52 protein-coding genes (1 of these 52 only partly in view) are annotated in these 57,671 nt (G+C 49.0%); 43 read left to right on the top strand and 9 right to left on the bottom strand.

Translation table 11 applies throughout. The annotated features are described in order from the left end of the window. From modB to IEW26_RS18350, 17 genes are all read left to right on the top strand, one after another. On the top strand, positions 1-553 hold the 3' portion of the coding sequence (gene modB, locus IEW26_RS18430) for a molybdate ABC transporter permease subunit (RefSeq protein ID WP_188593412.1). 137 nt of this gene lie to the left of the window's left edge; the window shows 553 of its 690 coding nt (coding positions 138-690); the start codon falls outside the window, past its left edge; the stop codon is at positions 551-553. A 241-nt stretch (positions 554-794) separates the two neighbouring features. Beyond that, the gene (locus tag IEW26_RS18425) at positions 795-1,127 is read left to right on the top strand and encodes a hypothetical protein (protein WP_145405333.1); all 333 of its coding nucleotides are present in this window, start codon (positions 795-797) and stop codon (positions 1,125-1,127) included. A 413-nt stretch (positions 1,128-1,540) separates the two neighbouring features. After that, complete coding sequence (locus tag IEW26_RS18420; protein WP_110897441.1) at positions 1,541-1,828, top strand: nucleoside-diphosphate sugar epimerase; 288 nt, start codon at positions 1,541-1,543, stop codon at positions 1,826-1,828. A gap of 23 nt (positions 1,829-1,851) precedes the next feature. Beyond that, positions 1,852-2,190, top strand: coding sequence for an alpha-helical endospore appendage domain-containing protein (locus IEW26_RS18415; protein WP_188593411.1), 339 nt, complete (start codon positions 1,852-1,854; stop codon positions 2,188-2,190). Further along, positions 2,187-2,486 (top strand): hypothetical protein, encoded by a 300-nt coding sequence (locus IEW26_RS18410; protein ID WP_111269426.1) that lies wholly within the window; start codon positions 2,187-2,189, stop codon positions 2,484-2,486. The genes IEW26_RS18415 and IEW26_RS18410 overlap by 4 nt, the downstream gene beginning before the upstream one ends. A gap of 1 nt (position 2,487) precedes the next feature. After that, positions 2,488-2,826, top strand: coding sequence for a hypothetical protein (locus IEW26_RS18405; protein ID WP_188593521.1), 339 nt, complete (start codon positions 2,488-2,490; stop codon positions 2,824-2,826). Positions 2,827-2,855: 29 nt separating this feature from the next. Beyond that, positions 2,856-3,008 carry a hypothetical protein gene (locus IEW26_RS18400; protein WP_188593410.1) on the top strand — a complete coding sequence of 51 codons (153 nt, stop codon included), beginning with the start codon at positions 2,856-2,858 and terminating at the stop codon, positions 3,006-3,008. 56 nt (positions 3,009-3,064) lie between these two features. Beyond that, the gene (locus IEW26_RS18395; RefSeq protein ID WP_188593409.1) at positions 3,065-4,159 is read left to right on the top strand and encodes a CgeB family protein; all 1,095 of its coding nucleotides are present in this window, start codon (positions 3,065-3,067) and stop codon (positions 4,157-4,159) included. A 63-nt stretch (positions 4,160-4,222) separates the two neighbouring features. After that, a complete protein-coding gene (locus IEW26_RS18390) occupies positions 4,223-5,362 on the top strand; it encodes a CgeB family protein (RefSeq protein ID WP_229729923.1) in 1,140 nt (379 codons plus the stop codon). A gap of 69 nt (positions 5,363-5,431) precedes the next feature. Beyond that, a complete protein-coding gene (locus tag IEW26_RS18385) occupies positions 5,432-7,057 on the top strand; it encodes a glycosyltransferase (RefSeq protein ID WP_188593408.1) in 1,626 nt (541 codons plus the stop codon). An 88-nt stretch (positions 7,058-7,145) separates the two neighbouring features. Next, positions 7,146-8,237, top strand: coding sequence for a non-hydrolyzing UDP-N-acetylglucosamine 2-epimerase (gene wecB, locus IEW26_RS18380; RefSeq protein WP_145405427.1), 1,092 nt, complete (start codon positions 7,146-7,148; stop codon positions 8,235-8,237). Then, positions 8,230-9,216 carry a polysaccharide biosynthesis protein gene (locus IEW26_RS18375; protein ID WP_145405328.1) on the top strand — a complete coding sequence of 329 codons (987 nt, stop codon included), beginning with the start codon at positions 8,230-8,232 and terminating at the stop codon, positions 9,214-9,216. Before wecB ends, IEW26_RS18375 begins: the two co-directional genes overlap by 8 nt. Further along, on the top strand, positions 9,213-10,040 hold the full coding sequence (locus IEW26_RS18370) for a dTDP-4-dehydrorhamnose reductase family protein (RefSeq protein WP_188593407.1): 828 nt from the start codon (positions 9,213-9,215) through the stop codon (positions 10,038-10,040). Before IEW26_RS18375 ends, IEW26_RS18370 begins: the two co-directional genes overlap by 4 nt. Beyond that, on the top strand, positions 10,022-10,963 hold the full coding sequence (locus tag IEW26_RS18365) for an NAD-dependent epimerase/dehydratase family protein (RefSeq protein ID WP_188593406.1): 942 nt from the start codon (positions 10,022-10,024) through the stop codon (positions 10,961-10,963). The genes IEW26_RS18370 and IEW26_RS18365 overlap by 19 nt, the downstream gene beginning before the upstream one ends. Continuing rightward, positions 10,960-11,676 (top strand): glycosyltransferase, encoded by a 717-nt coding sequence (locus tag IEW26_RS18360; protein ID WP_188593405.1) that lies wholly within the window; start codon positions 10,960-10,962, stop codon positions 11,674-11,676. The genes IEW26_RS18365 and IEW26_RS18360 overlap by 4 nt, the downstream gene beginning before the upstream one ends. Positions 11,677-11,878: 202 nt before the next feature. Beyond that, a complete protein-coding gene (locus IEW26_RS18355; protein WP_111269547.1) occupies positions 11,879-12,595 on the top strand; it encodes a glycosyltransferase in 717 nt (238 codons plus the stop codon). A gap of 230 nt (positions 12,596-12,825) precedes the next feature. Continuing rightward, positions 12,826-13,392: a GNAT family N-acetyltransferase gene (locus tag IEW26_RS18350; RefSeq protein ID WP_188593404.1), complete on the top strand. Its 567-nt coding sequence runs from the start codon at positions 12,826-12,828 to the stop codon at positions 13,390-13,392. 117 nt (positions 13,393-13,509) lie between these two features. On the opposite strand, the gene IEW26_RS18345 is transcribed toward IEW26_RS18350, so the two are convergent. The 3 genes from IEW26_RS18345 to IEW26_RS18335 all read right to left on the bottom strand — a co-directional run bounded on the left by IEW26_RS18345 (position 13,510) and on the right by IEW26_RS18335 (position 15,396). Next, a complete protein-coding gene (locus IEW26_RS18345) occupies positions 13,510-13,902 on the bottom strand; it encodes a hypothetical protein (protein WP_188593403.1) in 393 nt (130 codons plus the stop codon). A gap of 88 nt (positions 13,903-13,990) precedes the next feature. Beyond that, complete coding sequence (locus IEW26_RS18340; RefSeq protein ID WP_188593402.1) at positions 13,991-14,161, bottom strand: hypothetical protein; 171 nt, start codon at positions 14,159-14,161, stop codon at positions 13,991-13,993. Beyond that, positions 14,158-15,396, bottom strand: coding sequence for a glycosyltransferase family 4 protein (locus IEW26_RS18335; protein ID WP_188593401.1), 1,239 nt, complete (start codon positions 15,394-15,396; stop codon positions 14,158-14,160). The genes IEW26_RS18340 and IEW26_RS18335 overlap by 4 nt, the downstream gene beginning before the upstream one ends. 81 nt (positions 15,397-15,477) lie before the next feature. On the opposite strand from IEW26_RS18335, the gene IEW26_RS18330 reads away from it, so the two are divergent. The 3 genes from IEW26_RS18330 to IEW26_RS18320 all read left to right on the top strand — a co-directional run bounded on the left by IEW26_RS18330 (position 15,478) and on the right by IEW26_RS18320 (position 17,671). Beyond that, positions 15,478-15,618, top strand: a complete 141-nt coding sequence (locus IEW26_RS18330) for a hypothetical protein (RefSeq protein WP_188593400.1) — start codon at positions 15,478-15,480, stop codon at positions 15,616-15,618. Next, positions 15,590-15,949, top strand: coding sequence for a hypothetical protein (locus tag IEW26_RS18325; RefSeq protein WP_188593399.1), 360 nt, complete (start codon positions 15,590-15,592; stop codon positions 15,947-15,949). The genes IEW26_RS18330 and IEW26_RS18325 overlap by 29 nt, the downstream gene beginning before the upstream one ends. A 237-nt stretch (positions 15,950-16,186) precedes the next feature. Next, a complete protein-coding gene (locus IEW26_RS18320; RefSeq protein ID WP_188593398.1) occupies positions 16,187-17,671 on the top strand; it encodes a DHA2 family efflux MFS transporter permease subunit in 1,485 nt (494 codons plus the stop codon). A 569-nt stretch (positions 17,672-18,240) separates the two neighbouring features. On the opposite strand, the gene IEW26_RS18315 is transcribed toward IEW26_RS18320, so the two are convergent. Then, positions 18,241-19,314 carry a glycosyltransferase family 4 protein gene (locus IEW26_RS18315; protein WP_229729922.1) on the bottom strand — a complete coding sequence of 358 codons (1,074 nt, stop codon included), beginning with the start codon at positions 19,312-19,314 and terminating at the stop codon, positions 18,241-18,243. A gap of 230 nt (positions 19,315-19,544) precedes the next feature. Here IEW26_RS18315 and IEW26_RS18310 point away from each other — a divergent pair, with 230 nt between their 5' ends. From IEW26_RS18310 to IEW26_RS18290, 5 genes are all read left to right on the top strand, one after another. Then, positions 19,545-20,723: an ABC transporter ATP-binding protein gene (locus tag IEW26_RS18310; RefSeq protein WP_188593397.1), complete on the top strand. Its 1,179-nt coding sequence runs from the start codon at positions 19,545-19,547 to the stop codon at positions 20,721-20,723. Next, positions 20,720-21,436 carry an ABC transporter permease subunit gene (locus tag IEW26_RS18305; RefSeq protein ID WP_111268896.1) on the top strand — a complete coding sequence of 239 codons (717 nt, stop codon included), beginning with the start codon at positions 20,720-20,722 and terminating at the stop codon, positions 21,434-21,436. Before IEW26_RS18310 ends, IEW26_RS18305 begins: the two co-directional genes overlap by 4 nt. Before the next feature lie 4 nt (positions 21,437-21,440). After that, the gene (locus IEW26_RS18300; RefSeq protein WP_188593396.1) at positions 21,441-22,835 is read left to right on the top strand and encodes a GldG family protein; all 1,395 of its coding nucleotides are present in this window, start codon (positions 21,441-21,443) and stop codon (positions 22,833-22,835) included. Further along, positions 22,832-23,887 carry a DUF4340 domain-containing protein gene (locus tag IEW26_RS18295; protein ID WP_188593395.1) on the top strand — a complete coding sequence of 352 codons (1,056 nt, stop codon included), beginning with the start codon at positions 22,832-22,834 and terminating at the stop codon, positions 23,885-23,887. Before IEW26_RS18300 ends, IEW26_RS18295 begins: the two co-directional genes overlap by 4 nt. A gap of 209 nt (positions 23,888-24,096) precedes the next feature. Beyond that, entirely contained in the window at positions 24,097-25,086 is a 990-nt protein-coding gene (locus tag IEW26_RS18290; protein ID WP_188593394.1) for a YhcN/YlaJ family sporulation lipoprotein, read from the top strand. A gap of 105 nt (positions 25,087-25,191) precedes the next feature. Here the strand turns inward: IEW26_RS18290 and IEW26_RS18285 are convergent, their stop codons facing one another. Then, positions 25,192-25,878 (bottom strand): methyl-accepting chemotaxis protein, encoded by a 687-nt coding sequence (locus tag IEW26_RS18285; protein WP_229729920.1) that lies wholly within the window; start codon positions 25,876-25,878, stop codon positions 25,192-25,194. Between the two features lie 426 nt (positions 25,879-26,304). Here IEW26_RS18285 and IEW26_RS18280 point away from each other — a divergent pair, with 426 nt between their 5' ends. The 3 genes from IEW26_RS18280 to IEW26_RS18270 all read left to right on the top strand — a co-directional run bounded on the left by IEW26_RS18280 (position 26,305) and on the right by IEW26_RS18270 (position 28,309). Next, the gene (locus tag IEW26_RS18280) at positions 26,305-26,532 is read left to right on the top strand and encodes a helix-turn-helix domain-containing protein (protein WP_090919235.1); all 228 of its coding nucleotides are present in this window, start codon (positions 26,305-26,307) and stop codon (positions 26,530-26,532) included. A 251-nt stretch (positions 26,533-26,783) separates the two neighbouring features. After that, a complete protein-coding gene (locus IEW26_RS18275) occupies positions 26,784-27,392 on the top strand; it encodes a type IV toxin-antitoxin system AbiEi family antitoxin domain-containing protein (protein WP_188593393.1) in 609 nt (202 codons plus the stop codon). Beyond that, the gene (locus tag IEW26_RS18270) at positions 27,392-28,309 is read left to right on the top strand and encodes a nucleotidyl transferase AbiEii/AbiGii toxin family protein (protein ID WP_188593392.1); all 918 of its coding nucleotides are present in this window, start codon (positions 27,392-27,394) and stop codon (positions 28,307-28,309) included. The genes IEW26_RS18275 and IEW26_RS18270 overlap by 1 nt, the downstream gene beginning before the upstream one ends. 52 nt (positions 28,310-28,361) lie before the next feature. On the opposite strand, the gene IEW26_RS18265 is transcribed toward IEW26_RS18270, so the two are convergent. Then, on the bottom strand, positions 28,362-28,718 hold the full coding sequence (locus IEW26_RS18265) for a hypothetical protein (RefSeq protein ID WP_188593391.1): 357 nt from the start codon (positions 28,716-28,718) through the stop codon (positions 28,362-28,364). Positions 28,719-29,007: 289 nt separating this feature from the next. Here IEW26_RS18265 and IEW26_RS18260 point away from each other — a divergent pair, with 289 nt between their 5' ends. The 5 genes from IEW26_RS18260 to IEW26_RS18240 all read left to right on the top strand — a co-directional run bounded on the left by IEW26_RS18260 (position 29,008) and on the right by IEW26_RS18240 (position 32,813). Then, positions 29,008-29,871, top strand: coding sequence for a MurR/RpiR family transcriptional regulator (locus IEW26_RS18260; protein ID WP_188593390.1), 864 nt, complete (start codon positions 29,008-29,010; stop codon positions 29,869-29,871). A 3-nt stretch (positions 29,872-29,874) separates the two neighbouring features. Further along, the gene (gene nagB / locus IEW26_RS18255) at positions 29,875-30,603 is read left to right on the top strand and encodes a glucosamine-6-phosphate deaminase (RefSeq protein WP_188593389.1); all 729 of its coding nucleotides are present in this window, start codon (positions 29,875-29,877) and stop codon (positions 30,601-30,603) included. Continuing rightward, positions 30,600-31,814, top strand: coding sequence for an N-acetylglucosamine-6-phosphate deacetylase (gene nagA, locus IEW26_RS18250; protein WP_188593388.1), 1,215 nt, complete (start codon positions 30,600-30,602; stop codon positions 31,812-31,814). Before nagB ends, nagA begins: the two co-directional genes overlap by 4 nt. Positions 31,815-32,045: 231 nt before the next feature. Then, the gene (locus IEW26_RS18245; protein WP_145405308.1) at positions 32,046-32,417 is read left to right on the top strand and encodes a hypothetical protein; all 372 of its coding nucleotides are present in this window, start codon (positions 32,046-32,048) and stop codon (positions 32,415-32,417) included. A gap of 12 nt (positions 32,418-32,429) precedes the next feature. Continuing rightward, positions 32,430-32,813, top strand: coding sequence for a hypothetical protein (locus tag IEW26_RS18240; protein WP_188593387.1), 384 nt, complete (start codon positions 32,430-32,432; stop codon positions 32,811-32,813). 889 nt (positions 32,814-33,702) lie between these two features. Here IEW26_RS18240 and IEW26_RS18235 read toward each other — a convergent pair. The 3 genes from IEW26_RS18235 to IEW26_RS18225 all read right to left on the bottom strand — a co-directional run bounded on the left by IEW26_RS18235 (position 33,703) and on the right by IEW26_RS18225 (position 38,144). After that, the gene (locus IEW26_RS18235) at positions 33,703-35,283 is read right to left on the bottom strand and encodes an oleate hydratase (protein ID WP_188593386.1); all 1,581 of its coding nucleotides are present in this window, start codon (positions 35,281-35,283) and stop codon (positions 33,703-33,705) included. Positions 35,284-35,616: 333 nt separating this feature from the next. Further along, a complete protein-coding gene (locus tag IEW26_RS18230) occupies positions 35,617-36,195 on the bottom strand; it encodes a TetR-like C-terminal domain-containing protein (protein WP_188593385.1) in 579 nt (192 codons plus the stop codon). Between the two features lie 590 nt (positions 36,196-36,785). Beyond that, complete coding sequence (locus IEW26_RS18225; RefSeq protein WP_188593384.1) at positions 36,786-38,144, bottom strand: dipeptidase; 1,359 nt, start codon at positions 38,142-38,144, stop codon at positions 36,786-36,788. A 204-nt stretch (positions 38,145-38,348) separates the two neighbouring features. Between IEW26_RS18225 and IEW26_RS18220 the strand changes: the two genes are divergently transcribed. The 10 genes from IEW26_RS18220 (at position 38,349) to IEW26_RS18175 (ending at position 57,226) form a co-directional block, all read left to right on the top strand. Then, on the top strand, positions 38,349-40,802 hold the full coding sequence (locus IEW26_RS18220; RefSeq protein ID WP_188593383.1) for an AraC family transcriptional regulator: 2,454 nt from the start codon (positions 38,349-38,351) through the stop codon (positions 40,800-40,802). Between the two features lie 382 nt (positions 40,803-41,184). Continuing rightward, positions 41,185-42,132 carry an ABC transporter permease gene (locus tag IEW26_RS18215; RefSeq protein WP_188593506.1) on the top strand — a complete coding sequence of 316 codons (948 nt, stop codon included), beginning with the start codon at positions 41,185-41,187 and terminating at the stop codon, positions 42,130-42,132. Between the two features lie 92 nt (positions 42,133-42,224). Beyond that, entirely contained in the window at positions 42,225-43,052 is an 828-nt protein-coding gene (locus IEW26_RS18210; protein ID WP_184183124.1) for a carbohydrate ABC transporter permease, read from the top strand. Between the two features lie 27 nt (positions 43,053-43,079). Further along, a complete protein-coding gene (locus IEW26_RS18205) occupies positions 43,080-44,579 on the top strand; it encodes an extracellular solute-binding protein (protein WP_188593505.1) in 1,500 nt (499 codons plus the stop codon). Positions 44,580-44,642: 63 nt separating this feature from the next. Further along, on the top strand, positions 44,643-47,921 hold the full coding sequence (locus IEW26_RS18200; RefSeq protein WP_188593382.1) for a glycosyl hydrolase: 3,279 nt from the start codon (positions 44,643-44,645) through the stop codon (positions 47,919-47,921). A 104-nt stretch (positions 47,922-48,025) separates the two neighbouring features. Continuing rightward, complete coding sequence (locus IEW26_RS18195; RefSeq protein WP_308423497.1) at positions 48,026-48,844, top strand: polysaccharide deacetylase family protein; 819 nt, start codon at positions 48,026-48,028, stop codon at positions 48,842-48,844. After that, positions 48,822-51,119, top strand: coding sequence for a glycoside hydrolase family 88/105 protein (locus tag IEW26_RS18190; protein ID WP_229729919.1), 2,298 nt, complete (start codon positions 48,822-48,824; stop codon positions 51,117-51,119). Before IEW26_RS18195 ends, IEW26_RS18190 begins: the two co-directional genes overlap by 23 nt. A gap of 185 nt (positions 51,120-51,304) precedes the next feature. Beyond that, positions 51,305-51,538, top strand: a complete 234-nt coding sequence (locus IEW26_RS18185) for an RHS repeat domain-containing protein (RefSeq protein WP_188593381.1) — start codon at positions 51,305-51,307, stop codon at positions 51,536-51,538. Positions 51,539-51,644: 106 nt separating this feature from the next. Further along, positions 51,645-56,567, top strand: a complete 4,923-nt coding sequence (locus tag IEW26_RS18180) for an RHS repeat-associated core domain-containing protein (RefSeq protein ID WP_188593380.1) — start codon at positions 51,645-51,647, stop codon at positions 56,565-56,567. Positions 56,568-56,599: 32 nt separating this feature from the next. After that, positions 56,600-57,226 (top strand): copper transporter family protein, encoded by a 627-nt coding sequence (locus IEW26_RS18175; protein WP_188593379.1) that lies wholly within the window; start codon positions 56,600-56,602, stop codon positions 57,224-57,226. Positions 57,227-57,671: the final 445 nt, after the last annotated feature.

The raw sequence follows: 57,671 nt of genomic DNA, 5'->3' as shown, positions 1-57,671 counted from the left end.
AGGCAGAGTGTTTCTGGAGACCCTGCTTATGCTTCCACTTGTTCTGCCACCAACAGTCGTTGGCTTCCTGCTGTTGGTGCTGCTGGGCCGTAGAAGTTTGCTCGGTCGCTGGATCGAAGCGATCTTCTCGGCTCCAGTCATTTTCTCGTGGTGGGCAGCTGTAATTGCTTCGATAGTGGTGGCCTTTCCTCTGGTGTACCAGACGATGAAATCCGGCTTTAACGGGGTCGATCGGGACCTGGAAGATGCAGGACGCTCTATCGGAGCGAATGAGTGGCAGGTATTCCGATACATTACGCTGCCGCTTGCAGGCAGAGCACTGATGACCGCATTTATTCTGGGCTTTGCTCGCGCTCTGGGTGAATTCGGTGCAACCTTGATGATTGCGGGCAACATTCCTGGCAAAACACAGACCGTACCCACGGCTATATATGTAGCTGTCGATTCAGGAAATCAGACCATGGCCTGGGCCTGGACCATTTCCATTATTATCATTTCATTTCTGATGTTACTGATGACGAGACAGCAGCGTGATTACCAAAAATCATCATAGATTTGCCTGTAACCCGCTTGGAGAACTGTTCTCCAATGGCGGGTTTTTCTTATGAATTACAAGACATATGTCCTCAGGTGCAATGAAATTGATCATATTGGAAAAGTAAAGCCCTTTTCGCGGAAAAAAAACAAATTTTTTTCCAAATTTCTGCTGTTCAGTACTCGCTTTCAGGGGGCTTGTTCCTGTAAAATAGGAGGTAACTGATTCCAGCCAAGCATTGAAATAAGGAGAGACGACGATGAACACTAAACCTGATTGCGACATATCGTTGCAAATCGATGATTATCTGGATCTTTTGCATTTTGCCATCCAAATTCAAGATCAGGAATGGCGCCAGTCCCTTATCCAGCAGCTCAAAATATTTCAAATTGCACCGGAGCAGCAGCATACGCCCGAAGAAGAATTGTGGATGAGATTCGATTACATCAATAGCAAATTGACAGGTCTATGTCATCAGATTCATGCCGCGCATTCGGTGGATGAACGCAAAAAGTTTGAAGAGCGAATCGGCGTGTTACAACTGCAGCGGGTGGAAGTGGCACGTAAAATCAAATGGGCCAGCCGAAGATAGACACTGCTCCTATGATTCACGAATAGATGACAAACGACAGAAACTGGATAATACACGAAACAGAGCCATGCTCCTCATATTGAGGGGATGGCTTTTTTGCTTGCAGAATACCTCTAGCCTAGCTCATCCTACTCGATGAACCGACATCGGCTCATCATCCAGAGCTTGTTGGTGAGGCGCAGACAGTATTGTGGAGGAAGGGGCGACGGAGGATGTATTCAGCAGACCGCAGCAGGAACGCGCCCGGCAATTTCTCAGTCGGTACGCTGCGGAATGGTGTTATTTCATTTCACGATATAGGCGCAAGCTGTAGTAACTGACGATCCCGGCCCGGCATATGTTGTAACAGGCAAATGCTGATAGGCCGGTTTTTTCTGTGGGGAAGCAGGCCTTGACCCGAAAGGAGGAGCACCATGCAGAGCAAAATTGATGAAATTATTACACATATCGCCCATTCCCATCAGCAGATCGCAAGGGTATTGGATGCCAAACGTCAGGTTGCTGTACGCATGTCGGAAATTATCCATCATTTGCCCGATATCGAGCCGGAGCTGGACGGGGTTGAGGGGCTGCTGGACAGCTCGGGACAGATAAACAAAAGCATCATCTCCTACCTGGGGGGGCTGGCTGACCTGGAAGAAGCTGTGGCCGAGACGCTGACCCAGGTCATGCGGGAGATTGCAGTGCAGGAGGAAGAATAAGCCCGGAAGGCGGGTGATGAAACATGAGCAGAGAACAAAGCCTTATTCTGATGCTGGATGCAGCAGCCAAAATGCAGTGGAACATTGCGCTGATTCTGGAGGCGAAGGCGATTGAGGCGGAGAAGGTGCGAAACTGGACGCTGAATCATCTGAACGGGGACAGCTTTTTGACCCATAGCGATCAGGTTGGCGAACCGCTGAAAATGCATGAGCAGCTGGTGGAGCTGCTGGAAGGCTTAACCCGCATGGAAACGGGGTTATGCAACAATCTTAAAGCGGTTATGGTTCAGAATGACAGCGAAGATAGCGGCATGGACGGGGGCATGTTTGGCGGCATGGATCTCGGGGATATGGGAAAATGAGTCTCTTGCAGCGTGAGCAGGAGGTCAAACTGGCGCTCATTGAATCCATTGCCCACAGTCAGCAGGCCCTGGCCCGTATTCTGGACAGTGTAGCCAGTGTATCGTCTCATTCGGAGGTATCTGCTCGCAGTCTTGCCGAGAATATACGTCTGCTTAGTCGCTATCAGGAAGAGATGTCTCGTATGGTCACAGGCGTCAGGCTCTCCCGAATTCGTTATGGTGAGCCGGGTCTGCCTTGGCTCAAAGACCCCGCGTGTGTCATCCGTGCCGCCGGGGACCTACAGGAGGAATGCTGATATGTTAAAGAAGAAGTCCAGGCTGAAAACAAAACGTGCTTTGGTCGCTCGTGGCGCCCGGCTGCGCAAAATCCGCAAGCTGCGCGCGCTGAAATCAAAACGTGTCGTTCATAAACGTACAGGCAAAGGACGCAGTGCGTGGCTGAAAAAAAAGAAACGCACGGTGCGGCGGCATCGCAATGTGAAGGCCGTTCAACCTGTCGTCCCGACCACCCCTACCGATCCAAACCCCGACAACGCATACAGTCAAGGATACAACGAAGCATACAACGAAGGCTTCAATGCGGGTTTCGCCAAGGGTTTCGAGGACGGACACCAATTGGCTTACAAGGCACAGTAATGCAGGCATTGAAGGACTAACTTACAGGTATGGCAACAACCCGGGGGACAATTCCTCCGGGTTATTTACATAACCGCTGCAGCGGACATGCCCGTGCAGGCGGACATGGAGGGCAGACGCCAATTTTGCGCCTTGCAGGACACCCGTCCATGATGCATCTGACCCCGGGGCATATCCTTTAGAGGGAAGACCAATCTCGTGGAGAGTCCGAAAAGGGATCTCCTTGAAGGAAGACAGGGTGAAGAATGTGGCAAAACGAAGACACCGCCCGCTGACGGAAGCGGAGGCGGCCTACCGCGGCGGATATGCAGAAGGCCGCAGGTTTGGCGGCTGTCAGGCCATCATGGAGCGGGTACAGCCATATGTGCCAGCCCCGCGGGACATGAAGGTGCTGTATATCCCACAGGGTTTCGATGCTATTGATGAGGGTGTCATCTCGGCACTGCAGCAGTCCGTTCGGGAATGCGTTGTTGGATCGCCAGCAGCGATGCTGCAGGAAGCCGGTCAGCATCGGCCGGATGTTGTTCTGGTGATGAACGGTCTGCATGTGTTTCCCGAGAATCACCTGGAACAGGTAAGAGGAATCCGTGAGCTGGGGATACGGACAGCGATATGGTTTGTCGATGACCCTTACTTTACAGAGGACACCGCATCCATCTGTCAGCATTATGACATTGTATTTACACATGAGGAGGCAGCCGTTTCTTTCTACAGAGACAAAGGAGCACAATGTGTCATTTATATGCCGCTGGCTGTAAATCCGGGCATGTTTCATCCGCGTCGTACAGAGCCGCAGCATCAGTACGATATCTGTTTTATCGGCACTGGTTTCTGGAACCGGATTGACCTTTTCAATCAGCTCGCTCCTTATCTGGCAGATAAAAAAGTGTTTATTGCCGGAAGTCAGTGGAGCCGGCTGGCCCGGCTGGATGTGCTGGGGCAGTTCATCCACGAAGGATGGATTGATCCGGCGGCAACGGTGGATTATTACAACGGAGCGAAGATTGTCATTAATGTACACAGAACCTGTGAGAACGGGGAGGACAATCGTAACACGCACCAGCTGGAGGGGAACTCGATCAATCCACGCACTTATGAGATCAGCGCGTGCGGCACGATGCAGATTACGGATACTCGCGGAGATCTGCCCCGCTATTACCGTCCCGGGTATGACATTGAAACCTTCACGACAGCGGCAGAGCTGCAGCGCAAAATCCAGCATTATCTGCATCATGAGGAGGAACGACAGGCTATGGCTTGGCGTGGCTTGCTCACAACGCTCAATCGTCATACGTTTAACCGCCGAATGGCCGAGTTGTTAGGACATTTGTAGCTTTCCTTCTGCTTGAAGGAGGAAACCGGAAACACTTTATCCCAAATAAAAAGGAGTGGCAGTATGTCTCTCAAACACCGTAAAACGAGAAAGCTTCATGCACCTGTACTCAGCCTGGCCGATCAGGCACGCAAAAACGGGCAGCGGGCCGGATTTGATGCAGGTAAGGAAGAAGGATACCTGCGCGGCCGTGCCAACTATATTGTGAATTGTGCACAAGAGCCGCTGCCCTTCCGGCAGCTTCACGTGCTGTACGTTTCTTCGGGGAAAGGCTTCCCATACTCCCCCATTGATGAAGCGATCATGACTACACTGCAGGGCATGGTGGCCCAGGTGACATTATCTGATCCACGTCAGCCGGTATCTCAGGTTGCGCTGGAAACACGTCCTGATCTGGTGCTTGTGCTGGATGGCATGGATATCCCGATCGAGCATATTGATGCGATACGTCAAGCCGGAATTCAGACGGCAATCTGGCTGACGGATGACCCGTATTATACCGATATGACGCTGGAGATGGTGAAGCATTTCGACCATGTGTTCACACTGGAACTGAACTGTGTGGAATTATACCGCCAGCATGGCTGTGCGTCCGTGCATTATATGCCTTTTGCAGCCTTTACCAACCATTACTTCCCGATTACTACCCCTTCCCCGCTGAAACGGGATGTCAGCTTTATCGGCTCTGCCTACTGGAACCGCGTGTATTTCTTCAACCCGATCATGCCGCAGCTGATGTCACACAACACGGTATTTAACGGCATCTGGTGGGACCGTCTGCCAGACTATACAGCCTATGGAGAGAAGATTGAGCTGGGCCGCTGGATGAGTCCACAAGAAACGAATGATGTTTACAATGGCACCAAAATTGTGATTAACCTGCACCGTTCCCATGAGGATGATTCAGTCAACAACAACCAGGTCAAAATTCCACCGGCTTCGCCGAACCCGAGAACATTTGAAATTGCTGCGAGCACGACATTGCAGCTGACCGATGCACGGGATGATCTGGCTCGTTTCTACAAACCGGGCGTGGAGATCGAGACGTATTCTTCACCACAGGAGATGATGGAGAAGGTGGAGTATTACCTTGCACATGAGAAGGAGCGGCGCGAAATTGCTCTGCGGGGACTGGAGCGGACGCTGAAGGATCACACGTATGGCAGACGTATAAACGAAATGTTGAGCATTATATTCCCTTAATCTCGGCCAGGAGGAGGTGTGCACAGTGCCCTGTATCGGCTTGTCTGTATACAGGGTCCGTGTGCGGCCATGGCAATGAAACCAAAGCTGTTGTTGTTTTCACATGTATGCAACACTCGCAGTATTACCGGGGCGGAGAAGCTGCTGCTTCATTTTATGAAAGAGATTGATTCGATCTTTGAATGTGTGCTCGTTGCACCGCAGGAAGGGAAGCTTACCGGGTTTGCACGAAGGTACGGTGTACATGTTCATATATGTAATCTGCCGATGCTTCACGGTGTGTACACTCCTTATCAGGGCATTGCGCAGGATGCGGAAAATTTGCGGCATACGCCAGCATTTCAAGATGCAATTTCACTGTTTAAGCGCTACGAGCCGGATATTATTTTGACGAATACCTGCGTGAATGTGATGCCTGCCGTGGCGGCAAAATCGTTAGGCATCCCCGTTATCTGGAAAATTACCGAGATTATTCAGACGACTGAGCATACAGCCGAGGCGATTCAGATGATCGGCCGTTACGCAGACTGGATTGTTGGCATTTCAGAGACGGCAGCGGCGCCCTTCAAACAGGCGGGGATGAGTGACAGGGTTACGGTTATTTCTCCGACATGGGAACCGTCTCTGCCTGCCCCGGACCGCTGGCTGCATCTGCGTGAGCGCAAACGCAAGCAGCTTGGCCTTAAAGACACGCATACCTGCATCGGTTATATTTCTTCCTTTATATATGATGCCAAGGGTTTGAAGCCCTTTGTAGATATGGCACTGCGATTGTGTGAGACACAGCCTCGTTGTCGCTTCTGGGTGATCGGCGCACCTTCGGACAAAAAGTATTATGACGAGTGTGCGTCCAGAGTAAAACGTTCCGGGTATGCAAAACGCTTTATTTTCACCACATTTGAGGAAAATGTGTCTCTGGCCTACACCGCGATGGATATCGTGGTTATCCCGAGCATGGTGAAGGAAGGCTTTGGCATGACAGCACTGGAGGGGCTTTATTTTGCCAAACCCGTCATTGCTTTCGCCCAAGGTGGTCTCAAGGAATTGATGGAATCCGTGGGCAGCAGTGCGTTTTTGGCCCCGCCGGGGGATAGTGAAGCGCTCGTCACGCTCGCAATGACGCTGTTGAATGATTCGGAGCTGGCTTCGGATACCGGATGGCGCAACCGGACAGAAGCGGAAAAGCTGTACGGTATTGAAACCTACCGAGTGAAGCTGCATACGATGGTCACACAGTGGTTATTGCGTTTTCCCGGATGGTTCAAATATATCCAGCCGCCGAACGGCCCTGTCTTGACATGGGGAGAGGGCGGTTTGCGCACGGTGCTGTCACCCGACCCGTCGCTTGTCAAGGCGCGGTTGTTTCCGGAGAGCATTGTGCAGCTTCTTCCTCGTTCCTCGCTGCCTCCAGTAGCGGTAGCGCTTCATGATGGTGGAGGCATACAGCCTCACAAGGCAGAGGAGCGGATCCAGCTCGAAGGCCAAGCGAGAAAGCGCCGTCGCAAGAAAGGCATTTTAGCCGTCCGGCGCGGGCTTAAAAAGCTGAAGCGGAGTGTTCGAGCCCGGAAGAAAAGTGTCAGGGCCCGTAAAACGGCAGGGCGAAGTATCGATGCTCCGAAGAGGTCCGCACGCAGACGTTCCCCCGGGAGAAAGACACGCAGCCGCAGAATACGCAAAGGCTCCAGTGCCAGATAAAGGCCGGGGTTTCCAATACACGTTAGAAAAAAACAAAAAGACGATAGGAAAAGGGGTTCCCAAAACACGATAGAAGGCAGGGATGACGATGAAGATCATGACCGTGTTGGGTACGAGACCTGAAATTATTCGGCTCAGCCTGATCATCTCCAAGCTGGACCAGTACGCGTCCAAACATATTCTGGTCCACACGGGACAGAACTTCACTGAAAGTCTCAGCGGTCTTTTTTTCAAAGAAATGGGTCTGCGCGCCCCGGATTACGTGCTGCAGGATGAGGCCGCCTCATTGGGGCGGCAGCTGTCCTCCATGTTTACGCAGATGGAGGACCTGATCCAGCAGGAGCAGCCCGACAAGCTGCTCCTGCTCGGAGACACGAACAGTGCTCTCTGTGCTGTACTCGCTGAGCGAATGGGGATTCCTGTTATTCATATGGAGGCAGGCAATCGCTGCTTCGATCTGGATGTGCCGGAGGAGAAAAATCGCCGCGTTATTGATGCGATCTCGACTATAAATATGCCGTACACCGAGCAGAGCAAGAAACATCTCGTCAGCGAGGGTGTGCCCAGCCGCCGGATTGTGCTGACGGGCAATCCAATCTATGAGGTGATGCAGCACTACAGCGATCAGGTCAATGCCAGCAAAATTTTGAAAAAGCTCAAGCTGAAGTCTGGTCAATATTTTCTGGTTACGGCCCATCGCGCTGAAAATGTGGATCACCCCCCTCATCTGCTGGAGATTATGAAAGGGCTCAATCAGGTGGCGGAGGAGCATGGACTGCGTGTTATTTGCAGCATTCATCCACGGACGGCAATTCGAATCTCGGAGCATCTGCAGCTGGAGATGCATCCGCTCGTGGAATTCCACGAGCCGTTTGGATTTTTCGATTTTGTGATGCTTGAACGCCATGCGTGCTGTGCACTTACCGACAGCGGAACGGTGCAGGAGGAATGCTGCATCATGGGTGTGCCTACGGTGACGATGCGCCGAACGACCGAGCGTCCCGAAACGGTGGACTGCGGCAGCAACGTGGTGTCTGGTCTGGATGCGGCACGAATTGCGGACTGTGTAAACGTGATGATCAAGCTGCCGAATGACTGGGATTGTCCGCAGGGTTACAAGGCAACAGATGTATCCAGTAAAGTGGTTAAATTTCTGCTTGGAGGGAAAATGCATGTTTGAAAATAAGCGTATACTCGTGACTGGCGGTACGGGATCATGGGGGTATGAGCTTGTCGCTCAACTGCTGCCCCAGCAGCCCAAGGAAATCATCGTTTACTCCCGCAACGAGTCCAGCCAGGTAGCCATGAGCCGTGAGTTCGAGGACCCTCGCCTGCTGTTCCGCATTGGAGATATCCGTGACAAGGATGCTTTGACTGCGGCTTGCCAGCATGTGGACTATGTGTTTCATCTGGCTGCACTCAAGCATGTGCCGGTATGTGAAGATCAGCCCTATGAGGCTCTCAAAACAAACGTGATCGGCACACAGAATGTCATAGAAGCAGCGATCGAGAACAAGGTCAAAAAAGTAATCTACATTTCAACCGACAAAGCGGCGAATCCTTCGAATTTCTATGGCATGACCAAGGCGATCGGTGAGAAATTAATCGTGTATGCCAATCTGCTGCACAGTGAAACCAAGTTTGTTACGGTGCGTGGCGGCAATGTGCTTGGCACAAACGGCAGTGTAGTGCATCTGTTCAAAAACCAGATTCGCCAAAAAGGCCAGGTATCCATTACGGATATGGGCATGACTCGCTTTTTCCTTACGCTCAAGGATGCCATTACTCTGTTGTTCAAGGCTTCGGTGGAAAGCGTTGGCGGAGAAATCTTTGTCATGACGATGCCAACCTGCAAAATCGTTGACCTGGCCGAAGTGCTGATTGAGGACTCCGGGGTGGAGAACGTAGCCATTGTGGAGCGCGGGATTCGTCCGGGCGAGAAAATTCACGAAATTCTGATGAGCGAATTCGAAAGCTTGACCACCGTTGTCTATGACGAGCAGTATCTGGTGATCCTGCCTACACTCGGGATTCCGGGATTGCGTGAGCACTATACACACTGTCCGCCTGTGCCATACAGCAGCTTTAGCTCGGAGCATCAGCTCATGACCAAAGACGAAATTCGAGAAATTTTGAGACGCGGAGGGTTTCTGTCATGAAGCTGCTGATTCTTGGGGGAAACGGAATGGCCGGCCATATTCTGGTCGACTATTTCCGCCGTCAAGGTGTGCACAGTGTCTTCTACACCACCCGGGACGTGACAGACCCTAAGGGCTTGATCCTGGATGTGAACGACAGCTTCATGGTCGACAGGCTTGTAGAAGCGGTGCACCCGGACGTAATCATTAACGCGGTTGGTGTGCTCAACAGCTTCGCTGATAAGGATAAAATTGCAGCTTATCATATCAACGGTTTTCTGCCGCATCGTCTACGGCGCATAGCGGATTCCCTCGGCGCACGTCTGATTCATATCAGTACAGACTGTGTGTTTAGCGGAGATCGCGGTGCATATCGGGAGCATGACGTAACTGATGGAACGTCCTCCTACGCTATCACCAAAGCGTTGGGTGAGGTGGTGGATGAAGGACATTTAACGATCCGAACGTCCATTATTGGACCTGAAATCCGGCAGGGCGGCATTGGTCTGATGCAGTGGTTCATGTCCAGCAAAGGCCAGGTCGGGGGGTACACTCGTGTATTCTGGAATGGTGTCACAACACTTGAGTTAGCCAAATGGGTAGATCATTATCTGGACTCTCCTGTCAGCGGCCTGATTCATCTTGCTCATCCTGTGCCAGTCAGCAAGCATGATCTGCTTGTCCTGTTCCAGCAGGTCTGGAATAAACAGGATGTGACAATTGTGCCGGACGACAGTGTAGTACAGGATCGCACACTGGTATCTACCCGTGAGGATGTGAAGACAGACCTGCCGGATTATTCAACAATGCTGAAGGAGCTGGCATTATGGATGGAGCAGAGCTGACGGGTAAAAAGGTGCTGATTACGGGTGCCTCCGGTTTCACGGGGCGGCATGCGGTACATTATTTTCAAGGTGCCGGTGCTGACGTTGCAGCTGTTGTGCGCAGGCCGGATGTATATGCCTTTGATAAAAAGGTAGGTATACACGTCTGTGATCTGAATGATAAAAATCAGGTGAGAGAGCTGATCAAGCATGTTCAGCCGGACTATGTGCTGCATCTTGCGGGCAAAAACTCGGTACCGGATTCCTGGGCCGATCCGCTATTAGTGCTTGAAACCAACGTGATGGCAGTGTTATATCTGCTGGACGCACTCCGCAGCTGTCCTGATGCCCGCACGGTCATTGTTGGCTCAAGGCTCAAGTATACACCGGAGCCGGGACGTGTGCCGGCTCCGCCGCATCCATACAGCCTGAGCAAAGCGCTGGAGGAGATGGTATCCCTCTCCTGGATGTCCCTGTTCGGTCAGCAGATTATGCTGGCTGAGCCGGGCAATCTGATCGGTGCGGGCCCGTCCACAGGCATCTGTTCTCTGCTTGCCCGGCATGTCGTTGCCTGTGAGCAGACAGGCAAAACGGAAGCCTTTCGTCTATCCGGGCGGCAGAATACCCGTGATTTTCTGGATGTGCGGGATGCCGTTCGGGCGTATGCCGTTTTACTTCTGCATGGCACGAGCGGGAGGGTATATCCGGTAGTGTCCGGGGTAGAGCGGAGTCTTGGCGAGATTGCGGAGCTGCTGTTGTCTATGACCGATGCAGAGGTGCCGATGCGCTGGGATGGTGCGTCCTCCGGTCCGGACGGCGCGGGCAAGCAGGAGGAATTATCGGAGCTGCGCAGGCTGGGCTGGCAGCCGCAAATTGCATTTGAGGATTCGCTTCGGGACATTCTGAGCGATGTGCGTGCCCGCCAAGGGAGGATAATCGAATGAATCCACGTGTGTCCATTGTCATTCCGTTCTACAATTGTCCGTATGTGCCACAAGCTATTCAAAGTGCATTGAATCAGACGTATGCCGAGGTGGAGATTATTGTTGTTAACGATGGCTCCACAAGGCATGAGGAGCTGCTTCAGCCTTATTTGCCGCACATCAACGTGCTTGGCAAAAGCAACGGAGGCACGGCTTCAGCGCTGAATCACGGTATTCGCCATGCCTCGGGTGATTATGTGGCCTGGCTGAGCTCGGATGACTTCTTCTACCCTGACAAAATCCGTTACCAGCTTGAATTCATGCAGCGTGAAAATGTGCTGGTATCCCATACGAATTTTCACTATATCAATGAGCATTCGGACGTTACCAAAATGCATGGCGGTCCTGAGCCGATGTCCGAACTGGATTGTTTGCGCCGGTTCAATGGCGGTAATCCGGTCAACGGATGCACGGTCATGATTCGTAAGGATCTGTTTAGCGGCGTGGGACTGTTTAATGAGCTGCTGCCTTATACACATGATCTGGATCTCTGGCTGCGCATGCTGCTTAACGGTCATCGCTTCCCGTATCTAAATGAGCCGCTCACGGCGTATCGCTGGCATGGAGGGATGGGGTCGGTCCGTCATGCGGACGCGATCGGCAGAGAAGCGTCCATGGTCTGGTCCAGATATCGCGAACCCCTGCTGCAGCGCATCGCTGCGCTTGGCGGGTAGCGAGGGAGGCCGTTATGAAGGCGCGCAGCGTGCTGATTAACGGCCTGTTTGGCGCAGCCTTTTTGCGAGAAGCAGGAGGTTAAAATGTACGTTCACCTTACCGCAGTTGCCCGCTACTGTTGATCTGAACCTTCATATACTGGAGGAGATGCATCAGTTTCAGTTTGCGCAGCAGAGATATGTGCAGGAAGGGGAGGCTCGGATGGAACCGAAGGTATCAATTGTGATTCCTTTTTATAATTGCCCATATATCGAGCAGGCCGTTCATAGTGCTCTTCACCAGACGTATCCCCATATTGAGGTGATCGTGGTGGATGATGGTTCCACCAAGCATGTAGAGCGGCTGCAGCCATTTATGGATCAGATTCATTACATTCGCAAAGAGAACGGGGGCACAGCTACAGCACTCAACGAAGGTATTAAACAGGCGACAGGGGACTATTTTGTCTGGCTGAGCTCGGATGATGTCATGCTGCTGAATCGTGTGGAAAAGCAGCTGCAGTTCATGCTGGAAGTCCAGGCTTCGTTCTGTCATGGTGCGTACCATTATGTGAATGAACACGGTGAATGGCTCGATACGGTACAGCCAGAGGTGGGCAGTCGTCTGGAGATGTTACAGGTGCTGATGGAAGGTTGTCCGATCAATGGATGCACTGTGATGGTCAAGATGGAGGCATTTGAGCGCTTCGGAATGTTCGACACCGATTTTCGATACACGCATGACTATGAGATGTGGCTGAGGCTGTTTCCGCTGTATGAGCTGTTTTATTTTAATGAGCCACTCATGTGTTATCGGCTGCACGAGTCGATGGGAACGAAACGTCATTTCAAGGAACTGGTTGCGGAGATGGAGCGTGTTCAGGAGAAGCACCGCCCGATCCTGCTCAATCTTCGGCAAGTCGGTGGTTACTGGAAGTGATAAATAATCGTCGTTCTTAGAAAGGAACCGGATGTGGATGTATAGGGGAGCGAACATCAGTGAAGCTTGGTTGACAAGCTGAAGGGTGGACGCTCATTTTTTTATAGCATGAAAGGATCAACAAATTCCATTATACTAAGCGGTGACTTGTACATAGAAGGGACTGAACTATGCGCAGATATCAATATGGAGTGACCCGACGATAATATGAACTATTGGAGGTTAACGTATTGATTACTGAATTACACACGAACCGGATAGATCTACGTCAAATGAAGGAATCCGACGCTGCTGACCTGCTCCAAGTATGGTCTGATCCAGAGGTTGCCAGGTTTATGAACATTTCTCCTTTTAAAGCTGAACAACAAGCGGTAAAGATGATACGGATGCTCGCTGATCTTGCACAGGAGAGGCAGGCTATACGCTTCTCCATCATGGAGAAGGAGTCAGGTGCAATTATGGGCTCCTGCGGTTACAATTATCTTGATTTTGAACAGGCCAGAGCGGAGATTGGATACGATCTTGCCAGAGCTTATTGGGGTAAGGGATACGCGGCAGAGGCGGTTTCTGCCCTGTTAGATCATGGTTTTACTTCGCTCGCGCTGAACCGGATTGAAGCTAAAGTTGACCCTCGCAACGTGAATTCGATCAGGCTGCTGGAGAAGCTTGGATTCACGAGGGAAGGATTGCTGAGAGCTTATGAGAGGGAAGGAACTGGCGCAGAAGCAGGATCAGGAACAGGATCAGGAGACACCTTTAATGATCTGTATATGTATTCGAGGTTGGTCTCGGATTGAGGAACAGCTATAACATTAGAGTATAAGACATAAATTAAACATGACAAAAGAAGCTGCAGATTCAATCTGTGGCTTCTTTTGTTTTGCCAGAATGGGGTCCCTTCCCGGGATGAAGTGTTATGGACCAGTCACTTTGAATTCACCTATGACGGTTTTTCCATCATGTTCATAGAGTGAGATTGCTCGGCCGTCCGGGTTGAGTGTCAACTGACGTTTAACAGCTTCTTCAGGTGTTGCAGGGTCCTCGCCGATTAACTCAGATGAGCGTACGTAACCGATTGTGCCATCTGTTCCTTGTGCTAACAGCAGATCGGGAGGATGTAGCGGATCTACAGGTTTACCATAAGTTTCACCAGCTTTATTCACTGGATATAACGATTGAGCTTCTTCAGAAGCATCGGTTTTATTATGATGGGAACCATCCGATGCGAACCCAGTGACGTAAAAAGCTGATGCAGTGACTATGACTACTGTGGAGAACGCCAGAGCAATTAGTCGTTTCGATCTCAAGCTGTCCCATCCTTTCATGTAAACATCTGTTATCCAAAATATAACATAATATTTACTGGAAAAGGATGAGATTTCTTTCATTCACCTTTTATTCGTTTTCGTTCAAAATAATCATGGATACTGGATCGGGAAATACATACCCTTTCGGAAGCTTCTGCATGAGTGTGTTCATCGTCTCATAATCCACCTCAATATGGGGCGTCGGGACCGGAACGGAAAACCAGCGGTTGTACAGATCGCTTGGAACCAGCAATGTCATGTCGAAAGTCCTCCTCTATAGATAGCTTCCTCATACACTTGCAGCGTACGTAGCCCCATTTCTTCCAAAGAACGGTGCTGTTCAGCCCATGCTTTGGCTGCCGCCCCTACCGCCTTGCGGGCTGCATGATCCTGAAGCAGCGCTTCTAACAGCTCACTTAGTGAATCGGCATCCTGTGGCGGCACGACCCAGCCTGTGCGTTCGGGTTCGACCATTTCAGGCATGCCTGCTGTACCGCTGACTATGACGGGCACACCTGCAAGCTGTGCTTCGGTGACGGAGAAGGGCTGTGTATCCTGAAGGCTCGGCTGCACGTAAATATCAGCATGCTTCAGAAAGGCAGGAATGTTGTCCAGCTTGCCCCAGAATACGATATCGGATGCGATGCAAGCTTCGGATGCCTGATCACGCAATTCATCCAGCAGACTGCCTTCTCCCGCGATCCAGCAGACCCAATCTGAACGTTTCGTTTTCAGGCTGGCCAGTGCCTTGATCAGTACATGCACACCCTTAATATGCTCCAGTCTTCCCGTAAAAGCGATGACCTTTTTACCTGAAGGCGGGCGATGAGGGAACCTGGCAGCGGCGGCTTTGCGATAGGTTGGCAGATCGACGGCATACGGAATCTGTCTGAATTTGGATGCTGGCACTCCTATATCGGTGAGTGTGCTTTTGATCCAGTGGCTCGACACCAGAATCAGCTCGGACAGTGCCGCACTTCGCTGCTCCAGTGACAGGAAATAACGTCCACGTTTGGATTGCAGATAGGCAAGCAAGGTTAGCTGCGGGTTGGAGGTTTGCGCATCATAGAAGGCTTCACGCGCTAACGCTCCGTGATAACTGGTGACGAGCGGAATATTGCGTTTCAAAATGCGTTTAATCGCCACGGCAGCAACAGGGTCCTGAGCATGGATCACATCATAGTGCTCTACCCCCAGATGGGCAGCAGCCATCTCGAAGGCATATCGGTTCAACTCGTAATAGGCCAGCAGAGAATCTGCTGTGAATTGAGGCAAATCGGTGGGGTTCAGCTTGGCTTGCAGCATAGGCCACACCAGGTTTTTCGAAAAGGAACGATTCAGGTTGCGGATATACACTTCATTGCTTGCGCCGTTGGTGCCCATAATATCTACTTCTACACCAAGGGAAGCGAGTCTGTCGGCGAGCTGCCTGATATAAGTCCAGATGCCCCCCATATGTGTAAGCTCCCAATACGTAACGAGCAGAACTCTCATAACAACCTCCTTGTCGCGGCCTGCACAGACCGAACTCCTATCCTGTTATTCTATGAAGCAAACGAGGAGTAAGGCCGGGCATTGGCTGTAAATGATCAAAATTGGGTGATTGTAAAAGCGATTGGACGAGAAGCGGCATATGTTGTATACAGGGAGAATCATGTTAGCTCAAGCTCCGCAGGAGGGATACAGGATGGCGGCTTATATTATGCAGATGCATGAAAACATACTTCAAACACATATTCCAATAAGGTATATCGATGTGGAGATTGCGTATGTCGGAGAAGGAGAAGGAACAGATGTATATGTTGGTGCAGCGGGCAATCATGGCGAAGTGTACCGATATCTATTCTATGTTAGTGCAGGTTCTAAGGCGGCAGGGAACCATCAGGTTGTGCATCATCTGGACGTATCTTCCCAAGTCTATGATCTGAAAATAGTCAGCAACAGTTCTGTACCGAATCATCTCGTCATTCGAATCTATTGCCGCAGCGGAGCGGGGGAGCTGATCGGTGTGTTATCGGAGCATCAGATGTTGAAACTTGCCAATTGATGTGTATTTGCATGAGGAGCAGGCGTGAGGCCTGGTCCTTTTTTTTTCGTTTTTTTCTGAGAAATATACCTTTAAAAAATAGCTTGACAGCAAAGGTATTTTCGTTAAAATTAAACCAGTATAAAACGTAAGTTTAAAACAAAGGTTTAAAACGAAGGTTTGAAAAATTCGTAATGATAGGCAGTCCACAGGCCCGTTTACTTAAAGCCGCAGGACGCCGGAAAAGAGAGTGAGTGCGTGAAACAACAGACAGCAGTACCCCAGGAGGCAGAAGCGTTTTCGATCAAAACGATTATTCTGCCCCTCTTGTCCATCATCGTTGGAATGATTATGGTCATTCTGGACAGCACGGTAGTTAACGTCGCTATACCGAATCTTGTACAGTACTTCGAGACGGATTTGAAAACGATCCAATGGACCGTCACAGGTTATACCCTGGCTTTATCTGCAGTTATCCCATTGGCAGGCTGGCTGACCGATCGTTTTGGAGCCAAAAGAGTGTTTCTGTTTACCATCGCCATGTTTACACTAGGCTCTGTGTTATGTTCGATAGCTCAATCCCCGGAACAGCTGATTGTGTTCCGTGTTATTCAGGGTCTCGGTGGAGGCATGGTGGCCCCGATCGGAATGGCCATGGTATTTCGTTTGGCTCCGCCTGAACGCAGGGGTTCCATCATGGGCATGCTCGGTATTCCGATGCTGCTTGCTCCTGCGCTCGGCCCCGTATTGTCGGGCTGGTTTATTGAGTCCGTGAGCTGGCACTGGATTTTCCTGATTAATCTGCCAATCGGTATCGCGGCTTTTATTCTGTGTGTGCGATTTTTGCCTGATACGGATCGCGGACGCACGCCTTCACTGGATCTGATCGGCATGATTCTTGCTCCGATTGCCTTCTCCATGCTGGCTTACGGTGTAAGTGAAGGCGGCACAAGCTGGACGTCTTCTACGACCTTGACTGGTATTATCGTCGGCGGCGTGGCGCTGATTTTATTCATCATCGTAGAGCTGCGTCAGCAAAATCCGTTACTTGAGCTGCGGGTATTCGCTTCCTCAGACTTCTCCAGAGGTATTGTTCTCGCTTGGGTAGCACAAGTAGCATTGTTTGGTTCCATGATTCTCATCCCGCTCTATCTGCAGCAGATCAAAGGATACACGGCTTTGGAAACAGGACTTATCCTGCTGCCTCAAGCACTTGCTTCCGGTATCTCGATGCCGCTCGGCGGCCGCTTGTTTGACAAAATCGGGGCAAGACCTCTGGCCTTTGTTGGTCTCGGTATTATCTCGGGAGCTTTGTTTATTCTGTCTTCCATTACTGCAACAACAGGACTTGGACTTATTATTACCGCCCTGCTTATGATGGGATTTGGTATGGGCTTGTCCATGATGCCGCTCAACACACATGTGCTGAATGCAGCACCGCGCAAGCTGGTAGCGCGTGTAACACCGCTCACGGCTGCTGCCCAGCAGGTTGTCGTTTCCTTTGCTGTTGCGGGTCTTACAGGGTTCCTGACTTCTCGCGTCACGAGCCATACAACGGGCACGGGAAAAGCAGACATCGTGAACGGCATGGTTAGCGGCTTCAACGATACGTTCTTCCTCGCAGCATGTATCGCCCTGTTCGGATGCCTGCTTAGTCTGATTCTGCGCAAGCCGAAACGCAAGCCTGAACCGGAGCTGCAAACGGGGGAGCAGCCTGATCCTGCGATGATGATGGGTCACTAAGGCGGATAGAGCAGGCTGTACTTTACCCTTTAAGGGCGGGTTAGCCTATTTAAATCAACTAAGGCAGTCTGGAGCTTATGCGCTCTGGGTTGCCTTTTTACGTCTTGTGAACTTTTTCTGTTCTATATAAATTGAACTAAAGAAACAACATTATACCGATTAACGGTTCATGATCGTCAAAGCGCGTTGTACTGGGGCAAGAATACCAGCCTTGGCAGGCTGTTTAAGTCGAAGAGGGAAGGCTAACGATCCCCATAGAGCTTATTTTCCCTGAATCAGGAACATTTGAATTCTAACGATCTCCAGGAAGCTTATTCCATTCGAAATCCTGAAAAATGAGCCTGATCAAGCTGATTTCAGCACAATAGCGTCTCTGGGGATCGTTAGAATTTTCCAAAGCCCGAATATGCCGAAATAAGGTTTCTCCTGATCGTTAGCGCTCGCAGTAGAGGGTGGCAGACGTGCACTTGCCATGAGCGATGGACAATATTTGACTAGTGCCTGGATTGATGAGCATATTGGAGTGGATTGTGTACATTTTTTAGTTCAACTTATATAACTTGTAACCATCAATGAAAAACGCGCAATGCAGTCATCATCTCCCGGAAAGAGGCTGCATATCGGTCAGGGGAGAAGGACAGGGTCACATGCTGTCTTCCCTGAATGCGAATATACTCCCGCAGCTTCTGGTTATTCATCAGGTCCAGAGCTTCACTCACGGCGGCTTTTACATTGCCAAGCGGGTAGAACTTTCCTGTTTTGTTGTGTGTGATAAACAAACGCACGCCATCCGAATCGGTGCTTAGAACGGGACAGCCGCAGCTGATGGCCTCGGCTACGGCGTAACCGAAACCTTCGAGTAAAGAAGTGGACAGCATGATGCCGCCAGAAGCTGCGATCATCGAGTAGAACGTAGGCATCTGTGAATGTGGCACATTCATAAAGATGCCGATCCGATCTTCTAATCCATATTCGGACAGCATGTGCCGAAACATGACTTCATCTTCTGGATTAGCCAAGGTAGGATCGTGAAACAGCCAGAGTCTGGCCTGGGGTTTCTTTTTAATAATCCTTTTGCAGATTTCGAGATATTCCCGCCAGTTTTTGTTATGCTCCAGCCGCCCGACCCATGCAAGAACAGGATATGGCGGTGCTTCTACGGAGATTGGAGCAAAGGTATCCGTATCCAGCATATTTGGAATGACAAAGCGATGCAGCCATGGACAGATGTGAATGAACATATCGAGCAGATGATCGGTTGGCGGGAGGACTGCGGCATCGCAGTGTGCTTGTAGATAGGGCACACCCATTTGAATCGTCTCCAGAGCCTGATCCCGTGTACCGAGCCCTTGGGCTTCGAAAATAATCCGTCCTTTGTAACCGAGACCTCTCAAACGGCCGGGCATGGCAATATCAGAAGTGGTAATAATGGCATCATAGTGCTCGGAGTGAATCAAATGATGAATATCCTGATCGCTGGAAGCTGTAAAAATGCGAGTTTCACTGCTGTTCTGCAAACCTGAGCCTGTGTTCAGATACAATAAATGTGCTTCAATGCCATGGCGTTTCAGTACTGCAGTACGCAGTCGGTTCAGTGTATCGACGCCCCCGCTGGGAACATAAAACGTGAATAATACCTTCACACGGTTCACCCTCTGACTTATGGTCAGGAGCTCATTCTCCTGTACTCCATGGTACGTTTAACCGGAGGGCGGTGTGTGGGTAAAATAGCATGTGTTCACAATTTAGACACAAAATATTAAGCTTTATTTTAAGTGATATTAAGCTGGGACTAGGATACATCTCGTATCATACAAATGATTTCCCGTGTAGAGTTAGTCATGCTGCTGCACGGGTATTTTAACGGGAAAGGATGAAGGACGTGCTCGAAGTGAGACAGGTGAGCAAAGTGTACGAAGGACAGCGCGGTGTGCACCAATTGGACTTCACCATGGAACGAGGCGAGATTGTCGGTTTTCTGGGACCGAACGGTGCTGGCAAAACGACAACAATGCGCATGATCACAGGGTATTTGCATCCCACGGCAGGCTCGGTGCTGGTGGATGGGGTGTCCGTGCATGATCAGGGACGCAGCGTTCGTGCCAAAATTGGTTATCTGCCGGAGACACCCCCGCTTTATCCGGATATGACGGTGCAGTCGTATCTCAAGTTTGTCGCAAATCTGAGGGATGTTCCAGCGCGCGAGGTCAAGCTGCGTGTCAGTGAAATGGTTAGCAGACTTGGACTGCAGGGCAGGGAGAAACAAATGGTGCGCGGTTTGTCCAAAGGTTACAAGCAACGTCTGGGACTGGCAGGAGCCATTATACATAAGCCGGATCTGCTGGTATTGGATGAGCCGACCTCAGGACTTGATCCTAATCAGATTATTGAGATCCGGGATTTGATACGAGAGCTAGGTGAAAATCATACGGTGCTGCTTAGCACGCATATTTTGCCTGAGGTAAGTACACTCTGTAACCGGATGCTGATCATCAATCAGGGAAAACTTGTATTGGACGGATCACCTCATGATCTCGGCTCAGCGATGGCGGATCGCTTCAAGGTATCCCTCGAAGTGAAAGCTACGCAGCAACAGCTGATGGATGTATTAACACCATGGAAGAAAGCACACGGCGAGGTCATCGCTGACTCGACCCTGTCCTCAACGCCAACTTTAGCTTCTAGCTCCATCTCCTCACCGTCTGAAGAAGGCACAGCTTCGGCAGCAGTGGCTTCAGACGCACCGGAAAATGCAATATCGGGCACCCCTTCAACTATTCGAGTCAGACTCACCGGGGAATCGTCGGAAGACTTCCGGGAGGAGCTCTTTTATCTGTTGTCCGGGGCGGGCTTGCCAATCCTTGAGATGAAACGTGAGAACCTCAGTCTGGAGCAAATCTTCCTGAAATTAACGACATCCGAACCAGATGCCACTTCGGAGGCAGTAGCTGAACCAGATGAAGAAGCCATAGGAAATGAGCATGCTTCAGAGGTTCAGGCTGCATCTGAGCGGGAAATGTCTGATTCCGATTCAGGGGAGGGAAGCAAATGAGACGAATGATGGCGATCTGTTCCAAAGAACTGCAGGCGTATTTTCTGTCGCCGACTTCTTATTTTGCTTTTGCCGTATACGTGCTGATGACCAGCCTGTTGTTCTATTCAAGCTTTGTTTACTACCAGCCAAGCATTGTGGACTACCGCCTTGTTCTGGGTGATACGTTGTCCATGCTGCTTTTTGTGGTGCCCCTGTTGACCATGCGACTCGTTGCAGAAGAGTTCAGGCAGGGAACGGATGAGCTGCTGCTGACTTCACCGACACGCGTGACCGAGATTATTTTCGGAAAATATCTGGCTTCGCTCGCTATACTGCTTGTGTTGATTCTCTGCAGTCTGGTGTATCCGTTCATTATGTCGTTCTATGGAAAGCTGGACCTGACCTCTGTCTGGTTGTCTGCACTCGGTTTGTTTTTCCTGGGCGGCAGCATGATGGCAATTGGACTATTTGCCTCCACGCTGTCCCAGCATCAGATGGTGGCTGCCGTGGCGGGTTTTATTATATTGCTCGTTTTGTGGATGCTTGATTCATTCGCAGGAAATACGGGGTCTGCATTGCAGAAGTGGCTTGATCCGTTTGCGCTGACCAATCACTTTGACAGCTTCACCAAAGGCGTTCTCAGCGGACCGGATGTTCTATACTATGTCACGCTTACGGGTGTGTTTTTACTGTTAAGCATTCAAATTGTGGAACGGAAGCGGTGGAGGTGAGAAGATGAAAAAATGCCTAAGTCATACCAACAGTACCGTTTTGTCTGTCGCGGTGATTGGCATCTTTATTTTGCTGACCCTGTTCCTGAACTCGCTTGGCGGCTTTCAGCTCGACCTGACTTCAAATAAACAGTATACGTTATCAGACCAGTCTCTGACGGCGATTAAAAATGTCAAAAATGACGTCAATATTCTTGTATTAACGGTTGAAAATGCAAACAATACGGTTTTGAACCGTGAAGTGGCCGATATGGTTCAGGAATATACGAAACGAAACAGCAAGCTCAAGCTGAAGCAGTACAATCTAACGCAGGAGCCTGCGCTTGCCTCCAAATACGGCATCACAGGCAGCTCGATTGTGCTGGAGCAGGGAGATCGCCATAAGGTCATCGATATTGCCAGCCTGTTCACGGCGAACGGGGATGGAAGCGATGGTTCTTACCAGTTTACAGGGGAAGAGAAATTAACTCAGGCGCTGATGAATCTCTCTTCTACAGAAACCAACAAAATGGTATTCCTGACCGGACATGAAGAGTTAAGTCTGGATCAGATGGGGACACTGCGATCTTCACTGGAACAGAATAATATCACCACAGAAGAGCTGCAGCTGAATCAGGCTGGTAAAGTGCCGGAGGATACCGATGTGCTCGCCATTATCGGGCCGCAGCGTGATCTGAGTGACGCCGAGCTGAAAGAAATTCGAACCTATATGAGCAATGGAGGTAAGCTGTTCATTTCCCTCGGTTTTGCAGAAGATATGAAATCCAGCTGGAAAAACATTGATGCCTTGATCGCTGACTATGGCGTGGTGGATGAGCATGCCGTCATGGTGGATAACAAACAGGCCAGCACGATGGGACCACTGTGGGTTGTGCCGGAGTATGGCAGTCATGCAATTACAGACAAGCTGGCTCAGAACAAGCTGTATCCGATGCTGTCCTTGTCGATTGCACTGACCAGCAAGGAGCAAGACAAATACACCTTGTCTCCGCTAATGCATTCCTCAGATGACAGCTACGGGGAGACGAATATTGCCGGGCTTCTGCAAAACGAGACGAACAATGATAAAGATGCTGACGTTCAGGGTCCTGTCGAACTTGGTTATGCAGCAGATACGAAGGATGGCAAACCCAAAGCGGTCATTCTAGGATCGTCTATTTTCATGCAGGATTCGCAAATTACGAACGGTGGCAATCGGGATTTTATTTTGAATACAGTGAATTATTTGAGTGAAAAACAAGACGGTCTAACGATTCGACCACGTGTCCAGGCTGGATATGAGATTGCTTACCTGGATGGTCAGCAGGCCAGAACGATCTTTTTTGCAGCGATTGTAGCATTCCCGCTTGTCTTTGTAATCATCGGTGTACTCTTATGGTGGAGGCGCAGACGGGTATGAAAAAGTTAATACCAACGATGGTTGTCGTTGTGATCTTGATTGCGGGCTGGCTGTATGCAGCCAATCATAATTATTTTCGGGAAGAAGAGGCAGTACAGGCGAAGCTTCTTGGTATCACTTCAGCAGATATTGAGGCGATTACGCTGCATGAAGGGGCTGCAGATAATTCCTCAACCCTTGAGCGAAAAGATGGCATCTGGCAGATGTCACAGCCGAAGGGTTATCCGCTGAACGAATACAGTGTGGGCAGTTGGCTTGATGCGCTGAGCGGCGCAGATCAGGAGATGGTCGTGGAAGAATCACCCAAGGATGTAGAGAAGTACGGTTTGGGCAGCACTGCCACAACACTCGATATCAAAGTAAAGGATGGGCGTGAGCTTAAACTGGTGATTGGCAATCAGCTGCCTGCGGGGGATGCACATTATGCGCGCGTCGATGCAGGGCCGGTGGTGGCTGTCAAAAATGAAGCTGTAACGAATATCGCCCTGACACGTCATTCTTTGCTGGACACGACTCCGTTCAATATGGATGAATCCAATGTCCGTACACTGGAATGGGAAGGGGAAGCCGCGAGCTGGATGCTCAAGGCGTCGGCTGAAGGAGAAACCCCATCCGAACACGAATGGACGTTAAATGGCAAGTCAATTAAGGCAGAGGATGCAATCTCGCTCATTGGCAAAATCAAAAACCTCACAACTGGCGAAGACGTTCGCAAAGCGTCCGAGTTAAAAGGAGCCATCCCTCGTTCCACACTGTCTGTTGAGCAGCAGATGAACGGGCAGGAGACGACTACGGTTTATCGTTTGCTGACCACATCTTCAGACCCTGACCAGATCTGGGTAATTACGGCGGATGGGGAGTGGGCTTACACGATGGATGCAGCAGCTCTCAAGGAAGCTGAGAAGTTTCCGGAAAGCATTAAAAATACGTCCGCCGTTCCTTCAGATGCCAATAGCTCCTCAGCTTCTTCGGAGTCTGATAAGTCGGGAGCATCCGCGAAATCGGGGTCTTCTGACAAATCTTCAACTTCTGCGGCAGCTTCCGGGAAGTGAGCCTTAGTCAAAAAGAGACAGCTGACAGCTGAGTCAGGAAAAGCACAGTTCTGCGCTGAATGCAGTTACTGTGCTTTTTTTGTGTGCGGGCAAGAATGTCTATATAAGTTGGCAGGTTAAAGTGCCATATCCTTTCAGCATATCGGTAACACCAGACGCGCATCCTATCTATGTGAACCAAACCAACCACATTGGAGGATGAACATTACATGCCAACAGTCAAAAAGGCAACAGCGATTACGTTATCATTGTCTACTGCAATTTTTGTAATGGCCGGCTTGACGGGTTGCGGGAATCGCGATAACAATTTGCATACGCAAAGTGTTCGCGAACAGGCGCATGGCATCAATCGGTATGGCGTCGAGACCAATGGAATGGACGGAATTCGTGCGCATAGTTACCGGATGCATAATGTTACTGACCTGCGATCCAGTGATGAACTGGCAAAACGCATTGCGGAGATGAAGGAAGTGGAATCCGCCCATGTCATGTTAACGGATCGTAACGCATACGTTGCTGTTCGTTTAGCGAATGGACATGCAGGCAAGCTGGGAAGTAAATCGACTGGACATATGGGCAACCGTTTGAATGGCACGATGCGTAACTATGCCAGCGATACAATGCGCGATGGAAATATGAATCGGGACATGGGCGGTATGCGAGTTCATGGCGGATCGGGCACGAATTCTCCATACAGCACAAGCGGAATCGCACCGGGACTGAATACCGGCACCGCAACAGACCGCAGCCATATGGGCAATGACCGTGGCATCTATGGCACGATGGGCACAGGCGCGGTAGGCATGATGCGCGGCTTGACCAAGAGCGGTACAGCACGCCCGATGAATGAAAGCCAATATGGCACAAGAAGTGAACGTCCACGTATGATGGATAGCTCCGACGATAACACGCCGGAAGAAATCAAAGGCAAAATTTCAGCCAAAATCAAGCAATTTGCACCGAACGTCGAGAACGTATATGTATCTGCTAATCCTGATTTCGTAGGTCAGGTTGAGAACTATGCAGCGGATCTGCGTAACGGTAAACCTGTCAGCGGTATGATCGATACGTTCCAGTCGATGGTAGAGCGTATTTTCCCGACCAATGCGGCTGAAACTCATAACCGTGACGGTGTGCTCGGTGATGGTGTAATGAACCGTAATCATAATGGCGGCATGATGAATCGAATGAATCGGTAAGATACTGAAAGGAACAAGTGTGCCTTTGCTGTGGGATACATCCACTGCAAGGGCATATTTGTTACTACATAGTGCATAATTGGTCAAAAACCAATAAATATCTATTTAGGATTCATGAATATTAATTAATTTTTGTATGAATTGCTTTAAGTCTCTGGTCGTTTCGTTCAAGTGGTTAATCGTTTCCATAAATTCGCTGACGAGCTCAGCCTGCTCCTGTGAACTTGCCGTAATTTCGCCAAGGTCGTTATCTAACAATTCGATGGACTGTCTCACCGTCAGTAAGGACTTTTCAATTTCGTTAGTGGCGTTTTTGGTATCAACAGACAGCTTGCGAATTTCCTTGGCAACTACTCCAAAACCGGCTCCTGCATCCCCTACACGTGCGGCTTCAATGGCTGCATTAAGGCCCACGGAAGTATGAACAGCTTTTTTAGTATTGCCTAGCATCTCTTCGGAGGTAGCGCTCAGTTCTTCCGAATGAGCTGCAACATGTTGTACACTGTCGACCAGCTGGTTGGTTAGTCCTACAACGATGTCCATTAGCTGCTGCAGCTTTTCCTGGTTTTCCATGCTATACACGAGGGTAAACACAGCGACAATCTCGTCAGCGACATTTTTGACAGGGATGAAAGCAACATCAAAGGGAATGCCAAATACCTCCTTCGGAAAGTGACTGTATGTCGTTGTTGTACCGTTTCGCAGATCGGTAAAATTCAGATTTGCTTCAGGGAGTGGATCTCCCGTTTTAAAATTCAGCTGCTTCAGCGATTCTCCTGAAGAGAAGTACAAATATTTCTCTCGATCGATTAGGGATAACGTCACATCTTGTCGGATGGCTGCCGAAAATAAGGCATGCTTTGAATTAGTGCTTGAATAATGTCCATTAATGTGTGGCTCCTTTTATGCAAGGTTATAAATATTAATACAAGTTGTTTTACGTATATCGGCTCTCGAGTGAAGAAAATGAATAAAAGAATAAGCACGAATTCGAAATATCACAAACATACAGAATTCATTTATTCTCTCATAATGAAAATGGATCAAGCATTGATTTGCTTAAATTGAGTGTTATGTGCTGGCCCACCTGAAATACCCATTCAACTGCCCATTTTTCTTATAAAACTGAACCAACGCCCTTGATCTGACATAAGATGAGTTGACTGTATCCCCTTAACCTTGTTACACCAACACAACCCGAGCAAGGAGGGGTGAACATTGAAGGGTATCGATCATCATAAAAGCAAATTTTTGTTAACCCACCGTGAGCGCGAAGTATTCGAATTGCTGGTTCAGGACAAAACAACGCGTGACATCGCAGGGCAGTTATTCATCAGCGAGAAAACGGTGCGTAACCATATCTCCAATGTGATGCAGAAACTCAATGTTAAGGGTCGTTCGCAGGCAGTTGTAGAGCTGATTAAGCTCGGAGAACTGAAGATTTAGATGCGAACCGCAGTTTAATGTGGCAGCACAAAAGCCTTTCTCTATCCTTCAGAATGAAGCATGGGGAAAGGCTTTTTTGTTAATGAAATATTGAAATAATATTTCTCTATTCTTCCCAACGTAACATTTTTATCTGCTTATACGTCTAAGTGCAGAGTTTTTTGTGAAAAATAAAAGGGAATCATAAAATAAACTCGAATACCTTTTTAACAACATAAAATCTTCTAGCAATTATGAATGGCGGTGAATGTATGAATGAGCAGATTAAAGCTGAGGCAATGCACGTGCTGGCGGAGCATCATGGAATTGCTCGAACAAAGGATTTTATCAAAGCGGGTGTATCCCCATATCACATAAAAAAGTTGGAATTCATTGGTGAGATTGAACGAATAAAGCAAGGGCTTTATCGACAATCTGGACTAATACAGGAAATGCCCGATGAAATGGTCGAAGTGACAAAGCTGATCCCTAAAGGAGTGATTTGTCTTCTCTCTGCACTTTCCTATTACGAGCTGACAACCTACAATCCTTGGGAGTACCAAATCGCTATTCATCGCAGCAGTAAAAAGCCAAAACTTCCAGACTATCCTCCTATTAAAATAATCTATCTGGCAGATGCTCAATACAACATTGGAATCGATGAAGTGGATATCAATGGCTCGGTAGTTAGAATTTATGATCGTGAAAAAACAATTTGTGATATGGTGAGGTATCGAGAAAAGCTTGGAATGGATTTGATGAAAGAAGGGCTGAGGAATTACCTTAAATCATCTAATAAAAATATAACCAAGCTTGTTTCATATGCTGATAAGCTGAGGATTCAAACGGTTTTGCAAAAATATCTGGAGGTGTTAATTTGATGAGTGAGATTAAAAACGTCCCCGCTTCTGTTTCAGAACGCTTGAAGAACATAGCCAAAGAATCAGGAAAGGCTTTCGATACACTGCTGCTTTTATATTTTCAGGAGCGGTTCTTATACCGCTTATCTATCTCTGATTTCAGAGACAAATTTATTTTAAAGGGTGGGCTGTTTTTGTTTTCGCAAACGCAGTTCAAGGCGCGCCCAACTAAAGATGTTGATTTTCTCGCCAGACAGATCGCTAATAAACTTGAATTATTAAGAGAGTCATTCATTTCAATTTGCTCCATAAGTGTTCCCGCAGACGGTGTTGTATTTCAGTTGGATGAAATGACAACGGAGAGAATTAAAGAAGATGCCGATTATGAGGGTGTAAGAATTAAGATAACCGCACTTCTAGGGCGCATGAGGAAAATCTTGCAGTTTGATATCGGATTTGGTGATGTGGTGGTTCCGAAGCCACAGCTTATTGAATACCCTGTTCTACTAGATATGGCAAAACCACAAGTACAAGCCTACTCAAAAGAATCTGTCATTTCAGAAAAATTTGAAGCCATGATTACATTATCAGTGATGAATAGTCGTATGAAAGATTTTTATGATATTTATATGCTGTTAACAATGAACAACTTCGATGGTCGTGTTCTTTATCAGGCAGTATTAGAAACCTTTCGACATCGTGGCACAGTAATAGAAAAAGAACATCCACTGTTTCAAAGAACATTTGCTATTGACGAAAGTCGAACAAAACAGTGGCAGGCTTTTCAGCGTCGTTTAGGGATTGAAAAACAGCTTGTATTTCAGGATGTAATGGATGCACTACATCATTTTCTCCATCCCGTTTATCAATCCATTCTTAAAGAAGAAGAACATAGCGGTTATTGGCACTGTGCCAATATGATGTGGATCAACAAGTAATACACGCGAGGGATGGAGTCCAGTACAAAACGACTCGGATGCATGATACAGATTATTGATCAGCTATAACTTCCATGCGCCTCCAAAAAACTCTCCATTTTCTTCTTGAAAATGGCTGATAAAATAACTGCTCCAATTCCTCATACTGTGCCTCATTTAAATGCAAATATAATGCCTTTTTTGCAATTTTAGCAGCAGGTTGTGACGAAGTGTGATGGCCTTGCATTTTGCGCTTGAACGGCACATGAAATTGCAAAAAATCCTCGTAACGCTTCCAACCTTCCCAACTCAAGCGGGCTCCACGTTTCCAGTCGATGGCATAGAGCGCATAATATATGTTTGAGTCAGTCTGCTTGGCGGCAATGATCCAGGTGTTTGGAACGATTTTACTGCGCTGTCTGCGATTCATTTACAGTCCCCTCTATTCATAAAGGCACCAGAAGATACCATGATCTATAGATACTCTATGTATTTGGATGGTACAGCTTCTTTACATACAATTCTATACGATTAACTTTAACAGACCAGGCTAAAACTTCAAATGAAAGATGACAAGCTTCAGCTTGTGACCATACTCACTCAATTAGAGAAAATCCTCTTGCCTTGCGAGAGTGTCTTGATTAAAATAAAGGTGTAAAAATAATTTTCTTTTAAATAGAATAAATGATAAAAATAATTTTCATACAAAAGAGGTGCTTATGGCAGCCATCTTACATGCGTTGCAGCAACAATTAGATAACCTGCCGTCTCAGGAAAGACGGATCGCCGAGGTCATTATCGAGTCGCCTTCAGATGTGCCGGGCATGACCATTAATCGATTGGCAGAGCTGAGTGGTACAAGCGCGGCGACGGTGACCCGTTTTTGCAAATCATTTCACTTTAAAGGTTTTCCCGACCTCAAAATGAAGCTTGCGGCCGAGCTGTCACAGACGCCGAATGAAACGGCCTATCAGGATATTGTTGCAGGCAACTCGTTATCCAAAATTGTTGAGGCCATTGAAGCGAATCATCTGGCTTCTATCGCGGATACGACTCGTTTGCTCGATCTGGGCAGGCTGGAACAAACTGTGCAGCTGCTCTGTCAGGCCCGGCGAATCGACCTGTACGGCGTGGCAACCTCGTCCATCGTGACACAGGATTTCTATCAGAAGCTGGTGCGGATCGGCAAAAGCTGTACAGCCTTTTCAGATTCCCACATGCAGATTACATCCGCTTCCTCCCTGGGGGCAGGTGATGTGGCGGTGGCCGTATCGTATTCGGGCGAAACCCCAGAAACGATTGATGCATTAACCTGTGCCAAACAAGCCGGGGCTTCCACAATCTCGCTGACCTCTTACGGCAGCAACACACTGGCTGAAACGGCAGATATTCCGCTGTTTACTTCCTCGCTCGAAGAAGGGATGCGACGCGGGGATATGGCTTCACGCATTGCGCTGCTGCATGTGATTGATATTTTGTTCACAGGCATGGTGAGTGCAGATTTTGATCAATTCATACCTAAACTTGAGCAGTCGTATCACAATGTGCAGTCCTATCGTTTCCATCACACCGGAGGTGCTTGAAAGATGAATATTCGTATTTTTGAAAATGAAGAAGATTTGAACGCAACAGGAGCAGGACTAATCGCCAGCTTGCTGCAAACGAAACCACGTGCCGTGCTGGGACTGGCAACCGGAAGCTCGCCTGTAGGCATTTACAAGCAGTTAATTGCGATGTATCAAAAAGGCTTGGTGAGCTTTGCGCAGGCCTCTTCCTTTAATCTGGATGAATACGTCGGTTTGCCTACAGAGCATCGCGAAAGCTACCGCAGTTTTATGAATGAGCAGCTGTTTCATCATATCGACATGGACCTGTCCCGCACGAATGTGCCGAATGGAGAGGCAGCAGATTTGGCGGAGGAATGTGCTGGTTATGAGCGGCGTCTGGAGGATCGCGGGCCTGTTGACCTGCAATTGCTGGGCATCGGGCATAATGGTCATATCGGTTTTAATGAGCCAGGAACGGAATTAACCGGTCGCACCCATGTGGTGGATTTGAAGGAAGAGACGAGAAAGGCCAATGCACGTTTTTTTGACAGCATCGACGAAGTTCCAGCGCAAGCGATTACGATGGGGGTCGGTTCTATTTTAAAAGCAAAACAAATCCTGCTCATCGCCCGTGGCGAAGAGAAAGCGGAGATTATCCGCGAAGCGTTCATGGGTCCAATTACAACCTCCTGCCCGGCATCCTTGCTGCAATGTCATCCGAATGTGGTTGTACTGCTGGATCGTGCCGCAGGGAGGCTGGTTCGATGACCAAAACCGATAGTAAAGCTGGAGACGGCGAGTTGGAAAAAAAGTTAACCTTGCTCCGCGGCAGACTGCTGCTCCCCGATAAAGTGCTGGAGGACGGTCTGATCGTCTGGCGCGCCGATAAAATCGTATATGCTGGCATGCCGGAAGGGCTGCCTGAAGCCCTTCGGCAAGAAGCTGGCGAGCTACCCGCCAAAGGAGCGGGTCTGATCGTACCTGGCTTTATTGATATTCATGTGCACGGCGGCAACGGAGAAGATTTTATGGATGCAAGCCCGGAAGTTCTGGACAAGATCACTTCATTTCACAGCTCACAGGGAACAACGGCGATGCTCGCGACTTCGATGACGGCTCCGAAGGAGCGTCTGGATCATGTTTTGGCCGAGGTAGACCGCTACCGCTCCGGGGAAATGCGCTATGCACAGCTGGAGGGCGTGCATCTGGAGGGACCTTTTTTCAGTCCGAAATGGCCTGGTGCGCAAAATCCGGATCATATTGTGCTCCCTGATGTGACTTGGCTGCAGAGGTGGGAAAAGCAGTACCCCGGCCTTATTCGTCAGGTGACTCTGGCGCCGGAACGTGAGGGGGCGCTGGAGGTGATCTCCTGGCTGAGGGAGCAGCGAATCACAGCTGCGCTTGGTCACACGGACGCAACCTACGATGATGTACAGCGAGCTGTGGAAGCGGGCTTGCATCATGCTGTGCATACATTTAACGCCATGACACCGCTGCACCATCGTGAGCCGGGTACGGCCGGGGCTGTACTGAGTGATCCGCGCATCAGTGCGGAAGTCATTGCCGATGGCATTCATGTGCATCCTGCGGCAATATCTATTCTCGCTCAATTGAAGCAGGGGAACGACCAGCTTGTGCTCATTACCGATGCGATGTCAGCAGCAGGATTGGACGACGGTGAATACAAGATCGGGGATCTGCCCGTGATCGTCAAGAACGGAGAAGCACGTTTGAAAGAAGGCGGCGCTTTGGCGGGCAGCACCCTGACCATGGTACGCGGCTTTCGTTATCTCGTTCAGGAAGTGGGGCTGAGTCTGGTAGCTGCGTCAAGGGCAGCGAGTCTGACACCGGCACGACTGCTTGGTATTGAGCACCGTACCGGTTCCCTGACGCAGGGAAAGCAGGCCGATATTGTTTTGCTGAATGAGGACCTGGCGATTGAGTCGGTGTGGGTGAAGGGCAGAAGAATCGGCTCATAATGCTGATAGGAACATAGGTAACTACTAATTTAAGCAGTGCTTTAAGAAGTACTTGATATATAGCTAATCTAGTCACATAGATCGTAGCTGGCAACCGCATTAGATTTGTTTGTACGAGAAAGCATGAGTGTGGGAGCTGCCGGGGATGGCATAAGAGGAAATGCGCTGAACAATATGTTAAAATAGATCTCAAAAAATGAGATCTGCGGATCATTCACGGAGGCATGAACCATGGAACGTAACGCCATGCTGGAACATGATCCGTTTATCCCCGTGCTGGCGGAGAAGCTGCACATTCACGGATATTATGCTTTTTATGGCGAGCATTACAATGAGACGGATATGGAGCAGTACCGCAAACATTTGTTCACGACCTTTAACAACATCGTATGGATTGAGCTGGATGCACGCAAAAAATACATGATTGTGGACCACCGCGGACGCAACACGGTCATGAAGCTGATTGAAGGCATGCTGAACACGCGCAGAACACTGCGAGCCAATCAAGCGATGGCAGGCACGGATACGAGAGACGTGGATCAGGAGATTACGCATTTCTCCAAGATGGTGCATATGCTGAAGTTCACGACATTTCGAACGTAATTGTGCGCATATATGTATAATAAAGTTATTTACTTCTTTCTTGTATTTAATTTAGTTTTTTTTGGAATTGTGGGGTGTACAACGGAAACTAGTGCTACCCAAGAAATGGCACAAGCCTTAATGAAATTGGATAATAATAGTGATCTATTTTTATTCGAATCTATACTTTATAAAAAGGTGAAGACCGTTAACGAAGCAGAATTTAAATCTGTAGATGCAACTTTATATGGAGAAATATCAATGGAACACAATAAAAGTACAAAGAAGTTTAAATCAGGTATGGCTACTGTATTGCCTCCAGGCACAAAATTGTTTCGTTCCATAGAGCATCCTGAGTATGTATATTCCAGAGAAGAAGGCAATTATACAATGTATAAATCTGTGCCTGAGGGTTAAATATTAACCTGACTAATCTACGACTTATGGCAAGAAGTGGGCTATGAAAAGTTTGCTCAAGCGCTAACGATTCTGAGAAGCCTTATTTACCCGATTTGACGGCATTTCGAATTTTAACGATTCCGAGAGACGCTATTTCACATGAATCAGCCCATTTTGGCATGAAACGCAGCTGAATTTGTCAAATAAGGCTTGTACGATTCGTTAGATTTTTCAGACCTTCTAAAATGGTGAAATAAGCTTTCCTGAGATCGTTAGAGCGTGGGGAACGGGTATTTCCTTGTCTAGGTGACTATTTTGGCCGGAGTCAATACGGTTGTGCTGTACGATGTTGTGTTTTGTTAGGAGTTAATTTTGATGAGGGGCCAGTTACTGGCTGTTTTTCGTAGATTCTGCGTTTGCGTTGGTTGGTGCCGTGTAAAAAAGACATTGTGATGTTGGTTCTCGTGCTACGACTTCTATAAGTCTATCTTCTATAAGTCTATACTTCTACACTCCCACACTCATAAAGTCGAACCTCCCCATTATTCTTCATGGATAGAGTTCGGTTCAGCGTACAGATGACATAAACCAAAAGCATATCCCATAGAGAGCCTTGTCAGAACAAATGACAGGGCTCTTTTTAGTAAATAAATTTTACAAGTACATCTAAGCACAAAGCTGAGCACATCTCTTCATACACATCTTAAACGCATATCCGAATACGTATTTGAACTTTTATCTAAACTCATATATGAAGTGCATATTTGAAACGCATCTCTCAATGCATATATCGTATCTAAACATAAATCTAAACACGTATCTAAACACACATCTAAATACATATCTCGTATTTGAACGCATATCTACATGAATATCTACATGCTTTTCTGATTACGTATCCGAATGTTTATCTGAACGAAGTCACGAAGCTGCTGAACAGCGTTCGCACATCGTATTGATATTGATGGATCGGCTCCACCGGGCGGTTGATGCCAAGCAGTGTATATACGGCAATCCGTGCGGCGCGCACCGAATATTCCTCCGTGAACACCACATCGTCGGGAATCTCGCAAAATTGACTGATAAACGCCAGGTTGGTTGAACCTTCCGGTACCACTTGAGGGCGGTCACTGTTCAGCCGTGGCATGAATTGTGCGGTGATATAAGGCATCATACACGGGATACAATTGGCTGTTGCCATGATCGCCTCCTGATGCTCCTGAAAATGCAGATGGCCGATCAATTCCTGCATAATTTCTTCACCCGTACAATCACACATTCTTTTTTTCACATAGTCACCTACGTTGTCCGGATACAGCCCGTAGCCCCAGAAGACGTTGACATGCTCCGGCTGATTGCGGAAATGCGGCTGAAAAGCAAGTACAACGGACATGAACCAGCTTGAATCCTTGAATGTGACGAGAGCACCAGTACCGGCGCGGTTGCGGGTGAATTTTTCCATCAGATCAAAAAATACCGAATCCTGAAACGTAACCGTGAACGATTCCCATTTGGACTCATCGACATGATCATTAAAAGAGGACGGGTTGCCCAGCAGCGGCTTTTTCGCCGCAATGTTCTCCCACAGCTTCCAGGAGCTGCCCTTGCCGTTCAGCTTCGGAGCGGAAGTCATGGAGCCCAGATCAGCGCCTTCGGTCATGGAACCGTTTGTTACAATCACCAAATCCCCTTCATGAATATCAATTACTTCCTCGGCTCCATTCCGTCGCACATACATGCGAGTCACGGTAATTCGGTCGCCCTCTTTGAAGTCCAAATCCGTAACAGTACATTTCAGCGTGAAATCTACGCCGAACGGCTCCAAATATTGGTGCAGCGGCAGAATGATGGAGTCGTATTGGTTATAGGGTGTGCGCGTAACCCCTTCCAGCGTCTGAATACGTGGAAACTCGTGAAAAAAGCGCAGCATATATCGTTTGAACTCCACCGCACTGTGCCAAGGCTGAAATGCAAACGTCGTCGCCCACATGTACCAGAAGTTCGTTTGGAAAAAGTGGGGAGCAAACCAGTCGTTAATTCGCAACTTGCCAAGCGTATCTTCAGGAGTAATAATCAGCTTGCCCATCGCGAGCCGGTCGGCCATGTCAAAGCCCATGGACAGAACATCTTCGACCTGACCATCGCGGTTAATCAAGCGTGCATTGGAATGTGTCGGGTTGGCATTGTCAAAAGCAGTGATCTCCTCTCTCACCGACATGCCCGGATGATCAATGGAAGGAATGGTCGCCAGCAGCTCCCACAGATTCTCATACGCCTCATCATTAAGCATACGTCCACCGCGAATCACGTAACCCTGCTCGGCATTACCTGCTCCGTCATTACTGCCGCCGAGAACAGGCATTTCTTCAATGATGTGAATGTTTTCACCAGGAAAGTCACAGTCTCTCACCAAATAAGCTGCTCCCGCAAGGGATGCAATACCGCCGCCAACAAAATAAACCTGTTTAGAGCCATGTTCCTTTTTCACGATCAATCGCCTCCAAATGATGGTGTACTCACATTCCCAATGTAAACCCAGGCAAGGAAAGAAGGTATGATCAAAAGAAACCAGGTGTCTGTTTTTTAGTCACTATTGGAAAAATGTCTAGGGCGTGTAAAAGATGCACTTCGGTAGGTTTCAAGACACGCCCTAGTTTTAGGACGGTCTTATTGTTTGGGTAGGACTCTTTTCTGTTGGGACAAGAGTATAAGCCTGCTGGTTTCCATGTTTCTCTTCCAATCAAGCTAACCGAACCTGATCATGCTCCAAATGATGCTCCAAAAAAGCCGCTCATCCTGAAGCCGATGGCAGCTTTCCGTGTTATTTTAAGTGCTCATATTTAAGCTCATACTTGTGCAGTGCCCTGATCACATTTCCTTCAATCAGTTCACTCAGCTTGGTAATGATCTGATCAGGCGGCTCCTTCATGTCATTTCTCATCCATTGAATAATCAGCCCGGTGAAGGCGAGTGTGTAGAAATTGGCGACAAATTCTTTATCCTCACTTCGGACCTTGGCTCCACCCGCCAGCTCGTTAATCACCCCCATAATCAGATCATGCGTAACCTGATAGAGGTATCCATCCAGATGAGCACGACCGAGGGATTCTAGCGTATTGCAGCAGAAGGATTTATTATTTTCAATGTAACAAAAGATTTTGTGAAATCCTTCGGTCCATGTGTCGTAACTGCGATACCCCGCAAGGCTGTTCACAGCTTCCGTTTCATAGATCCACCCGAGCAGTGCATAAATGTCCTGAAAATGATAATAAAAGGTTTGCCGGTTCACACCGCAGTCCTCGACCAGATGTTTTACCGTAATTTTGTTCAGCGGGGTATGTTCCATCAAATGTTTGAGTGAATGAGCCAGTGCAGTTTTGGTCAAATGAGAAGCAGACATCACAGTTCACCTCATCATTCAGATTCAGCTTGCAAGTGCGAAGATACAGGAGTATATCAGGTTTGGAAAAAAGAACCCGCGGTTATGGATATCGTTCCTGTCCCGTAAATAAAGTAATGTTACGAATGCGTTTAGCGCTGCAAACTCTTTATAAGAAGATTAACATGATCTGCCATGACATGGAAACATATTGATCACTACATCCATAGCTATCAATAAAATAAGAAACCGATAACCATTAAGGCTATCGGTTTCTTGTCTCCTATATCTCACTATATTAATGACATATGGCTAAAGAAAAGAGTAGTAACAGCAATTCGCAAGAATGATTCGCACCGAAACGTCCCCCCAGCTCCCCAATCCCTTTTTACTCTCCCAAAAGCAAAGCTTATCTTTTAAAACGAGTATAGAACAAGGCGCTAACGTAGTGGAGGAGGCGAGATCGATTCTGTAGAAGCGAAACGTTCGCCTTTATCCCCGGATTTTCCCCTTGGAAAGGGAATCGAAAAAAATCTGGGGATAACAGCGATCGGAAGAACGACTCGCCACCGGAACGTGCACTAAGCGCGCCCCCACCTCCGTTTTAACCGTTAAGCCAGACTTTTCATAAACTCCACGACAGTCAGCAATCCCTTATCAAAGTTCTCCAGATTGAAGTGCTCGTTCGGTGCATGCAGATTCTCGTCCGGCAGACCAAAGCCCATCATGACCGCAGGCACGCCCAGCACGCGGGAAAGCTTCTCTACAATCGGAATCGAGCCGCCATCCTTGGTGAAGAGGGCACGTACGCCATATACTTTTTCATATGCATCTGCGGCTTTTTGCAGGATCGGATCAGTCGGATCGGTGTTAAAGGCAAAAGCCTTCTCGATCTGTTGAATTTGCAGTGTGGCACCTGGCTGGACATGGGCGCGAAGATGCGCTTCAATCGAATCAAGTACATGCTGCGGGTCCTGATCTGCAACCAGACGGCAGGTGATTTTGGCATGTGCCTCTTTCGGAATGACGGTTTTGGTGCCTTCGCCCTGGAAGCCGCCCCATACGCCGTTCAGCTCCAGCGTTGGACGTGCGCCGACACGCTCCACGAAGGAATAACCTTCTTCACCATACAAATGCTCGAGTCCGAGATCCTGGCGAAGCTGCTCCTCGTTGAAGCCCTGCTTTGTGAATTCCTCGCGCATTTCCGGTGACAATGGCAGAACTCCGTCATAGAAGCCGTCTACACTTACGCGGCCTTGCTCATCATGCAGGGATGCCAGCAGGGATACGAGAGCATGCAGCGCGTTGGGTACACCACCGCCGAAGGAGCCGGAGTGCAGATCGGTGTTGGCGGTGAACAGGTCTACATGCATGGAGCACAGGCCGCGCAGGCCCGTGGAAATTGCCGGTTTTCCTTTTTCCAGCAAGGACGTATCCGAGATCAGCACCATGTCAGCACGCAGCTTTTCCGTATGATCGTTCAGGTAGATCGGCAGGTTCGGGCTGGAGATTTCCTCTTCACCCTCGATGCAGAACTTCACGTTAATCGGAAGCTCTTTGTTCTCGGCGAGCAGTGCTTCAACGGCTTTGATATGTATAAAAATTTGTCCTTTATCATCCGTTGCACCACGGGCATACAGCTTGCCATCTCGAACCGTTGGTTCAAAAGGAGGTGTCTCCCACAGGTGAAGCGGATCAACTGGCTGTACGTCGTAGTGTCCGTAGATCAGCGCTGTCGGTTTACCCGGAGCATGCAGGTGATCTGCATACACAATCGGATGTCCGGCCGTTTGGATAATTTCTACATTTTCCATCCCGGCACGTGTGAGTGCATCTGCTGCCCACTGTGCGGCACGTTGGATATCTTCTTTATGCTCAGAAATGGCCGAAATGCTCGGAATGGATAACCATTCATTCAGTTCTGCCAGATGTTTATCCCGATTTTGTTCAAAATATGCTTGTTCTTTCATCTAAAGAGGCCTCCTTCAATCTGCTTTCAATCTATTGTAATCCATTTTGCCACGTTAATAAAACATTGGTTAAAAAAATGCAGCATCCGCACGGCTTCAACACAGTGCCAATTGTGCGTATAATACAGAAAACGGCATTATCCATATATTTTCAAAATAGAACCAGTCACCTCAACTATTGAACAGGGAGTTGAAGGAAAGTTCATGACAGTCAGACTCAAGCATCGGCCTGAATGGAGGGCGACAAGACACAAGGGCCGTTTCTACCGAAACAGCCTGATGCTCATTCTTTTGATCGTCAGCATTCCCGGTTTAATTACGGGCATCGTCATGTACCAGCTCGTCGTTGGACGGATGGAAAATGAATTTAATCGTATGCACCAGAGCCAGATCGAGAACCGTGCGGGGAATGTGGACGACCAGCTCGCCTACCTGGAGATGAATTTATCCCATTGGGCATTTGAACCCAGATTTGGCAATGCACTGCGGAATCTGGATTTTATTTATTATTTCAATGAAACGCAGGAGATCGTAACGACACTGTATGTGCTGCAGGGTTCTCATCCGTTAATTCAATCCGCGCAGCTGTATCTGCAGGAACCGAAGCCGATTCTGTTTAACCGTGATTACACGGAATTGACGGACAGCTCGCTTGCGGCAGCCTATCAGCGTTATCTGACGATGGGCAACCATGTATACTGGACGGATTGGCGACCTGGCAGCAAGACAGAGGCAATCGGAGGAGCGGAAGCAACGCAGGATAAGGGCCCGAATTCAGTTCAAGAGCAGTCTTTGAACCAGAGCCAAGAGCAGACCCTGAATGCAGCTCAAGGCAATCCGCTTGTGCTTGTTCATAAAATACCGGGGGAGAGCATTCATCCGTTCGGTGCACTGATCGTCACGCTGGATAATGAGAAATTGGCAAGTTTATTGAAAACGCTTACTCCTTATGATGAAGGCTTAACCTTTCTGATGGACGGGGAAGGGCATACACTCATATCTGGCGATTCAGACAATAGCAGGCCATATACTGCTTTTGAGCAGCAGCTCAAAGAAGAGGTGGGTCTGCACAAGGACAGCCGCTCCTTTCTGTTTCGTTACGAGGATCAGACCTACTCTGTTTCGTACGGGACGTTGGATCGCATTGATTCGGCGTGGACGTATGTCTCGGCTGCGCCTTTGAACGCGATCACTTCTCCCGTCAAGCTGATATCCACTATCATTGTGGCAGCCAGTGCGGGCAGTCTTCTGCTGGGGCTGCTTCTGTCCTGGTTCGCCTCACGTCAGATTTACTCCCCGGTTGCCCGTATGCTGCATTTGCTTACGCCTGTGCGAAGTGATAGTGAGAGTGACAGGGATAGAGAAACAGCGGGAGCCGGGCTGGATGAGTTCGAGCTGTTAGAACGGCAATGGCATGAGCTGACATCACGCAGTGTATCGGCACATCGCCAGCTGCAGGAGCATCTGCCGCATCTGCGAACCAGCTTTGTGTTACAGCTCATCCAGGGGCATATGTATGCTTATAGCGAAGAGGACTTGCGTCAGCGAATGTCTCATCTTGGCTTTGAACTGGAAGGCAGGCAATTTCTGCTGGTACAGATGTATTTCACGGGATATGACCAGCTGCAAGGACGGTTCGGAAGTCAGGATAAAGGGCTGGTGACGTTTGCCGCAGTCAATATCATTCAGGAGGTTGCGAGAGCGTATTTCAGTCAGAGCAGTGTGATGAATTTTCACAACCTTACTTCCGCGATGCTGATCATTGCCCCTGAATCTGAATCAATCAAACCACAGGCACGGATATGGGCTGAGGAACTGGTCGATGTCATTGCGCGCACACTGAGATTGAATGTGACCTTGATGGTCAACAGGCCCGTGACTGCGCTGCAGGATTTGCCCGGACAGCTTGTGGAGATGGAGCAGGCTGCGGCATACCGCCGCGTAGAAGAAGGCAGTCAGATTCTTGATCTGGAGGATGAGCAGTGCTTTCGTAACGATGAGGGCGCATCATATCCGCTGGGGCTGGAACGTGAGCTCATTCAGACGCTGCGGCTGGTGCATCTGTCTGAAGCGGAGCAAGCCCTTGCAGCCTTCATGTCTGATATTACCGGCGCGGGCCGCACCGAATTTCAGGTACAGCAGATGATGCTGCAATTGCTCGGAAGTATCCAACATATGATGCTTCAGACCGGGGTAACTCCGTATACCTTGTTTGGCGGCAGCAACATGTATGAACAATTGTCCGCCATTCGCGAGCCGGTACAGATGCAGGAGTGGATGGTTCGGGAGGTTTTTTTACCCTATATAGAAGAGATACAGTCACGTTCTCAAGAGCCGTTGAAGCAGGTCGTTGAACGCACCATGAGGTATATCGAGCAACATTATGCAAGCGATATGTCACTGGAAAGCTGCGCAGACCTGGAGCAGATGACCCCATACGCTTTGAGCAAAGCCTTCAAACAGGTGTCAGGCAGTAATTTTATTGATTATGTCACACGGGTGCGAATGGATGCAGCCAAACAGCTGCTGCGTGACACAGCCATGCGTATCAATGACATTGCCGCGGCGGTTGGTTACCAGCATAGCTACTTTAATCGTATTTTCAAAAAACAGGAGGGCATTACGCCAAGCCAGTACCGGGACCTATGGTTTAAATAAAAAGAGCTCCCATGGTGAATCACTTATTTGCTGCTTATCTGCGGCAGGATGTCAGGGTATACCCGTTTGATCCATCGCCGGATGTCTGCTTGACGCAGATACCGGTTTTTCATTTTTGATATCAACCAAACAAAGAAAGAGAAATCGGCAAAAAAGTGCAATCTGCCCCTCTGCAAAAAGTGCAAAGCCTCGCCAAAATGGCGCTATAGCGGGCTTGTTGACGAATTGTACAGTCACAGCAAAAAATGAAGGTTGCCTGCAAATCGCTGGCTGTATAGTCTGAATACCAGAACTTTGATAACGCTTACAATCGAAGTCGCAGACAACAAGGGGGGGAACCATGAACGGGAAGATGAACCATCATGAACCGGGCCAATCAGCAATGACTGCCCCGGCGGAGGTGATCTTGCAGCCGCTGAAACGGGAGTCCAACTGGAAAAGGCAGATTAAACGAAACAAATGGTTATATGTGCTTGTGCTTCCCGGTTTTTTGTATTTTGTGATCTTCAAATATTTGCCGATGTGGGGCATCGTCATTGCCTTTCAGGATTATCAGCCCTTCCTTGGCATTCGTCAAAGCGAGTGGGTCGGGATGGAGAACTTCACCACCTTTTTCTCTAACCCGGATTTCTTTCGATTGCTGCGCAACACGCTGCTTCTGGCGCTGTATGATCTGATTTTCTTTTTTCCGGCACCGATCATTATTGCCCTGTTATTAAATGAGATTCGCGTGGCCTTCTTCAAAAGAACCATTCAGACGCTGGTCTATGTGCCGCATTTCGTATCCATGGTCATTATCGCGAGCATCACCTATGTGTTTCTCACCCCGCAGGGCGGTGTGCTCTACGATCTGATCGCCTGGATTACAGGCCGACCTGTCGATGTGCTCTCCAGTCCGGGTTCCTTCCGGCCACTGATTATCATTCAGATGATGTGGAAGGAGATGGGCTGGGGCACGATCATTTTCCTCGCAGCTCTTGCAGGGGTGGATACGGAGCAGTACGAGGCCTCTATTGTGGACGGAGCAGGACGGCTGCGGCGTATGTGGCATGTGACACTGCCTGCGATCCGCACGACAATTGTCATTTTGCTGATTCTGCGGCTGGGCAACTTCCTGGATACCGGGTTTGAACAGATTTACCTGATGACCAATTCGCTGAACCGGGATGTGGCCGATGTTTTTGACACATACGTATACACCGTGGGTATTACCCAAGGCGCGTTCAGTTACAGTACCGCGGTGGGACTTTTCAAATCGGTGGTGGGTATCATTCTTGTGCTGGGCAGCAATAAACTGGCGAAAAAGTTCGGTCATCCCGGTATTTATTAATGGTGTGCAAATGAATGGAAGGAGGAACATCCGTGAACAGCCGTTTATACAACAGCTCTGCCGGTAGGGTATTTGATGTGTTCAACTATGTCATGCTGGGCCTGCTGGGCATCTTGACCGTGCTTCCTTTCCTGTATATTATCGGGAATTCGTTTGCCACGGAGGCCGAAATTACAGAACGCAGCTTTTTTCTGATCCCGAAGGTGTTTTCCTTCAGTGCCTACGAGTATATTTTTTCGTCCTCTACCATATTCCGCAGCATAGGTGTGTCGGTTTTCATTACCGTTGCAGGCACGCTGGTGAATCTGTTCTTCACGCTTACGATGGCTTACCCGCTGTCCAGAAGTGACTTCTGGGGCCGCAATGTGCTGATGAACATGGTCATTTTCTCCATGCTGTTTGGCGGGGGCATGATTCCGACGTACCTTGTCATTCGCGGATTGGGCCTGCTCGATTCATACTGGGCCTTGATGCTTCCTGGAGCTATCAGCGCTTTTAATCTAATTGTTGTCAAAAACTTCTTTCAGCAAATGCCGCCCGGGCTGGAGGAAGCCGCCCGGATTGACGGCTGTTCGGACCTGGGAGTACTGTGGCGAATTGTACTGCCGCTGTCCAAGCCGGTCATTGCCACCTTTGCCTTGTTCTATGCGGTAGGCCACTGGAACAACTTTTTCTCGGCACTGCTGTACATCTCGGACAGTGACAAATGGCCTTTGCAGGTCATGCTGCGACAGATCGTGCTTTTATCCCAAGCGAGTGTGGGCGATATGGCGAATATGGACCCGAACTTTGTGCAGCCGCCCGAGCAGTCGATCAAAATGGCGGTAATCGTTGTCGGTACCATCCCAATTTTGCTGGTATATCCGTTTTTGCAGAAGCATTTTGCCAAAGGTGTCATGTTGGGTTCAATCAAAGGTTAAAACCAAGGGGGAGAACGTATGGTACACATGAACGCGTTTAAAAAAGGGGCTTGGCTGCTTTCGGCATCACTGGTACTCGGCACGGTTTTAGGGGCATGCTCCACAGAAAGCAAGCAATCAGGAGCATCGGGAGCAGGCGCGAAGCAGCAGCTTACCGTGATGCTTCCGAACTTTGAAGCGGAGAATCCGCCGGCGAACAGTCCCGTGATTCAGAAGCTGGAGGAATTGACTCAGGTAGATGTTGATCTGCAATGGGTGCCAAGCAGCTCATATGAGGATAAATTCAACATTACACTCGCTTCAGGCAAGCTTCCTCAGATTATGGTTGTGCTGGGCAAGTCGCCTAGCTTTATTAATGCGGCCCGGACAGGTGCGTTCTGGGAGCTTGACCCGTACTTGAAGGATTATCCGAACCTGAGCAAGATGAATGACATCATCAAGAACAATGCTTCTATTGATGGCAAAACATATGGCATCTACCGGGCGAGAGCATTAGGGCGCAACGGGGTGACCATTCGCAAGGACTGGCTGGAGAAGCTGGGGCTGCAGGAGCCCAAGACCATCGAAGAGTTTTACAATGTGCTCAAAGCATTCACGAAGGATGACCCGGATGGGAACGGTAAAGACGACACCTATGGTCTGGTTGCCAGCAAATTTACGGGGCCATGGGATAATATGCAAATTTGGTTTGGTGCCCCGAACAAGTGGGGAGATGATGGCAAGGGCGGCCTGATGCCTGCACATGAGACGCCGGAATATATGGAGGCATTGAAATTTTTCAGACAAATTTACAGTGAAGGTCTGGTCAACAAGGACTTTGCCGTGATGGACCCGACGAAGCTGCCAGATCCGTTTGTGAACGGGAAAGCGGGTGTCATGGTCGATGTAGCGGATAATGCACAGCGCATGGATCAGAAGATTTTGGAGAAGGACCCGAACGCTACAGGACGTGTAGATGTATTACAGGCGATGGAGGGGCCTAAGGGGCTGCGGGATATGCCGACCTCCGGGTATTCGGGCATGATTGCGATCTCCAAAAGCAGTGTCAAAACCGAAGAAGAGCTCAAGAAGGTGCTGCATTTCCTGGATCAACTGAACGAGCCTGAACTGCAGGCTTTGCTGGGGAACGGTATCGAGGGCAAGCAGTATGAGAAAAAAGGAGATTATGTGCTTCCAACGACCGACAAGCTGGCGCTGCGGGATGTACAAGGGCTGAATCAGATACTGATGTTCATTCCTGAGGACAAAACCCTTCGCGTCGAGCCAACCCCTGTCCGGGAGAAGGTGGCACAGGTACAGAAGGCGAATGAGCAGATCGTTGTCGCTAATCCCGGCGAGCCGCTAATCTCGGACGTGTATGCCCAGAAAGGGCCGCAGCTGGACAATATCATCAACGATGCCCGGATCAAATATATTGTAGGGCAGATTGATGAGAAAGGCTTCGCGGATGCGGTGGCTTTATGGAAAAGCAGCGGTGGAGACGAATACGTGAAGGAGATCAACGAGCTGTACGCTGCACTGAAATAATGAACGAATTTCCGTGTGAAATGATAGGTGAGTGAGCGTATAACCAACAGGGAGGCAGATGGCATGAAGTGGGACCATAATGCATTTGAACATCCCGAAGCGCAGTATCGGGTACATCCCTTCTGGTTCTGGAATGGGGAGATGGAAGAGGAACAGATCAGGCGGCAGATCGCAGAGATGCATGCGCAGGGTGTGGGTGGATTTTTTATCTGCCCTCGCCAGGGGCTGCAAATTCCATATCTGTCTGAAGCTTGGTTTGACAAAGTGCGTTTCGCTGTCAGTGAAGCTGCTGCTTATGGCATGCAGGTCTGGTTATATGACGAGTATCCGTATCCAAGCGGTATGGCTGGTGGAGAGGTAACGCTCGATTTTCCAGAAGCCAAGCAGCGTCAACTGGTGCATCATCATGCAGTTGCCCATGAGGGTGAGGTTGTCCGGATGCAGCTCCCATGGGGGCGTATTTTGCTGGCGCAGGCGGTTCGTCGGGATACAGAGGGGAATCGCGAGTGGCATATATCCGTCAACCTGCGCAGCTGCATCGGTAATATACAGACGGACCAGGTCTATCAGGAGACGGGACTTACATCATATAACCGCAAACGTTTCTTTACGTATCAAACCGCGTTTCGTCTGATATGGGAGGTGCCGGAAGGTGATTGGGAGATCATTGTTTTTCAGGAAAAGGAGATCGATGACTTTAAATATTACGGCAACTTTGTAGACCCGTGTCACAGGAAAGCGATGAGTCATTTTATCCAGCTGACCCATGAACGGTACAAAGCTGCTGTAGGCGAGCATTTTGAAAGTGGTGTGATACAGGGCATGTTCTCGGATGAAATTGCTCCGCTCGGCAGGCTGCCCTGGTCGCCCCAACTGCCGCGTTATTTCCACGAACGGTGCGGATACAGTCTGATTGAGTCCCTGCCTGCATTGCTATACAGGGATGCACCGAATGCGGCTGTGATTCGCTATGACTATTTTCAGTCACTGCATTTGCTCCTGCGGGAGTCGTATCACAAGCAGGTGCATGACTGGTGTGAAGCGGCAGGTATACAGTATGCGGCAGAGGTGCCAGGGGTACGGATGACCACCCATTTATACAGCCATATGCCCGGAGGGGATTCGGCGCATGAAAAAATCGGGCGTCCGTTGTCATGGATACTGGAGCGGTATGGTCAGCGGCTGCGCGATAATCCGAAAATGGTCAGTTCGCTTGCCCGGCAGCTGGGCCGGAGCCGCAATATGATTGAATGCTTCCACAGTGTCGGCTGGTCGATGACCTTGCAGGATGCCAAGTGGATGATTGACCGAATGGCGGCCATGGGCACTAATTTTTATAACTTTCATGCGTTTTTCTATACGATTGGTGGCTTGACCAAGCATGATGCACCGCCCTCTCAATTTCTACAGAATCCGTACTGGAAACATTTCAGGCAGCTGGGTGATTATACAGGCCGCCTGAGTTATCTCATGAGCACAGGTGCAGCAATGATTCATATCGCGGTGCTTGATCCAACGACCACCTTCTGGAGTCTGATGGGCAACCCGCTGCACGGTTTCGATTACAGCGGCGAGCATGAAGAAGAACGGGTGCAGCTGAATCAGCTGATTCAGGACTGGATGCGAATCACGGCTGAGTTGTTGCAGCAGCGGCGGGATTATGACCATCTTGACCCGGAATTATTGGTCGAAGCGCATGTTGCAAATGGGGTAATTGAGATCGGTATCGCCCGTTACGATGTATTAATTCTGCCGCCTATGCTCAATCTGGAGGCCGCTGCCTGGAAACAGATCAAACGATTGGTCGCAGCAGGAGGAACCGTGATTTCCATGGGGATGCTGCCTCATATCGCGATACAGCCGGGAAGCCCGGCAGGAGATGAGGCTGCTGATTTTTTCGGAACAGCGTGTCAAAATGGTCAGTCAGGCGAGAAGCGGGGCAACGCCTGTTTTCTTCCGTATGAGGTGGAAACCGAAAGCGGGCATGCCCTTCCGTTACGACAGCTATCGCAGCTGCTGGATGAGTTGCTACCCGAGGTCGTCAGCTGGGACATGGCAGAGGAGAGCACGGCACTGCTGATGCAGACCCGTCAGTTGTCTGCGGGAGAGTTTATGGTTTTCCTGTCCAATCAGGAGGGCGAACGCTGTGAAGGACAGCTGAAGATCGATAGTGAACAGCTGCACCTGCGGTACAGCGTGGGGTTATCCGAAGACCAAGACAACATACTGATTGTTGAACGGCTTAACCTGGAGACTGGCCAGCGGGAGGTACTTCCGTATACAGCGCTTGAAGGCCAGTGGTGCATTCCGCTTACGTTGGCGCCATATGAAGCGCATGCGGTTCGGTTTCTTTTACAATTGCGGGTTGCGGGTGGGTCACAAGAAGATGAGGTTGCAGGAGCAGAAGCGGAAGCTGCCCATCAAATCGTGCTTTCCAGTGAAGGACCTTGGCGTATCGAGGCGTTACAGCCGAATAACTTGCGGATCGGACAGTTTCAAGTTCAGGCCTCCAATGAGCATGGCGATTTTCTTGACATGGCGCAAGCCAGCGTCAAGCCGTTTATTGATCTGGCCGCAGCCTTTGCAGAGCAGCACACGCTCCCGCTGCAGTTTGAGCAGGTATTTGGCACACCGAAAAAGGCTTCAATAGCCTACCCGTTCCAGTGTCGATATACTGCGGCGTTTGAGCTGAGTAAAGCACTGCCGGAATGTCTGCTGTTTATGGACCGTGCTGCCATTTCGGGGGCATGGGTGATGGAAATCAACGGTCATATTCTAACGAGAGATCGATTCATATCTGCCGAGATTACCGACCATACGAATATCGCCTGTGATGTTGCAGAGCTGCTGTGCAGTGGCCTTAATGAGCTGGTTATTACAGTGGACATCACCCAAGATGAGCATGGGATTGTTGATCCGCTGTATTTGCGGGGAGAGTTTGGCGTTCAATTTCATGATGAAGGCGCAGCCTCTCTTGTACCAGAGTTGCACGTGGCAGAGCGCATCGGACCAGAGCCGCAGCCGCTGTATCCCCATTTTGCCGGGGAGATGAGTTATACACGTATGTTCTGGCTGGATCAAGCCGAAACAGAGATGCACCGTTTTGAACTGGAATTCGAGCATTGGTCTGTGCAGGATGTTACGGAGGTGCGAGTTAACGGGCACAGTCTCGGTGTGCGCTGCTGGTCTCCGTATCGCTGGCAGGGTGAGGGCAGCCGGCTGCGACCGGGAGACAACGAGATTGAAGTGTGTGTGACCAACACGTTGATCGGTCTGCTGGAAGGCATGTATTTTGACGGGAAAGAACATCGGCTGAAGGACGCCGTGCTGCGACAATCGTGAAGAGGACATGACATAATTTAGAAGCAGGAGCAGGAGCAGGAGCAGGAGCAGGAGCAGGAGCAGCAATAGCAACAGTAATATCTAACAAGAAAGAGGGAAAGCCAGTGGGGCATCGTATCCAGTATGACCGGTATCCGGGTGGAGTAATGAAAGCGTTAACGCTAAGTTACGATGATGGCGTAGTGCATGACAGAAGACTGGTGGACATATGCAATCGTTATGGTTTAAAGGCAACCTTTAATCTCAACTCAGGCTTGCTGGGCAAGACGGGGCGAATTGAGGCAGAGGAAGTAGCCACTTTGTATGCGGGTCATGAGGTAGCTGTACATACGGTTACCCATCCGACTTTGCCATATGTGCCGAACGAGCTGTTGGTTGAAGAAATCATGCAGGATCGGGCAGCGCTGGAGCGGCTTGCAGGTTATCCGGTGCGCGGGATGGCTTATCCGAACGGAGGATACGACCGTGCGCTGAGCTCCAAGCTGGCGTGGCTTGGTATCGACTATGCTCGTACCGTTGAATCCCATGGTCGTTTTACCTTACCCGAGCAGCCGCTGGAATGGCATCCGACCTGTCACCATAACGATGTGTCGTCATATACCGGGCGATTTATCCAGCATACCAAAACAGGCACGCCGCTTCTGCTCTACGTCTGGGGTCACAGCTATGAATTTAACGACAATGATAACTGGGAGATCATCGAACAGTTTGGTCAGCAGATCGGCGGCAGAGAGGATATCTGGTATGCCACCAATCGTGAAGTTATCGCCTACTGGACAGCGGTGCAGCGGCTGGAATGCTCGGCAGACAGGTCGATCATTCATAATCCGTCTGCCATTTCGGTATGGTTTACCGCAGATCAGCAGGTGCTTGAGGTCAGAGGCGGGGAGACCCTGCGGCTTGGCGAGCGGGTTCAGGTATAGAACGGGAAAGGAGCTGACGATCATTCGATATTTTCATGAAAACGAGGCGATTGCGAACAAGGTCTATGATGATGATTCCATCCCGGATGTGCTGACAACGATAGCTCAGCGTTATATTGGCGATCATCCCCAGCACTCCTTCACATTCCGAGCCTGCCATCAGGAAGGCTTTCGCAGATTGGAGGATTACAGATACGATCTCGATTTGGCAGATCGCTGCAAGGACGCGCGAAGTGGTCAGTATGTGTATGTGTGGGGCAAACTTTGGAGTGATGGGCAGACCTCATTGAATACAAGTCTCAACTGTTATAGTCCTGTGACGATCTATGTAAACGGCGAACAGATATTTAAGTCGGAGCTGCTTCAGGAGCTGTTCCCTGAACGAAGAACGCCGATCCCCTTGCAGGTGAGGGATGGATGGAATGATGTGTTGCTCTGTTTTGTGAAAACAGATGCAGGCTTTGGCGGTATCTTTGGTACAGGTTCATTCAAAAATTTCCCGCTTCACTTCCTCACACCCGGGGTGGAACGCAAAGGTCAGGAAGGCTGGCTCTACTCCGAGCCTGTAGATGAACCGATATCGATTCTGCCGTGTAGCGGGATGACGGAGGAAGAGATAGGGCTCATCTGGTATCCGCGCAAGTCATGGAGTGATGAGGAGCGTAGCAGGGGAGCGTTTGCCCGAATATTCGGCACTTCTCAGCCTGCGGTTGCCTATGCATGGTGCAAGCTTGATGTTACACAGCCAGGGCCAGAGCCTGTTATGTTGCAGGGCCGTCATGAAGGCGCGCTTACGCTTTATCTGGACGGAACAGAAATGTATACGGCATCGGGCAGTGGGCATTTTGAGGTGCAGCTTTCGAGACAGTATGGTTCGCATGATCTGGTCGTGAAGGGACAGCTGGATCGGGCGGGCAAACCGAACTGGGGTTTTACACTGGGAAAAGCGGGAGTTGAGGAAGCTGCTGTTGATTCATTGGTTAATGCAGGCTGGAGGCTAATCCCGCCGCGCCCTGTGGCTGGATGTGCCGATGTGTGGCTTTACACCGGGCCTTTTGTTCCGGGCACCGAGCCTTCGCCAGCAGACATTGCTGTAACGGATACCGTATTTGAGGATGGGGCGGAAGGTGTCTATTGGCGTGTTGATCTGCCGGCGACGCATGTTCGTCCGTACCTGGAAAATACCCATTACGGGAAATGGAATTATCCGCTTGGTGTCACGCTGATGGGATTGCTCCAGACAGGTCAGCAGCTTGGGCGCAAAGATTACATCCAGTATGTTCGCGAGCATATCGGGCTCAGTACGGCTTTTGATCAATACGCATTATGGGACAGGGCAGCCTATGGTGCAGCAGGTATTAACAATCAGTTGTCCGCCATAGATAGTCTGGATGACTGCGGCTCATTCGCTTCAACGCTGCTGGCAGCGATGGAGCTTGGCGAGATTCGCGGAGGCAGAGAGACGGCAGACCGGATTGCCAATTATATGGCGAATGAGCAGGAACGTCTCCCAGATGGTGCATTCTACCGTGTTCGCGGCAGCGGAGAGATGCGGCAGGAGACGATGTGGTGTGATGATCTGTATATGAGCACGCCGTTTCTGATGCGCTATGGTCAATTGACGGGGGATACGTCCTGTTGGGACGATGCAGTGAATCAGTTTCTGATGTTCCAAAAGTATCTTTACCTGCCTGATCAGCAGATCATGTCCCATGTCTATGATTTTGTGCGGGGGAAGGCAACGGGTATCCCGTGGGGACGCGGAAACGGCTGGGTGCTCTTTTCCTTGACCGAGCTGTTATCCATTCTCCCCCGGGATCATCTGAAGCGGCCTGAACTGCTAACCTTCTATCGGAAAATGTGTGCCGGGGTTCTGGCGCTGCAAGGAGAGAACGGGCTGTGGCATCAGGTGCTGAACCGTTCGGATTCTTATGAGGAAACCTCCTGCACCTCCATGTTTATCTACGCTTATGCCCGCGGCATTCGTGAAGGCTGGCTGGAGAAGCCGGGAGCCTACCTGAACGCAGTACGAAAGGGCTGGGAGGGCTTAACCCGCATATCGATTGATTACCATGGCAACATCTACGGTGTCTGCCGGGGTTCGGGATATTCTTTTACGGCCCTCTATTACCGCGATGATCTCGGCTGGAATCTCAATGATACCCATGGCATCGGCATTGTGCTGCTGGCAGGAGTGGAAGTATATAAGATGCATCAGCAGTTGAGGGAGAGTATGGGTCATGATAAGAGGCAAATGGTAGAGAAGGCACAGTGAAGTTCTTATAACGGAATGGAAGACTATCTTAGGTGGAAGATTGCCTGAAATAGTCTTTTTTTGTATTATTGCCACGAAAGTTCCGAATATTTTGGATTAAACGACATATTTTGATAGATTATTACAAAATGAATTTACTATAATTTAGGAGGGATTCAATGATATATAATAGAGGAGGAATAAAATTGAAGCAGAAATGTAAAGCACGAAAATGGAAGAAGTGGACGGGAGTATGTCTGTTAGCTGCGGGGCTGCTGTGCATGGCTTTTCCGGTACAGGCAGCAGGCAAGACGATCTATACATATGATGCCAACAATAGATTGACATCTGTGACCACAGCTAACGGGAAGGTATACATCTACCAGTATGATACCAACGGAAATCTGTTGAACATTGTTCAGGGTGCGGCCAAACGCTAGAGGCGAGCTTGAATTTGCAGCGATCAAAATGCACAGGACAAGAACGATGGAATACCTTTGTTTATCCTGTTGGAAAATAGAATGCATACGAGGAGAGAATGATGATATGAAACGAAGGCTGTCTATTCTTCTTATTTTCACTTTTCTGGCATCCATATTATTTCCGCCGGAGCTTGGCATGCAGCATGCTGCTGCTTCTGCATCTCGTGATACACTGCGGGATACGCGGAGTGTGACAGAAGACGTTTATAGGGATCGCGCGCTGTCCCCACAGTTGGAAAGCACACTTGATTCCGATGATCTGATTACCATTACAACGTTGTCTGAACGATTTCAAGTCGAACGGGATTGGGTTGTTTTTGAACTTGGCAAAGGTTATGAATTGAATGAAATCTATCAGGGCCTGCTTGTTCAGGAACAAGGGGGCTCCTATGAAGCGTACATACAGGAGAAATATCCAGACGCCCTGATGCATGCCTTAACAGATGGTCCAGGAGCCATTACTTTTGAAAATGAATCCGGTTCCCTGGGGCGGGTGGACGAGCCTTCCGTCACGCAGGTGACTTATGATGAGCGCGAGACATCCGGGCCTTCATCTGTGACAGACGAGGTGTACGTTTCACCCCAATCGTTTGCGCTCGCGGCCAACGGGTATGATGATATTGCATTACAGCGTCAAGCGATCAAATATGATCAGGCCCCTTATGGAGTTGGATCAGTGAATGACAGCATCTCCACGAGCGACGGCTCGCTCAATATCAGTGTCGTGGATCTGGTGATGCCCGGGCCCAACGGTTTTGACTTTACGCTGCGGCGCAAATATGACAGTTCATTGGGTAAAGACCGAATTGATGCAAGGGTCAACCCTGATTTTAAAAATGTTACTGAATCGACATCAGAGGAATACAAGTTTCCGATTGGAAAAGGCTGGACCTGGGATCTGCCATATGTGAAGCATGAAGGTGGAGGGACGTTTGTACACATTCCTGGCGTCGGCACATTTGCCGATTCGGAAAGAGGCGGATTGGCAGGATATCCTTGGGACAATTTGGACTTTGGACTTGTACACTCCGATCTGTATGTTTCAGGAGTAAAAGCGCATTATGTTCTGAAGGATTATAATACCGGTATTGTTCATTATTTTGATCAGGCCGGCAACATTCTGCAAATGGTTAATCAGTACAAAAATACGATTGAATTCTATTACAACACGAATTTCAATTACGGCACCGTGCTGAGCTTTGTTATGACCCGTGCTGGGAAGGGACAGCCTGTTCAGACGATGGATTTCTCATACGGTACGAATGAGGTCAAGGTCTCTTTTAATGATCGAGTCGTTACTTATAAAAAGCGAAATGTGACGAGCAATAACCGCACCCAGAGCTTGCTCGATCATGTCATCGATCCAGAAGGAAGAATAACCAAATACGGGTATCTTCGCTGGAATGGCTTGCTGTTCAACCTGATTGATTTTTACAAGGATTATACGGGAGAAAATCAGATGGTCTACTGGGGATGGAATGACTGGCTTGTGCTGGCCTCCATTGAGCATCCGACCAAAGCGATGACACAATACACGTTCAGTGGGACAGTGCTGCGAAAACTGGGACTGACTGGTGCGGAGACCCAGCCTCGATATGGACAGCGCAAAGTGTTCTATAGTACAGCAGCAGGCCAGGAAGTATCCAGTCAACTCAATGTGAGTTATAGCGGCGATATTGGCGCGGTATATGGACAAAACAGTACCTTTTCAACTACGGTGGAGGACGGCCTGACCCGAACCGACTACAGTTTCAAGAAACAATATGTCGCACATAACAAGCCGGATGTAATCTATAATACCCAGATTACGAATCGGTCTATTGAGGGAAATCAGCGGCGAAATACATCTTATACGTACAATGAGGCTGCTTATCGGAATGTGCCAACCCGGATTGAAGAACGCACGTACGATACGGCCGGGGCTTCAAGTGCAGCAGTCACCACACTTCAGTACAATGATTGGGGGCAGGTCATCGCCCAGACGACTCCCCTTGGAGCGACGGTCAAGTCCACGTACGAAATGAAGTTTCTAAGCGGGTATGATTTATCTCCAGTCATCGTACTTGCTCAACGGAACGAAACAGGCGGTAATAATCAACAAGCAACCACCAGTTACAGTTATGATTCGGTTACCGGATCATTAACACAGTCTGTCGTTCGTGATAACCAGGGCAATCTTCTGCGTCAGACGAATTATCAATATGATGGATACGGTAACCCGGTTGTGCTTCAGCTGAAGGGAGAGACGGCGGATACCATCGTTCGTCAGCAGTTTGGTTACAAGTCCATGCGGCCCACCAAGCAGGAAGTGCAGGTAACGGATGCTGCCGGGAATCAATCGACAATTACGCTGCAAGCAGGTTATAACGCCTCCGGGGAAATAAACAGCTATACCGACGGCAATCAGAATATAACCACGACAACCTATGACAAGCTGGGACGGATCACTTCGGAGAAGAATCCGGATGGAACGATGACCACCCTGTCTTACGACGATGTGAATAACACTTTAACCGTAACGCAACCTGATCTGAGCCAAACGATATACCGTTTTGACCCGCTGGGCAGGTTGGCCAGCGAAACGAATGAACGAGGCAGCACGACGTATACGTACGATGCGTATGACCGGATGATCGCCCGGACGGATGCCGCAGGACAAACGATGACCTATGCCTATGATGCGTTCGATCGGGTGGTTCGCCAGCAGGATGGAACGTCCACGACCAAAATGGCTTATGATGATACAGCCCGAACGTTGACCATTACCGATGGGGAAAACAACCGGATTCGTGAAACCTACAACGTGATGGGGCAAGTGATCAAAAAGGAAGAGCTCAAGGCCAGCGGCAGCGTGGTTCTAACCGCCTATACGTATGACAGTGTGGGCAATGTCCTTTCTGTTACCGACGGAAATAGCAATCTGACCACCAATGACTATGATGCTTTGTCCCGTCTCATCGCAGTGACGGATGCAGAGAATAAAAAAACAAGGTATACGTACAATCTCGGTGGTGACCTGACCCGAGTAACCTATGCAGACGGCAAAACGCTCCAGAAACGTTATGACGAGATTGGACGATTACTTGTACAAACCGATCCATTGGGGCAAGTCACGACCTATACGTATGATGCCAATGACAATCTGACCCAAATGCTGGACCGCAAGGGGCAAGAACGCACCTATGTCTATAACAGCCGGAACTTCCTGCTGGAAAACCGGGCCAGTGACGGAACGATCTCGTACACCTATGATGCCGCGGGCCGGAGAACCCGCATGACGGATGCTGCGGGGATCACCCAATATGCGTACACGCCAGTCGGTGAACTGGAGAAAATGACGTACCCGGATGGAGCTGTGCTAACGCTGGGTTACGATGCCCGAGGCGCGCGTACACGTCAGACGTTCCAGCACGGAAGTTACACACTCAACCTGGATATGACGTATAAGGGAGCTGCTGCACTACCGGCATCGCTAAGCTTGACGAGTGGCAGTGGAACAGCGCTGGGCAGCTTTACGTACACGTATCGCGGCAATAACAGTCTGGCACAAAAAAGTACAGGATCGGGTTGGAAGGAAGTCTACACCTACGAAGGCTTAAATCTGAAGGGGCTTGCACATACGTTCAATGGAACGAACGGCCCAAGCTACAGTTATGCCTATGACAACAACCGGAATATCACGAGCAAAACCGATCAGGGAGTCGCTTCCCAATTTACCTATGACAAGCTGAACCGGATCCAAACGTCCAGCCCGTATCAGGAAACGTATACCTATGATGTACGGGATAACCGGAGCAGTCTGGAGAGCGAGCGAGAGTGGAGCCCGCCCGCGCCAGCATCCTATACCTACGATGCGCGGAACCAGCTGACCGGTGCTACGGTTAACGACCAGCGTGTGAGCTACCGCTACAATGGAGACGGTCTGATGACCGAGCGAAGTACGGGAGGCAACACAACCCGGTACTACTATGATGATCGCGGATTGTTGGTGGCAGAAGGCACAGTAAACAGCACGGGAGCAGTGCAGATCACGGCAGGTTACATCTACGATTCTGCTGGGAAACTGACCGCCCGGCAGATCGCTGGAGAAAACCAGCTCCAGTCCTATGTCACCAACGGCCACGGAGATGTCACGGAAATTCGGGATTCATCCGGCAATGTATTGAACCGATACACGTACGACATCTGGGGCAACCCAGAGACGACAGAGGAGACCGTTCCGAACGCCCTGCGTTATGCCGGAGAGTATTGGGATGAAGTGACGGGCCTCCAGTACCTGAGAGCCCGTTGGTATGATCCGTCCACGGCTCGTTTTATCAACGAGGATATGTACGAGGGCGAATTGACGAACCCACTAAGTTTGAATTTATATACGTATGTGCATAATAATCCGCTGATTTATGTGGACCCTAGTGGACATAAAGTTTGGCTGATTCATGGTACTTTCTCAACTGGGGATACATGGACCCCGGATTTTGTGAAATATGTGCAAGGTCTATTTAATGAATCAAGTGACAAGTTAAATTGGTCAGGAGAGAATAGTACTGGTGCTCGTTCAGATGCGGCAGAAGCATTCATAAATAAAGTATATGAGTGGCATAGTAAAAATCCTGACGAACCTATTAGATTGGTAGGGCATAGTCACGGGGGGAATGTAGCTATCTTGTTAGCTAATCTTCTTGAGAAAAAAGGAATGAAGGTCGAGACATTAATAACTGTAGCGACTCCAGTTAGGGAATATAAACTTGATACAAAGGTTGGGCAACACATTCAAATGTATAACAACAGAGATTCCGTCCAAATGGATATGGGAGGAAAATGGTGGCGATTAGGGTTTGCTTCTACATCTACAAGGAAGTTTAAGGGTGCAGATAATGTGCGTGCGAAAGACGGAGAGACTGGCTCGAAAATTGAAGCACATTCTACGATGCACAGTAATGTAGACATTTGGAAGAAGTACATCGAGCCAATATTAAAATTAAAATGAAAAAGATGTTCACATGAGAGAGGAGGGTTAGTTTGGCGAGCTGGTTAAAAATTCTATTGATATTACTAATGATTTTTAATGTCTCATCATTGGTATGGTTTCTCCTCGGTTCTACAGCCTATTTCCAAAGAGGAATGGATATTATGGGAACAACTTATTTATGGGGGGCTGGTATTCCTATACTATTAATTACAATAGTATTTACTATATTTCTTTTTAAAGGATGGATTCCAACGAGCAGGGGAGATTATATTGGAATTTGTGTGTGGATGGTATTATCCATTTTACTCTCTTTCGTATTGATTCAAAGTGTGAGTACTCACGGTTGGGCAAACGAAAAGATCAGTAGTGATTCATTGAAGATTACGTCGGACGGAAAGTATGAATATCGAGTAGACTTAATCAACTTATTTCAAAAAAACAGTCATGCTAGACTTTATCTTAAAGATGTCCATTCGGGGGAGGACATATATATATCGACTGGGATTCAGACTCGTAAGATTGTGGTACTCGTGGTTGGTGAGACTAACCATTGGATAAAACTTGAGCCATCGGAGAATACATCTCACTATGTTCTTCATACTACAGATGATCTTGGCATACCAGAGGAAATGTTTGAAATCGATATTGCAACAAGAACATCAAGAAGAATAGAATAAAAATTTGATGCCATATGTGAGAGTAGTAGCATCTCCATATGGTTTCTTTTTGCCTAATATGTGGACCTGAGCGGGAATCGAGAAGAGTGGGGTGTGAAAAAATTGACGAATGCTATTGAACTTTCAAAAGAAATTTGGAAGTTGCGTAATATTGACTGGTCTAATTTCTCGTTGGAAGAACAAAAAAAATACAAAATTCGAAATTACAATTAATTTATTAATTTATTTTTTAAAACCCTGATTTTTAAACTGTTATACACCTCCTCCTAGTAGGCAGTAGAAAAAAACTTCTACGTTTATTATGAGGGGGAGTTTTCTCATGTCTAAAAGAAATGATAATACTGACCACCAATGACGATTGCTTGTACAAACCGATCCATTGGGGCAAGTCACGACCTATACGTATGATGCCAATGACAATCTGACCCAAATGCTGGACCGCAAA

This window comes from Paenibacillus silvae (genome assembly GCF_014639235.1).
In the GTDB taxonomy this organism is placed as follows: domain Bacteria; phylum Bacillota; class Bacilli; order Paenibacillales; family Paenibacillaceae; genus Paenibacillus; species Paenibacillus silvae.
The sequence above is the reverse complement of the archived record's forward strand: the minus strand, read 5'-3'. Positions and strand labels throughout refer to the sequence as shown.

Excerpts from the sequence above, each read along its gene's own strand:
- IEW26_RS18425 (WP_145405333.1), top strand. The coding sequence starts at position 795 with ATGAACACTAAACCTGATTGCGACATATCGTTGCAAATCGATGATTAT.
- IEW26_RS18420 (WP_110897441.1), top strand. The coding sequence starts at position 1,541 with ATGCAGAGCAAAATTGATGAAATTATTACACATATCGCCCATTCCCAT.
- IEW26_RS18415 (WP_188593411.1), top strand. The coding sequence starts at position 1,852 with ATGAGCAGAGAACAAAGCCTTATTCTGATGCTGGATGCAGCAGCCAAA.
- IEW26_RS18410 (WP_111269426.1), top strand. The coding sequence starts at position 2,187 with ATGAGTCTCTTGCAGCGTGAGCAGGAGGTCAAACTGGCGCTCATTGAA.
- IEW26_RS18405 (WP_188593521.1), top strand. The coding sequence starts at position 2,488 with ATGTTAAAGAAGAAGTCCAGGCTGAAAACAAAACGTGCTTTGGTCGCT.
- IEW26_RS18400 (WP_188593410.1), top strand. The coding sequence starts at position 2,856 with ATGGCAACAACCCGGGGGACAATTCCTCCGGGTTATTTACATAACCGC.
- IEW26_RS18390 (WP_229729923.1), top strand. The coding sequence starts at position 4,223 with ATGTCTCTCAAACACCGTAAAACGAGAAAGCTTCATGCACCTGTACTC.
- IEW26_RS18385 (WP_188593408.1), top strand. The coding sequence starts at position 5,432 with ATGGCAATGAAACCAAAGCTGTTGTTGTTTTCACATGTATGCAACACT.
- wecB (WP_145405427.1), top strand. The coding sequence starts at position 7,146 with ATGAAGATCATGACCGTGTTGGGTACGAGACCTGAAATTATTCGGCTC.
- IEW26_RS18375 (WP_145405328.1), top strand. The coding sequence starts at position 8,230 with ATGTTTGAAAATAAGCGTATACTCGTGACTGGCGGTACGGGATCATGG.
- IEW26_RS18370 (WP_188593407.1), top strand. The coding sequence starts at position 9,213 with ATGAAGCTGCTGATTCTTGGGGGAAACGGAATGGCCGGCCATATTCTG.
- IEW26_RS18365 (WP_188593406.1), top strand. The coding sequence starts at position 10,022 with ATGGATGGAGCAGAGCTGACGGGTAAAAAGGTGCTGATTACGGGTGCC.
- IEW26_RS18360 (WP_188593405.1), top strand. The coding sequence starts at position 10,960 with ATGAATCCACGTGTGTCCATTGTCATTCCGTTCTACAATTGTCCGTAT.
- IEW26_RS18355 (WP_111269547.1), top strand. The coding sequence starts at position 11,879 with ATGGAACCGAAGGTATCAATTGTGATTCCTTTTTATAATTGCCCATAT.
- IEW26_RS18340 (WP_188593402.1), bottom strand. The coding sequence starts at position 14,161 with ATGACATTGCTGGTTCCAAGCGATCTGTACAACCGCTGGTTTTCCGTT.
- IEW26_RS18335 (WP_188593401.1), bottom strand. The coding sequence starts at position 15,396 with ATGAGAGTTCTGCTCGTTACGTATTGGGAGCTTACACATATGGGGGGC.
- IEW26_RS18325 (WP_188593399.1), top strand. The coding sequence starts at position 15,590 with ATGGCGGCTTATATTATGCAGATGCATGAAAACATACTTCAAACACAT.
- IEW26_RS18310 (WP_188593397.1), top strand. The coding sequence starts at position 19,545 with ATGAAGGACGTGCTCGAAGTGAGACAGGTGAGCAAAGTGTACGAAGGA.
- IEW26_RS18305 (WP_111268896.1), top strand. The coding sequence starts at position 20,720 with ATGAGACGAATGATGGCGATCTGTTCCAAAGAACTGCAGGCGTATTTT.
- IEW26_RS18300 (WP_188593396.1), top strand. The coding sequence starts at position 21,441 with ATGAAAAAATGCCTAAGTCATACCAACAGTACCGTTTTGTCTGTCGCG.
- IEW26_RS18295 (WP_188593395.1), top strand. The coding sequence starts at position 22,832 with ATGAAAAAGTTAATACCAACGATGGTTGTCGTTGTGATCTTGATTGCG.
- IEW26_RS18290 (WP_188593394.1), top strand. The coding sequence starts at position 24,097 with ATGCCAACAGTCAAAAAGGCAACAGCGATTACGTTATCATTGTCTACT.
- IEW26_RS18275 (WP_188593393.1), top strand. The coding sequence starts at position 26,784 with ATGAATGAGCAGATTAAAGCTGAGGCAATGCACGTGCTGGCGGAGCAT.
- IEW26_RS18270 (WP_188593392.1), top strand. The coding sequence starts at position 27,392 with ATGAGTGAGATTAAAAACGTCCCCGCTTCTGTTTCAGAACGCTTGAAG.
- IEW26_RS18265 (WP_188593391.1), bottom strand. The coding sequence starts at position 28,718 with ATGAATCGCAGACAGCGCAGTAAAATCGTTCCAAACACCTGGATCATT.
- IEW26_RS18260 (WP_188593390.1), top strand. The coding sequence starts at position 29,008 with ATGGCAGCCATCTTACATGCGTTGCAGCAACAATTAGATAACCTGCCG.
- nagB (WP_188593389.1), top strand. The coding sequence starts at position 29,875 with ATGAATATTCGTATTTTTGAAAATGAAGAAGATTTGAACGCAACAGGA.
- nagA (WP_188593388.1), top strand. The coding sequence starts at position 30,600 with ATGACCAAAACCGATAGTAAAGCTGGAGACGGCGAGTTGGAAAAAAAG.
- IEW26_RS18245 (WP_145405308.1), top strand. The coding sequence starts at position 32,046 with ATGGAACGTAACGCCATGCTGGAACATGATCCGTTTATCCCCGTGCTG.
- IEW26_RS18240 (WP_188593387.1), top strand. The coding sequence starts at position 32,430 with ATGTATAATAAAGTTATTTACTTCTTTCTTGTATTTAATTTAGTTTTT.
- IEW26_RS18230 (WP_188593385.1), bottom strand. The coding sequence starts at position 36,195 with ATGTCTGCTTCTCATTTGACCAAAACTGCACTGGCTCATTCACTCAAA.
- IEW26_RS18225 (WP_188593384.1), bottom strand. The coding sequence starts at position 38,144 with ATGAAAGAACAAGCATATTTTGAACAAAATCGGGATAAACATCTGGCA.
- IEW26_RS18220 (WP_188593383.1), top strand. The coding sequence starts at position 38,349 with ATGACAGTCAGACTCAAGCATCGGCCTGAATGGAGGGCGACAAGACAC.
- IEW26_RS18215 (WP_188593506.1), top strand. The coding sequence starts at position 41,185 with ATGACTGCCCCGGCGGAGGTGATCTTGCAGCCGCTGAAACGGGAGTCC.
- IEW26_RS18210 (WP_184183124.1), top strand. The coding sequence starts at position 42,225 with ATGCTGGGCCTGCTGGGCATCTTGACCGTGCTTCCTTTCCTGTATATT.
- IEW26_RS18205 (WP_188593505.1), top strand. The coding sequence starts at position 43,080 with ATGAACGCGTTTAAAAAAGGGGCTTGGCTGCTTTCGGCATCACTGGTA.
- IEW26_RS18200 (WP_188593382.1), top strand. The coding sequence starts at position 44,643 with ATGAAGTGGGACCATAATGCATTTGAACATCCCGAAGCGCAGTATCGG.
- IEW26_RS18180 (WP_188593380.1), top strand. The coding sequence starts at position 51,645 with ATGAAACGAAGGCTGTCTATTCTTCTTATTTTCACTTTTCTGGCATCC.